The organism is Actinomycetota bacterium, assembly GCA_035536535.1.
Taxonomy (GTDB): Bacteria; Actinomycetota; JAICYB01; order JAICYB01; family JAICYB01; genus DATLNZ01.
Map to the genome: position 1 here is coordinate 1 of DATLNZ010000025.1, position 50,729 is coordinate 50,729.

Sequence of the window (50,729 nt, forward strand, 5' to 3'; positions counted from 1 at the left end):
GTGCTGGGCCCGGCGGGGGCCGGACCGTCATCCGCGAGCGGATCCGGGGCCACGCCTGCACCAGAGGCCGGCGCAGACGCAACGCTGAGGTCGATCCGCAAGAAGCTGGGACGGTAGAGCTCTCCGCCGGACTGCCGGGGGGTCTTTGTGCCCCCCGGCACGTCGGCATCACCCGGCGCGCCGCGTCCCGATCGTCAGGACGCCGGTGACCGGGCCGCCCGCCGACACGGCTGCTGCCGCTGCCGCCAGCGCGAGCAGCGCCGCCGCCATCAGCGGCATTCTGGCCGCCGTCCCGGCTCCCGCACCGCCGGCTGCGGCAGGCCGGGGCACGACCGCGGGAAGGCCACCGGCGGGGTCGGAGGCGGGGTCGGCGGGAGCAGTCATCGCCAGCGTGACGACCCGCGGCAGATCGATGCTGCCCGCTGCTCCGAGGGCGGGAGACTCGGGAGCCGGGGCCACGGTGCCGGACGTCTTGGCCACGATGGCCAGCGCCACGACCACGGGACGCTCCACCGATCCGAGCACCTCGTCGCCTGCCTTCGGGGAGTGGGAGAGGAGCTCCCGGCCCGCCCGGCGCAGCAGCCGGTCGCTGGGCCTGTTCGCGACGGCTCCGCCGGCCACAAAGGTGGTGGACCCGCCGCCGTCGAGGTTGATGGCATCCGCGGTGCCGAGCGCGATCATCAGGTCCGCCGCCTCAGCCAGGCTCATCCCCTCGCTGTAGCCCGGCTGCCGGCCGTCCACGGTGAGCAGCAGGGTGTCGCCGCCGCGGGTCCATCCGACGATGGTCCGCGGGTGCCTGCCCCGGACGAAGTTGTCCGCCACGTCGCCGAAAAAGCGGCGTCCCTCGCGCACCAGGATCGGCGAGCCCCCCACGCTCTCGGACGCAGGAGGGTCGGTTTCGACGCGCAGCAGCGCCTCCCGCCCGGCCGTTCCCGCCTGGACCCGCGTCCACAGGTCGGCAAGGGCGGCCGCGCCCTTGCCGTGACCGGACAGGACGGCCCCGTTGCGCGGGATGGTGCTGTCGCCGGCGGCCCGCAACTCCAGCAGCTTCACGGCCGACGTCTGGCCGGCGCGAATGGCCCCCGCCGGCCGCAGGACCTCGACGACGAGCTCGGTTCCAAAGGCGTTGGTCGCCGTGGAGGGGCCGAAGGAGGGCGTGTAGAGGACGAGCCGGTCGGTCCCGCGCTCGGCGTTGAGGTCCTCGACGGAGACCTGGCGCAGGTCGCTGGACATCAGCGTGCCCTTCCAGGCCAGCGGGCCCGCAGTCAGCGACCCGCCGGGCCCCACGACGAGCTGGCCGTGCGGGATCCCGGGCGACCGGGTCAGTTCGCCCGCGGAGACAACGGCCCCCACGGGGTGGCCGGAGGGGTAGGTGAAGTCCGCGTTCACAGCGGCCAGGCACCGTACACGGGCGCACATGGAGCTCGTCCTTTCAAGCCTCGGCGCCGGACCTCCGATGGTCTCGTTGGACAGGACCGCTCGAAGCGTCACCTCGGCCCCCGGGGACATCCTCGCGATGTTGACGACCTGCGCGGGCTGCGCCCTGACGAGGGTCAGATGCTCCAGACCCGGAGCAAGCTGGCGCCGGGACTGGACGGAGTAGCCCTGGGGCAGCGACTGTGCGGACGCAGCGGGCGCCAAGGCGCCCAGGACGGCCACAACCGCAAGGATGCGAATGGGGCGGTACATCTCACGCGTCGTCTCCTGCCTCGACTCTGGCCGGACGGCCACCCCTGAAACGTCGCCGGCAACCCAGCGGTTCCTGACAAACGGCGCATTCAGGCGGCGGCGTTTGCCCTGGTCAGAGCGGCAGCAGCGCGAGGATCTCCCGCAGGACGTCCTGCTCGGCCCCCGCGGAGCTGACCACCTCGACCCGCTGGCCGGCCTCGCGAAGCAGGCGGATCGATTCGGAATATGAGGCCCGCAGATCCGCTGCCAGATCGGGAGGGTCCCAGCGGTCGACGTGGGTGCGCGACTCCAGCCGCTGCCTTCGCGCCGGCTCGGGCAGGTCCAGAAAGACGGTCACCGCCGGGATGTCCAGGCCCGACGATGCCCGCAGGATCCATTCCCGGTCCACCCCTTGCGCCCCCTGGTAGGCCAGGGTCGACAGCAGGTAACGGTCGCAGACCACGTCCATGCCCCGGGCCAGGGCCGGCCGGACGGTCCTGGTGAGGTGGTCGGCGCGGTCGGCCGTGAAGGCCAGGGCCGCCGCCTGGGGGTCCAGGTCCAGTTCCCCCCGGACGTGGGAGCGCAGGAGCCGCCCGATGGGCCCGTCCGAGGGCTCGGCCGTCAGGTGGACGGGGCGTCCCGCCTGGCGCAGGGCGCCGGACAGCAGGGCCGCCTGGGTCGTGGTGCCGGCCCCGTCGAGGCCTTCCACGACGAGCAGCCGAGGCTTGTGGCTCAGGTCCATGTCAGATAGGCTTTCTTCGACCCGGCTATGCAGTCGGTTCAACTTCGTATGACCACGCAGACTATCGGCCGTACCCTGCGCGTGGAGCGAGAGCGCAAGAGGCTCTCGCTCGAAACCATCTCCCGAGCGACGATGGTTCGCGCCGACTATCTCCAGCTCATAGACGACGACCGCCTCGAACAACTGCCGTCGGGGGCCTACGCCAAGGGGTTTATCCGCGCCTATGCCAACTACCTCGGCATGGATCCCCAGCCGTTTATGCGTGAGTACGACGAGACTTTCTCCGGTGGGCCCGAGCTGTCCGCGGTGGCCCGGGGGCCGGTCCGGGTCCCCCAGCCGGCGCACCCCCGCGCTTGGCGCAATGCTGCGGCGACCGCGGCGGCGGCTCTGGTGATCCTGGGACTGGTAGGAGGGTTCCGTTCCCTGGACGAGCCGGCGAACCCCCCCGGCGAAAGCCTGCGGCCTGCGTCGGCCCAGAGGGCGACCGTCCCCTCGCCGGCCGCCAGCGTTCTCGGAGCGGTGGTGCGGGTTGAGGTGACCGACGGCGAGACCTGGGTGACGGCCGCAGCCGACGGAGAGCAGCTGTTCGACCAGCTGATGGTGCAGGGCGAGAGAAAGACGTTCCACGCCGAGGAGGCGGTCGACCTCGTCGTAGGCAACCCGGAGGCGGTAAAGCTGTATGCCAACGGCGTGGAGCTCGACCCCCCGCTGCAGGACGTCTACAAGGCCACGTTCACCCCCGACACCACCTCGCTGCCTCCCTCCCAGGCGCTCTGACGGGCCCACGAGGCCCTACTGTTTGTCCATGACCCGCCGCGTGTTCATCCGCACCCTCGGCTGCCCCAAGAACGAGGCCGACTCGGAGCACCTGCGCGGAATGCTCGAGCGATCCGGCTACAAGACCGTCTCGGACCCCGCGCGCGCCGACGTCGTCATCGTGAACACGTGCTCGTTCATCGAGGCTTCTCGACGCGAGTCCGTCGACGCGATCCTCGACGAGGCGGCTCGCAGGCGCGACGGGCAGGCACTGGTGGTGGCCGGATGCCTCGTGGAACGGTACGGCGAGAAGATGGCCGACGAGCTGCCGGAGGTCGACGCCTTTATGAGCCTGGGCTCCTACGGCAGGACCGTGCAGGTCGTGGACGACGCGCTGCGCGGTGTGAAGCAGCGGTGCTTCGACCCCGGCAAGGTCCCGCTCGAGCTCGACCGGCCCGCCGTCCCGGAGGGGGCCACAGCCTTTCTGAAGATCTCCGAGGGCTGCGACCGTGTCTGCACCTTCTGCGCGATCCCCGCGATCCGCGGGCCACACCGCTCGCGGCGTCCCGAGGCGATCGAGGAGGAGTTGAGGTGGCTCGCGTCCTGCGGGGTGAAAGAGGTCATCCTGGTCGGGCAGGACATGTCCCTGTACGGCCGGGACCTCTCCGGACGCTGGATGCTCCCGGCCCTCCTGCGGCGGCTGGGGCAGGTCGAAGGCATCCGCTGGATGCGGATGCTGTATCAGTACCCGCGTTTCGTGGACGACCGGCTGCTTCAGGCCATGGCGGACACTCCTTCGGCCGTCGCCTACCTCGACCTGTCCCTGCAGCACGCATCCGGGCGCCTGCTAAGGCGCATGAAGAGATGGGGTGACGCCGACCGCTTTCTGGCGATGATCGGCAGAATCCGGGAAGTCCTGCCCGACGCGGTCCTGCGGTCGGCGTTCATCGTGGGCTTCCCGGGCGAGACCGAGCGCGACGTCGAGGAGCTCGCGGCCTTTATGCAGGAGGCTCGGATCGACTGGGCCGGCTTCTTCTCCTATTCTCGCGAGGAGGGCACGGAGGCGGGGGCTTTCAGGCGGGGGCTCGTCCCGCGTGCCGTCGCCAACCGCAGGTCGGAGTCTTTAACGGCGCTCCAGTCCGAGATCGCCGAGGCAAAGCGGGCTCAGCTCGTGGGCCGTCGGGTGGAGGTGCTCGTCGAGGACCGTTCGGGCACGATGGTCACCGGACGCACATGGCGCGAGGCGCCGGAAGTGGACGGCGTCGTCACCGTACGCGCCGCCCGCGCCGCGCGCAGGGGCGACTTCATAGAGGCGACAGTCACTGAGACCGACGGCGTGGACCTTGTGGCTTCCGCGGGTGAGCGACGGGCTGTGGCCCTGCCGGTGCGGACGGCGGCGTCCTCTCGGTGACCCTGCAGGCTGACCCGCGGAGGGTACGGAGGCTGAACCTGGCCAACGCCTTCACCTTCCTGCGCGTGGGTTTGGTGCCGGTGTTCGCATGGCTGCTGCTGGTGAGGGAGCCGCCCCTTCCGGTCCTGGCAGCGGTGGTGTTTGCGGTCGCGGCGGCGACCGACGGCCTCGACGGGTACGTGGCCAGGCGACTGGACCTTGTGACGGGGCTGGGCCAGTTTCTGGACCCTCTCGCGGACAAGCTGCTCGTGGGCACCGCCCTGGGCGCTCTGGCCGTCGCCGGCCGGATCCCCTGGGGTGCCGCCCTGGTCATCCTGTTTCGCGAGGTGGCCGTGTCCGTTCTGCGTGTGGTGCTCGCCCGCAGGGGGCGGTCGCTGCCGGCCTCGTCGATGGGCAAGGCCAAGACCGTCCTGCAGATCATCGCCGTCGTGGCGTTGACGGCCCTTCCGCGCCAGCACCGCCTTTCGGTGGGGCTGCTGGCGCTGGCGGTCGGGGTGACGGTGATCTCGGGCTGCCAGTACTTCGCGGATGCGCGCGGTGGCCGGGCGGGAGTCCCCTGGAGCTGACGGCGCCGCCGGTAGGGTGATGCGGTGACGGCGGTCATCGTGTGCATCGGCGACGAGCTGCTCTCGGGCGTGGTCGTGAACTCCAACGCGGCGATGATCGGAGACCTCCTGTCGCGCCGCGGCGTCCGGGTCGTGCGTGAGGTGTCCGTCGGAGACGACGAGGACGCCATAGTCGAGGTCCTTTCCTCAGCGGCCGCGGCCGCGTCCACGGTCGTGGTGACGGGGGGCCTGGGGCCTACCGACGACGACCGCACCAGACACGCCCTGGCGCGGCTGACGGGCGCAGCGCTGGTGCGCGACGAGCCGGCCGTGACCGCGCTGCGGGAGCGGTTCGCGCGCTGGGGCCGGGAGATGCCGGACTCGAACCTGCGCCAGGCGGACATGCCCGCCGGCGCGACGGCCATACCCAATCCCATAGGGACGGCCCCGGGCATCCGCATTGAGCGGCAGGACTGCGTCCTGTACGCCATACCGGGGGTCCCGCGCGAGGCGAGACGGATGATGGACGAACAGGTCCTTCCCGACCTCTACTCCCGGGGGGTCGTGGGGGAAGCCGTGCGGACCCTGGAGATCTCCTGCGTGGGGATACCCGAGGCGGAGCTGGGCGAGCGGCTGGCCGACCTCGCCGCCTCACCCAATCCCGCACTCGCCTTTCTGCCTTCCGGCGGTCAGGTCAGGCTGCGGTTCGTAGCGCGGGGATCCGCTGCGGACGAGCTGGCCAAGCTGCTCGCGGAGGCCGAGGCCACCGTCCGGCAGCGATGCGGCTCGGCGGTGTTCGGAACGGACGGGCAGACGCTGGAGGCGGTCGTCGGACTGCTGCTGGCCGGCGCCGGACTGACCGTCGCCACGGCTGAGTCCTGCACCGCCGGACTGGTGGCGTCGCGACTGGCGTCGGTCCCCGGAGCGTCGGCATACCTGCGCGGGGGCCTTGTGGCCTATCACGAGGAGGTCAAGGCGCACGGGCTGGGAGTGTCGCGGTCCCTGATCGAGGCGGCCGGCCCCGTGTCCGGAGAGGTCGCGCTGGAGATGGCCCGCGGAGCCCGCTACGCCCTCGGAGCCGACCTCGGACTGTCCGTGACCTGTTCCGCGGGTCCGGAGCCGCAGGGAGGTGCAGAGGTCGGGACCACATTCCTGGCTGTTTCCGGGGCGACGGGGGCCGGGGTCGTGCGGGGTCTCCGGCTGCCCGGCGAGCGCCAGCAGGTGTGCGAGCTCGCGGCGACGTTCGCCCTGGACCTGCTGAGACTTCACCTGCTCGGGGAGCGACCTCGATGAATGGTTCGCGCCGGAGGACCGGCCGGTGAGGCTGTTCGTCGCTGTGGACCCTCCGGGCGATATCAAGTCGGCCTTGGAGCGCGACGTCGTCGGTCCGCTGCGACAGGAGCTCCCGGCGGCGAGATGGACGCGCAGCGACGGCCGGCACCTGACCCTGAAGTTCCTGGGGGAGGTGGACGACTCGCGGGTCGCAGAGGTGGCGGGGGCGGTGCGAGACGCGGCCCGGCGCCACACTCCGTTCGATGCCGCCTTCGACAGGATCGGGGGGTTCCCCAACCTCAGGCGACCGAGGGTGGTCTGGGTGGGCATCGGACCGGGGGCCGAGCCCATGTCGGCTCTTGCGGCATCGGTGGAGGAGGGACTGGAGGACCTCGGGTTCGAGCCGGAAGGACGTCCGTTCAGGCCGCACCTGACACTGGCCCGGTTCAAGGTCCCCGACCGTGTCTCGGAGCTGCCGGACATCGCTGTCCCGTCGGACACCTTTACCGTGCGGGGGGTGGTGCTGTTCAGGTCGCAGCTTCGACGTGAGGGGACGGCGTACACGCCCCTGGATGAGCTCCCGCTGGGGGAGTGAACGCTAGGCCTACTCGGGGCAGTACCAGCGGTAGGGAATCCCTCCAGGGAGTCGAGCGCTTCCCGTCGTCCTTTCCCACCTCTTGGCCGGAGTGTCCAGCCAGCGGTAGAGCACGGCCATCCCATACAGGTTCAGGCTGGTGAGGCAGTGGATGGTGGTGCGTTCGCCACCGTCGCCCGCGGCCGATCCGTCGCCGTAGACGAACGCCGCGGGGCTGTTCATGAGGTCGAAGCCCAGCACCGGGTCCCACGTGGTGGTGTGTCCGAGGCCGAAGGTGTGGCCGAACTCGTGCATCGTCACCATCTCGAGGTCTGCCAGCTCGGGGAAGTCGTAGGCGACCTGTCCTGCGCGTGGCGAGGACCCGAAGAGGCTGAGGGCGATGTAACGCCCGGAGTAGCGGACGTGTCTGCCGGCGCCGATGTTGTCCAGAAGCCCCTGGGTCCAGTCGTCGGTGTCGGTGGCGACGCCCCTGAAGGCGGGACCGGCGGCGACGTAGCCGATGATGACCTCGTAACCGGCCGGGTCGACGGGGCTCACCCCGTCGAAGACCTCGATCTCGACCTCGATGTCGCGCAGGTAGTCGTACTGCGGGTAGTCCCTCGCGAACTCGGCCATCGCGGTCTTCCAGCGACGCATGCCGCGAAGCGTTGCGTCGATGTAATCGGTGACCGTGGGTCCGAGGGGATTGCCCAGATCGCCGTGGCTCGGCGGTACGAGCAGCACGCGGGTCTGCGCCGTGGGAAGCGAGCCTCCGAAGATGAAGTCGATCGGCGCGGACTGCGTGCCCTCGCAGTTCATAAAGCAGAAGCTGTAGGTGCCGAGCGCGAACCGCTGAGTCCGGAGGTGGAGGCGGTACTCGCCCTCGACCACGGCCCGGTGGACGGCGAGGCGCAACTTTGCGGGTTCGCCCGTAAAGGCGGTCGCCGCCGCGGCGCCCTGGCCGAACACGGCGGCTCCCGTGTCGACCGGGACACCGTTGGGGTCAAGGACCGTGATCGGATCGGTCGTGCGGGCCGGGGTTTCGATCAGGACCGAGACCGAAGCCCCCGCGGGTAGGAAGAACCGGTAGAAGTCGTCGTTGTCCCCGCCGGTGGTGTCCAGGGTTCCCGAGTACCGCCCGCTGGTGGGGACCAATGTCGCGGAGGCGAAGGAGTTGCCGGCGTCCGTCCCGGAACCCGCGTCGTTCTGTGACGCGGCCGCCGGTGTGGCGGACAGAACGGAGGCGATGGACAGGACGGCGACCAGGACGGATACGGCGCGGCGAGGCATGGGGTTTGTCATGACCGGAGTCTTCTCCGGCACCGTCCGCATTCCTGCACCAGCGTCTCGATGCGCTGAGAGCCGAGCGGCGGTCAGGAGTCCAGCGTGCGCCAGCGGACGATCCGGACCGGGACGTTGAACCACCGCATGTCCGTGGGCGTCCGGACCGTGGCGACGCCCCCCAGGTTCGGGTCCGCTGAGATCCACCGGTTGCCGTCCACGTAGGCAAGAGCATGTACGCCGTCGCGGGTGACCGCGAAGTCCCCGGGCAGCAGGCGGTCCGTGGCGACCGAGTTCAAGCTTGCGGCCTCCATGACCACTCTCGTCTGTCCGAGGTGCCCCTGCGCGAGGGCGCGGGCCGAGGCGTCGTTCCACCAGATCGAGGCGGCGCGACGGACCAGTCCGCCGTCGAGGGTCCGGATCCCGCGTCGCAGGGCCGCCCGCAGCAGGCCCTGACGGACCAGCCCCGAGCAGTCGACGCCCGTGCGGGCCTCGCCGCCCCACACGTAGCGCACCCCCTCAAAGGACTGCATCTGTTCGACCGAGGAAGCCCTCAGCGTGGACACCCGCGCCTCCCGCGCGGGAAGGGCCAGGAGGACGACCGGGACGATCAAGGCGGCTGCGGACGCCGCCCGGATGGTCCGCGACCGGGGCCATAGCACCAGCGGTGCCACCATGGCCCCCGCAAGAGCGAGGAGCTGGGCGCCCCGGATCGGGCGGCTGCTGATCGGGTGCCAGAACAGGGCTGCCGTCGCCACCAGGCTAAGGACCCAGCCGCCCAGGACCAACGGCCGACACGGCAGCGAGCGAGGCGCAGGGGGTTCGATCAGATTTTCCTCCGGGAGCGGCTGGGGTGACTGATCCTCGCATGCGACCGGCCGGAGCGGGCATCAGATCCTGGAGCCGAACACGCGTTCGTGCTAGCTTGCCTGTCGTCGGCGGTGGATACGGTGCCTCGCACAACCTTTCCACACCGCTTCCCCAGGCAAACGGCAAGGAGGCTGGACAAGAAATGGACAAAGACAAGTCTCTGGAGACGGCGCTGAGTCAGATCGAGCGCCAGTTCGGCAAGGGTGCAGTGATGAGACTGGGCGACCACGCCCAGCGGCTTACGGTGGAGTCGATCCCCACCGGCTCGATGGGCCTGGACATAGCTCTGGGTGTTGGCGGGCTGCCCCGCGGGCGGATCATCGAGCTTTTCGGCCCGGAGAGCTCCGGCAAGACAACCGTGGCCCTCCAGGTGATAGCGGAGGCCCAGAAGCTGGGCGACGTGGCGGCTTTCGTCGACGCGGAGCACGCTCTGGACCCTGCGTACGCGCGCAACATCGGGGTCGATATCGACTCGCTTCTGGTCTCCCAGCCGGACACCGGAGAGCAGGCGCTGGAGATAGCGGACATGCTCATCCGGTCCGGTGCCGTCGGCGTCCTGGTGGTGGACTCGGTGGCCGCCCTGGTTCCGCGGGCCGAGATAGAAGGCGAGATGGGTGACACCCATGTCGGGCTGCAGGCGAGGCTGATGTCGCAGGCGATGCGGAAGCTGACGGCCTCTGTGTCCAAGTCGTCCACGTGCGTGATCTTCATCAACCAGATCCGGGAGAAGGTCGGTGTCATGTTCGGCTCCCCGGAGGTCACCCCCGGGGGCCGGGCGCTGAAGTTCTACTCGTCGGTTCGGCTGGACGTCCGCCGGATCGAGTCCCTCAAGGACGGAGCGGACTTCATCGGCAACAGGGTCAGGGCCAAGGTCGTTAAGAACAAGTGCGCCCCGCCGTTCAAGACCTGCGAGTTCGACATCATCTTCGGCAAGGGGATCTCCAAGGAGGGGTCACTGCTGGACGTGGCCGTCGAGCGTGGCATCGTGAAGAAGTCGGGTGCCTGGTTCACTTTCGAGGGCGAGCAGCTGGGACAGGGCCGGGAGAACGCCAAGGTGTTCCTCGGCGACAATTCCGACATCGCCCGCGGGATCGAGGCCCTCATCAAGGCGCAGCTGGCACCGGTCGTCGAGGTCGACCCGGTGATGAACGGCGAGCTGGAGCCGGCTCCCGCCTGACGCCCACCTCAGCAGGCGCCGCAGGTAGATGGCGCGGCGCCTGCTGGATGGCGACCGCATCAAGAGGTGTGCGATGACGCCCCTCTGGTCAGGGGAGGCGACCACTGTGAGCATCGCCTTCGACACTCCTGGTGGCTGTTCCTTGCCCGCTTCCTGCGGCTGGCCGTAAGATGTCCGGGAACGCAGGAGCGTTTGTGCGAACCGAACACTCGAAATCACTGAAGCCTCCAAAGGGACAGGTTGAAGACGTGACACCGGACGTAAACACAAAACCCCAGGTCAGCGGGCTAGTGCTGTACCAGGGCCACTCGCCCGTGTAGTCCCGGACCCACCCTGCTTCGAGTCGCACGGCTCTCCTGCGGTCCGCGCGCGATCGCGCGTGCGCAGACCAAGCTAAGGAGGGGACGCGGTGGACATACTCATCGCATCCCTCGTCTGCCTTCTCATAGGAACCGGGCTGGGCGTAGCCCTGAGGAAGTGGTCGACCGGCCGCAGGGTCGAATCGGCTGAAGGGCGCGCCTCGCAGCTTCTCGAACAGGCCGAGCTCAAGGCCCGGGAGCAGACCAGCACCTCGGTCGCCCAGGCACAGAAGCAGAGCGAAGATTTCCGCAGGCAGGTCGAGCGGGAGCTTTCTCTGCTTCGCACAGAGCTCGAGCGGCGGGAAAAGACGGTCACGGGTCTGGAGGGGGCGGTCGAGGCTAGAGCCACGACGCTCGACCGGCGGGAGCAGAAGCAGGAGCAGCGGGAGAGCGAGTTCGCTCAACGGGAACAGGATCTGGAGCGCCAGCGCGACCAGATGACCGGCGCGGCCGAACGGGCCAGAAAGGCGTTGGAGCAGGTCGCGGGGCTGTCCGCGGCAGAGGCCAAGGCCCAGCTGATCAAGCAGATCGAGGACGAGGCCAAGCGGGATGCCCTGTCGATCGTACGTGACTTCGAGACACGCGCCAGGGAGGAGGCGGAGCGCAGGGCTCGCAAGATCGTGGTGACGGCCATTCAGAGGCTCGGCTCCGAGCAGGCTCAGGAGGCGTCCGTGTCCGTCCTGCAGCTTCCGTCGGAGGACATGAAGGGCCGCATCATCGGCCGCGAGGGGCGCAACATCCGCCACTTCGAGCAGGTGACGGGCGTGAACCTGATCATCGACGACACGCCGGAGGCGGTGCTGCTGTCGTGCTTTGACCCGGTGCGCCGCGAGGTGGGACGCCTGACCCTGGAGGCGCTGGTGTCCGACGGTCGTATCCACCCCGCTCGCATCGAGGAGCAGTTCGACCGGGCGAGGGCCCAGGTGGAGGGAGAGATCAAGTCCGCGGGCGAGGACGCGATCCTGGACGTGGGACTGACCAGCGTCAACCCCGAACTGGTCAGGGCGCTCGGACGGCTCAAGTACCGGTACAGCTACGGACAGAACGTGCTGCGCCACTCCATCGAGGCATCCCACGTCGCGGGGATGATCGCCGCGGAGCTGGGTTCGGACGTGAAGCTGGCCAAGCGGTGCACCCTGTTTCACGACATAGGCAAGGCCGTGGCGCACGAGGTCGAGGGTTCACACGCGTTCGTGGGGGCCGAGCTGGCCAGGCGACTGGGGGAGCCGGGGCCGGTGGTCCATGCCATCGAGGCCCACCACGGGGAGATCGAGCCCCGGACCCTGGAGGCGGTCATAGCCCAGGCCGCCGATGCCATCTCCGGGAGCCGTCCCGGGGCGCGGCGGGAGAGCTTTGAGGCCTACGTCAAGCGCCTGCAGCGGCTGGAGGAGATCGCGACCAGCTTTGAAGGCGTGGAGAAGTGCTACGCGATGCAGGCCGGGCGGGAAGTCCGGGTCATGGTGTCCCCGGGCGACGTCGATGACGTGGGGGCCCAGGTGATGGCCAGGGAGATCGCGAAGAAAATCGAGGAGGAACTCCAGTACCCGGGGCAGATCCGGGTGGTCGTCCTCCGGGAGATTCGGTCGGTGGAGTACGCCAGGTAACTGACGGCCTCTTCGATCGGATGACCCCACCGGGCCCGCCCAGCGGCGGGTCCGGTGCGTTTTCGGGGGCGTGGTGGGGCCGGTCCCCGGACTAGACCCCGCCGGCCGCCCGTCGTTCGGCCTCGGCCCTGGAGTCCATCTCGGCCCTGGAGCCCGACTCAGGACTGCTGGCGCTGATCTCAGACTCGGACACCGGGTCAAGCGTCACCGCCGACGCCTCGTCCAGGTTCACCGTGGACTGACGGTCGTGGAGGGCCAGTCGAATGGCCGTCCGGAGCTGGCCTTCGATGAACACCTCCGCGAACGAAGGCACGCAAACCAGCTCGATGCCGTCGGACGCGAGGAATGTGCGGGCTATGGCGACCGCCTTGATGGCCTGGTTGAGGGCTCCGGCGCCGATCGTCTGGAGCTCGGCGGCGCCGGTCTCTCGCACCACGCCGGCGATGGCGCCCGCCGTGGAGTTCGGGTTCGAGTGTGAAGAAACGCGAAAAAGCGTCATCTGGTTGTCCGTCCGCTCGTGTGCACCACCTACTTCTTCGCCCCGGAGCCATTTCCTCTTGCGGTGGCCGTCAAAGCTTGCCGCAGGTCAGGGGGCATATCAACGACCTGACGCAGGACCCCCGACGGCTCTGGGCCCCTGGGCCGTTTGTATGGCTGTCGGCGGGAAGGACCGCCGGGGCAGCGCAACAAGGGGTGCGTTCCTCATACGGGTCCGGCTTGGGGAGTCGGACAAAGGCAGCAGCAAGGAGGAACGGACATGGCAATAGGGTTGAGGGACCCGTCCGTGGAAAGCCCACGCGACGAGGCTATGACCGGGGGCCGCGCGACGCGCGGGTTCTGGACCAAGCGCAAGCGCACGGCGACCTCGCTGATCACGGTGATGGGACTTATCGCCGGGATCGCAGTCGCGTACAAGCTCTTCGAGCGAGCGGTGCCGAACAACGTCGTCCGTGACGCCTCGGCGTTCAGCTACGACATCACCGCAAAGGACCTGGCTGCTCAGGAGACCAACTTCAGGGCCGTCACCGGGACCGGGGACGAGGTCATCTTCCGTCAGACGATGGCTACCGCCAACTGCGGCGCCGCTTCCACGGCGCCCGAGTGCAACGTCGACACCTTCCCTGGTGACGAGCGCAGGACGGACGTCATCATCAAGAACACTCAGGCGCCGGCCCACAAGGCCTCGTGGACGGTCTACGTCAACAACACCCCGACCGACCCGATCCAGGTGCTGAGCTACGACAAGGCCACCAACTCCTACACCCAGGTGCCGGCCACCAACCCCGACTACAACCGCTACCTGAACTTCTGGAAGCTGAGCGTGGACAAGCAGACGCTGTTCAACCTCAGCCCGGCCTCCAGCACACCGTACGAGAACGACCCGGCCAAGGACGGCAGCTACTCGCCGGCCTGCGCCGCTTCGGGGCTCAAGGAGCTCACCCGGCAGAACCCCTGCAACCTCGGCACCATCGAGGGCGCCGGCACGATGGGAAGTTCCATCGGGCCGCTGACGTCGAAGCCGCTGGACGACCGGCAGTACCGGTTCTTCATGGAAGAGGCCGACGACGGCACCGACCAGTCGAAGTTCCAGGGCTGGAGGGTCGTGTTCACCCTGGTCTTCGCGGCCAAGGTGCCCGCCGACGCCGAGACAGGCCGATTCTCGACCATCCCTCAGTAGAAGGACATCAGGGGCAACCACCACCAACCACGAGGGCTGACAACCACAGAGCTACCCCCCAGTAGCCCCTCAACCCCAGAGAACGGCGCCCAATGCCCCGGGCGCCGTTCTCCTTTTCCGCAGAAGTCCCGGCGATAGCATCGGACGTGGCCCACTGGTTGCTCAAGACAGAACCCCACTCCTTTTCCATCGACGACCTGCAGCGGATGGGGGAGTCGCCCTGGGACGGGGTCCGCAGCTACCAGGCCCGCAACAACCTGATGGCGATGAGGCAGGGCGATCTCGCCTTCGTCTACCACTCCAGCTGTGAGGTACCCGGAGTGGCCGGCGTCTGCGAGGTCGTGCGCGAAGCCTACGCCGACCACAGCGCGTGGGACCCGAACTCGCCGTACCACGACCCCCGGTCCTCGCCTGACCGGCCCCGGTGGTTCATGCCCGACGTGCGTTTCGTGTCCCGGCTCCCGAGGCTCGTCTCATTGAGCGAGCTGCGCGCGGTCGACGAGCTGGAGGGGATGGTCCTTCTCCGGCGGGGTTCGCGCTTGTCGGTGCAGCCGGTCAGCGACCGGGAGTGGGACATCGTCCTGGCGCTGGGGTCAAACTAGTCGGATGACCCGGACCTACTACCTGCAGTCCTTCGGCTGCCAGATGAACGAGCACGACTCGGAGCGGATGGCGGGGCTGCTGGAGGTGGCCGGGTACCGCAGGGTCCAGGATGCTGAGGACGCAGACGTCGCCGTGTTCAACACCTGCGCCATCCGCGAGAACGCGGACAACCGCCTCTACGGGCATCTGGGCAAGCTCAAGCCCGTGAAGCAGAAGACGGGGCTGAAAATCGCCGTCGGCGGATGCCTCGCCGAGAAGGACCGTGACGGGATCCGCGACCGCGCTCCCTGGGTCGACGTGGTGTTCGGTACGCGCAACATCGACCGGCTGCCGGCTCTGCTGGCATCGGTGGAGCGGGCCGGAGTTCCCGTGGTCGAACTGGCTGAGGCGTTCGAAATGTTCCCGTCGGCGCTTCCTGCGCGACGTGGGTCCGCCTTTCACGCTTGGGTGGCCATCCAGTACGGGTGCAACAACTCCTGCTCGTTCTGCATCGTGCCCCACGTCCGGGGCCGCGAGGTGTCCAGGCCCCCGGCGGAAGTGGTCGAGGAGGTGCGCCGCCTGGTGGACGACGGGATCACCGAGGTCTCGCTGCTCGGCCAGAACGTCAATTCCTACGGCCGGGACATCGCCGGACGCCCCATCTTCTCGTCGTTGCTGTACTCGCTGGATGAGATCCCCGGCCTCCGGCGCGTCCGATACACGTCTCCTCACCCCAAGGACTTCAAACAGGACACCGCGCGGGCCATGGCCGAGTGCGCCAGCGTCTGCGAGCACCTGCATTTCCCGGTCCAGTCGGGGTCGGACAGCTGTCTGCGGCGCATGAAGCGGGCGTACTCGCGCCGCACCTACCTGGACAAGGTCGCCATGGCCCGCGAGCTGATTCCGGGGCTGGCGATGACCACCGACATCATCGTGGGGTTTCCCGAGGAGACCGAGGACGAGTTCGAGGACACGATGTCGCTCGTGGAAGAGGTCCGGTTCGACTCCGCCTACATGTTCCAGTACTCACCGAGGCCCTTTACGGCCGCCGCCGAATTCGCCGGGCAGGTGCCGAAGGGCGTTGTCCAGAGGCGCTTTGACCGGTTGGTGAGGGCCCAGGAGCGGATCTCCCTTGATAAGAACCGCGAGCTCCTGGGGGTCACTGTCGAGGCGACCGTGGAGCTTGCTGCGTCGAAGACCGATGCCGAGCGTGCCACCGGCAGAACCCGCACCAACAAGCTCATCCACGTGGCAGCGGATGGCCCGGAGCCTGGACAAATGGTGCGGGCGCGGGTGGTGGACGCGCACGCGCACTACCTGGCCGGGACCACGGTCTGACCGCGTTTCGATGGCTGTATCGGCAGTCACCGGCCTCTGCCGCCGGTGAGTCCGAGCAGTTCGCGTCGCAGAAGGAGGCCGAGGACTGGCTGGGGGCCGAGTTCGCGCGCCTGCTGGATAGAGGGGTACTGGCGGTAACGCTGGTTGAGGGCGACGCCGAGCTGTACACGATGAAGCTCACCGAGGAGTAGCGGTGGACGGCCTGATGATGGACACCCAGCTGCTGCTGATCGGGCTGCTGCAGCGCGCGGCGAGGCTGTTCGCAAAGCGGGAGGTGGTCTCCCGTGCGTCCGGTGGCGTTCACCGGTGCAACTACGGCGAGGTTTACGAGCGCAGTGGACGTCTTGCCGCCGCCCTCGCGGCCGCTGGAGTGGGTCCGGGAACGCGGGTCGGCACTTTCGCGTGGAACCACCGGCGCCATCTCGAGGCCTACTTCGCCGTCCCGGGTATGGGCGCCGTATGCCACACGATCAACGTCCGCCTGTTCCCCGAGCAGGTCGCCTGGATCGTGGACCACGCGCACGACGAGGTGGTCCTGCTGGACGAGGACCTGCTTCCGCAATGGCTGATGATCGCGAATTCGCTGACCGCCCCCCGGCTGTACGTGCTGATGGGGGCGGACGGCGAAAGCAGGCCGGAGTCCCGGCTCAAGCTCGCCGAGGCCACGGGGGCCGAGGTCGCCGACTACGAGCGCGAGGTCCAGGCGCACGATCCGGTCATCCGGTGGCCGGAGTTTTCGGAGAGCCGCGCGGCCTTCATGTGCTACACGTCCGGAACGACCGGGGCGCCGAAGGGGGTCGTGTACTCCCACAGGGCGATGTACCTGCACACCCTGGTCCACGGACTGACGGACGTGCACGGCATATCCGAGGCTGACGTGGTCCTGCCGGTCGTCCCGATGTTCCATGCCAACGCGTGGGGCGTCCCGCTGTCGGCGACGATGGCCGGTGCGAAGCAGGTGCTCCCGGGCCCGGCGCCCACGCCTGCGGATGTCGTTCGGCTTATCCGGGACGAAGGGGTCACCATCGCGGCGGGCGTCCCCACTGTGTGGCTGGGGGTCCTGGAGGCGGCGGGCAGCGGAGGACTCGGCTCCCTGCGTCGGATCGCATGCGGCGGGTCCGGCGTTCCGCGCTCGCTCATCGCGGCGTACCGCGACCGGTTCGGAGTCACGATCCAGCAGGGTTACGGCATGACCGAGACGGGCCCGCTCGCCACCCGCGCGCATGTGAAGTCCCATCTGGCGGCCGTGCTGGACGAAGACGGCGTCCTGGACCTGCGGGCCACCCAGGGGACGCTCGTACCGGGGCTGGACATGAAGGTCGTGGACGGCTCGGGGGCCGAAGTCTCGTGGGACGGCTCGACCATGGGCGAGATCTGCCTGCGCGGCCCCTGGATCGCCTCCGGCTACTACCGTGACGAGACCGGCTCGGACAGCTTCCGCGACGGGTGGCTGCACACGGGCGACGTGGCCGTCGTGGACCCGGAAGGCTACGTGCGGATCGTGGACCGGATCAAGGACCTGGTGAAGTCCGGCGGCGAGTGGATTTCTTCGGTGGACCTCGAGAACCGGATCATGGCCCATCCGAAGGTCGCGGAGGCGGCGGTGATCGGAGTTCCCGACCCCAAGTGGCAGGAGCGTCCGGTAGCCATAGTGGTGCCGCGTCCGGGGGAGTCGCCGACCGCGGAGGAGATTCTGGGCCACCTGGGGGAGTCGGTCGCGAAGTGGCAGCTTCCGGACCGGGTGGAGTTCGTGGAGGAGATCCCGAAGACCAGCGTGGGCAAGTTCGACAAGAAGGCTCTGCGCGAGAAGCTGACGGGGTCCTAGTCGCGGGCGGGAATTGCCTCGTCCCAGGGGTCGGGCCGGCCGATCGGGACGCTGTAGATTCCGCCACTCCTGTGAAGCAGGCCCTCGTCGATCAGGTACCGGCGCAGGGCGGCGTGGTCCGGGTGGAATTGATTCAGGATCCTGTTGACCTCGGCCTCCGAGTAGGCCCTGCCGGTGCGGAAGCCCTTCGCGAGACGGCGCAGGACGAGCCTGCGTTTGGTCAGGTTCGCCGGAATCTCCCGCAGCCGGTCCCCTTCAAAGAACCGCGCGAGGACGAGCCCGTCGTCGCCGCCGTCCTCCGTGCCCAGGATCGCGCCATCCTTGCGCAGGACCCGCGAGGCCTCGCGGAAGATCTCCTTCGTAAGGCGGCTTGTCCCCTGTTCCAGCGAGGTCAGCATCCCGACAAGCGTTTCGTGGTGGGGGGCCCTGCGCAGGACCTCGTCCAGCACGATGCGATGACGTATGGGCTCCGGAAGTGCCCACAGGGCCTCTAGCTCCTCCAGGCGTCGGCCGTGGTGGTGGGACCACGTCACTAGCCCGTGGGGGGCGGGTTGCCGGCGACCTGATGAAGTTCCCGGACCCGGGGGGTTCGCCCACGTCACCACCTGGGGCGCCGTCGATCGGGCCCCCTGTGGGACAGAGCGCCGGAGACCCTGCCGGCGCGGGTTCTCCTCGTCTGTGCCCAGTAGCGAGACGAGGTCGACTCCTCCGCGGCTCCACGTCGCGGCCACGAGCACGCAGTAGGGCGCGTCGGCCCCCAGCGCCAGCGCCGTCAGCTCCGCAGTCTCGTCATGGTCGGGGGCCAGCAGCCGGCCCTCGGCCCAGACGATGGTGTGGGCCGAGGATCCGCAGGAGACAGCAGCACTGACTTCGGGGCGAGTCTCCTTCAATGTGACGCGACCGGTGCCCAGTGCTTCACGGCGAGGTGACGTTCAGCTCCCTGCCGGCCAGCCCAGAGGAGAAGTTCGCATACGCAGAGTCACACGGGGACTGGCAGGGTCCCGAGGCGCTGAAGGGACGGTCGGCCGCGATTCCCCTCACGCCGTAGCCATACCGCTCGATGCCGTAGGTGAAGTCCCCGGAGGCCGCCACGGCGCCACTTGGATCGGCGTATGCGTTCGGCAGCCCCTCGTTGTCAACGTTTGAGTACTTGGGCCGGGAGATCTCCAGGCTGAAGGCATGGGCCTGCTGCTGAGTGTCGATGAGGGTCACGTCCAGCGAGACCGAGTTGCCGACCGGGTCGGCGACCATCGCGGTCGCCGCAAGCGTCTGCTTGGCAAAGAGGGACTCGGTCCCCGAGCAGCATGGGCTCGACACGAAATCGATCATCCGCCCGTACTCCAGGGTCACCGCGTCCACAGTGCCCGGCGAGGAAAGCGAGCCGCCGGTGTGACGGGACACCCTCAGCTCGATGTAGCGCGACCCCTGCGGCACGGGCGAGTAGATGGTCAGGTTCAGATACTGCCTGTACCCGGCCGTCCCTGAGGACGTACTCGCGCCTGCAGGCGCCGTCCCCGCCAGAACTGCCAGAAGAGACGCGACAGACACGAAGACTCTCTTCACGATTCCCCCCAGACTCGGCCCCCGTTCCTGCCAGTTCTATTCGCTCGCGGAGCGGTCAAGTCCTGCCTCGGGCGGCGAGGGGCTACTCCGGAAGGCTCTCCTCCGGGATCTCCTGGCGTTTGGGGTTGTCCATGTCCCGCGGCGACAGGATCGGGTCCGCAAGCGGCCACGGGATGCCCGCGTCGGGGTCGTCCCAGGCCAGCCCGTTTTCGTCCGACGGGTCGTAGTAGCGGTCGACGAGATAGGTGAGGGTCGCGTCCGTCAGGGCCTGGAAGCCGTGGGCCACCCCGGGCGGGATGTACACGCCGAGCTCGGCCCCCTCTCCGATCTCAAACCACTGGCTGGCCCCCCGGGTGCCGGAGGATCTCCTCAGGTCGTGCATCGCCACGAGGATCCGTCCGAACGGCGCGTACCAGTAGTCCGCCTGGTGGCGGTGAAAATGCAGTCCCCTCAGCACGCCGCGGCGGGAGTCGGAACGGTTGCCCTGGACGAGCGGGGGCCGGCCCTCGAACCACTCCTGGCGGAACGTCTCCATGAACCGTCCGCGCTCGTCGGAGCGGCCCTGGAGGTCCACGATCAGGACGCCGTCGATCAGGTCGCTTCGCTTCAGATTCGCCACGCCCCTATTCTTACTGTTCGACCGGAACCATTCGCGCCAAGGGGGCCTGGTGGGGCTTACATACGGATGCGTCGTACCCCACTCGCCGAACCTCGTCCCAGAGGTGTCGCCACGGGCGGCCAAGGCAGCTCAGACGCGCGAGGCGATGAGCGAGCTCGGAATGCTCATTGGCTTGCGCGGCCCCCGCACCTGCGTGGTCGTGTCTCCGCACAGCCCGTTTCTCGCCGAGGCATTCGGTGTCTGGGACGCGGGACGGCTGCAGGGGTCGATGGAGAGGTTCCAGGCGCCCGACGTGACCGTGGAGGTGCAGGTGGACTCCGAGCTCGCGGAGGCCATCGTGGACGTCACTTCCAGGATGGGGCTTCCCGTGGGCCGGATGGACGGCGACTGGCAGCTGGACAGGGGGATCACCGTTCCTTCGCTGTACCTCCTGAAGTCAGACGAGATCCAGGTAGTTCCGGTGTCCCTTTCGATGGCGGGCTGGGAGGAGCACTGGCTGTTCGGCACCGCGATCGCAAAGGCGGCCGCGATGGTCAGGGGCGACGTGATGATCCTTGCCTCGGCCAACTTCTCGCACCGGGTCGTTCCCGACTCGCCGCACGGATACTCGCCGAGGGCCAGGGAGTTCGATGCCCGGGTGCGCGATGCGGTCGCCCGGGGCCGGCTCAACGACCTGCTGGATATCCCGACGGAGATGGTGCGGGACGCATCCGAGTGCGGGTTTGTCCCGATGCTGGTGATGGGAGGGGCGTTCGACGGGCGGACGGTGACGGGGCGCGTGCTGTCCTACGAGGCCCCCTTCGGCATCGGCTACCTCGTCGGGGAGGTCACGCTGGCCGAGGGCGAGCATGAGCCACAGCACGCCTCAGTGGGGGCCGAGGCCACCCAGGAGGCATCCGCCGCCCCGCAGGGGTGGTGAGGGGAACCCTCGGGCAGCGGCCGCCGCTCGCGGCGCTGGTCGGTCCCACCGCATCGGGCAAGTCGCGCATGGCCCTGGAGGTCGCGCTCGAACTGCGATCGACGGGCGTTGAGCCCGAGATCGTCTCGTGCGACTCCATGGGCGTGTACCGGGGGCTGGACATCGCGGCGGACAAGCCTTCCACTTCGGATCGGCGGCTTGTTCCGCACCACATGTTCGATGTCGTCCATGCCTCGGCCGACTACACCGCCGTCGCCTACCGGCAGGCGGCGCGAGACGCGATAGCCGGCATTCACGCGCGAGGCGGGCTTCCCATGCTCGTCGGCGGCTCCGGGCTGTGGTTCCGGGCGGTCGTGGACCACTTGGAATTCGCTCCCACCGACCCGGCCTTGAGGTCGTCGCTGGAGCGTCAGGACCCTCACGAGCTTCACAATCGGTTGTCGCTGGCCGATCCCGAGTCGGCGGCCCGGATCGATCCACGCAACCGCAGGCGGGTGGTCAGGGCGGTGGAGATCCTGGAACTCACCGGCCGTCCCCCCAGCGAGCTGCGCGGCGCATGGGAGCGCCGCGAGGGACCGTATTCGGTGATGGTCGCGGGCCTGACGTGGTCGCGGGAGGAGCTGTTGGAGCGGGCCGGCCGCAGAATCGGCGAGGAGCTGGAGGCTGGGCTTCTCGAAGAGGTTCGCGCCGCACTGGACGCAGGGATCTCACGGACGGCCAGACAGGCGCTGGGCGTCAAGGAGATGCTCGAGCACCTCGAGTCGGGCCTGCCGCTGGAACAGGCGCGGGACCTTCTGGTCCGCAACACCAGAAGCTTCATCAGGAGGCAGCTGTCCTGGTTCCGCGCCGACCCCCGGATCGAGTGGGTCGACGCGTCGGAGGTGGGTTGGGAGTCGGCCCGCCGGCGAATCGTAGAGCTGATTGCGCGGGCAGCACCGGGGGAGGGGTCAGATCCGGCTGCCCACCCTGCGGCCCGCTGACCGCCGGAGCCGCTGGCGCCTGGTGCGAGCGTGCAGCCTCTGTCGTGCGGCCATCGGGCGCGTACGCGACCCGGCCCAGTCGCTGGTCCTCGCGGCGTCGCGCTGCCGCCTCGAGATCTCGGCCCCCGCGCGCAGGGCCGCGTCGGCCGACCGGCCCAGGGCCCACAGCACGCTTCTGCCCAGCCACATCACTGCGGATCCGGCGGTGCCCGGCCCGCGCCGCATGACCAGAGGACGGCTGAACCCGCGGCTGACGACGAGCGGGTACAGGCCCATGGCCGTGAGTGCCACACCGGCCGTCAGGAGCCACCCGGACGCCTGGCCCGGGCGAAACCCAAGCCGTCCTCTGGCGAGCGCGACAAGAAGGATCGGAACCACCAGCCCCCCTGTCGCCCAGTGGGACACCCGCCTCCATCGCTCGCGCCCGGAGATCCGCCGCGCTCGCGACGAAGGATGCCGGCCCCGCGCCGCCTCCGGTTCCGTCCACACCTGAAGCTCGGTGGTGTGGACCACGAACCGGACGGTGCCAGACGCCGTCCCCCACCGGGCCGGCAGGTCGATGGCATATCGCCGGTGCTCGGCGAGCAGGCTGGTGTCGAGGCGAACGCGGACCCGGGCCCTGCGCGAGGAGCGGGCGATGACCTCGACGCCTACGGCCGGTCCAGCCCCGGGGGCCGGAGCGACGGAGGGTCCCGAGTCCTGAGCAACGGAGGACTCGAAGGCGAAGATCGCGACGACGGGTTCGCCCGGCGTTACGTCCGCCACCTCCACGACTTCCGGGACGACGCGCAGGGGCACCGGTGGCGGCGGAGTCTTCGCGGCCGCGGGGGGGGATGCAGGGGGTCCGGACGGGGTCCTTCGCAGGTCCAGGTCGTAGACGGCTCGTTTGGTGGGATCCGACAGCGTGTCGCGCGCTTCGTTCAGAAGCGACATGAGCTGCCCGGCTGCTGCAAGTACTGCGGGAGACGATGACGACAGTCGGTCTGGGTGGCAGACCTGGGCGCGCAGCCTGTACGCGGCGGCTATCTCGTCGGGTGGGGCGTCGCTGCGGACGCCGAGCAGCCGGTAGTGGTCGAGAGGCGGGAGGCCGGACACCGCGCTAGGACGACCATGGCAGGCGCTGCCACGGAAGATGCGAAAGCGCCCAGACGACCCCGGCCGCGAGCGCGGGCGAGGCGACCGCGGTCGCAAGCCACCTGCGCGTGAAGCTCAGGGGGAGCACCGCCTGAAGGATGTCCGCCACCACGAGGCTGAGCAGGGCCCAGCCGAGCGGTCCGAGGAGGTGGGGGCCGAGGACCCAGGTCCCGGCCCCCGTGGCCGCCCAGGTCGCCGCCCAAACGACGGCCGCCACTGGGGTCAGCAGAGCCCAGGGGATCCAGCCGAGCCACCGGACGGGATCGGATGCCGGCAGGCCCAGGACGCCCAGCAGGAGGCCGATCCCGGCGGCGCACCCGAGCTCCGCCCAGGGGCTTGTGTGGGACAGGGGAAAACCCCACAGCCACGGCCCGCCGTCGAAGTCCAGCCTGGTGCGGCTGGTGCCGGCAGGAAATCCGGTAGCGGGAATCACGCGCTCGCCGAGCATGTTCGTCTAGTGGCGCCAGCGGTCGAGGATGAACCACTCCCCGGACCGCCCGTCCGGGGAGATCACTCCGATCAGGCACGGATCCGGCATCACGATCGCCCGTGACGTGGCGGCTGAGGCCAAGGCCGGCGCGGATACGATCGCCGAGGCCACTCGACCCGCGGCGCCCGCCAGTGCACCGGCCGCCCTGCCGGCACCCGTGGCGGCGGACCGCCCGGCCGTGACGGCGGCCGCGGACCCGGCCTTGGCGGCATGCAGGGTCACCAGGCGCCCTACGGCGGCCGAGGCGGGTTCCGGCACCTCGTCGGCGAGGTAGTAGCGGTCGAAGACCCCGCCTTCGGTGTCCCATGCCGCCTTGACGCGGGCGGCCCGTTCGGGCAGTTCGATTCCGTGGAAGCCCTCCAGGGGGTAGATCCTCCAGGCCAGTCGGCGCTGCTGGTGCAAAACGGGATGGTCCAGCAGCGGACCTCGCCCGGCCCGCTCCATGCGCAGGCCCCGCCGGCGCGCGGCCGCCTTGGCGCGCGCAACCCGGTCCCCCTGGACCGCGGCCAGGAACAGCATCCGGACGTGCTCGGCCCTGCGCAGGCGGCCCGATGCGACCGCCTTCTCGAGCCGCCCCAGAAGGACGTGAGCCCGGCGACGGTTGGCTTCGTGAAACCAGGTGCGGGTGACGAGGTCCTGCTCCGCGATCAGGACCGACGACGAAATGGCGGCGTCGGCGCCCTCCAGGTCCCTCTCGAGATTCATCTGCGAGATCGACACCAGATCTGCCTCTGGGGCGTCCAGCCGTATCTGGTCGCGGCCCGCCCTCCCACGCAGCTGCACCGGCCTACGCATCGCCGACATCGAATCCTCCTGCCTCAGAAGTTCACAAAGGATGACAAATAAAGCACCAGACACACCGGGACACAAGGCTCTGATGCCCCGCCCGCTGCGATTAGGCTTTCGGGACCCTTCAGGAGGCTCGGAATGGACTTCACCAAGTACCACGGCATCGGCAACGACTTCGTGATGCTGGCCGATTACGACCGCGTCATGGGCCCAGCGGGCTCGCTGGTGCCGGCGCTGGTGTCGGCCTTGTGCGACCGCCGGAGGGGCGTGGGCGGCGACGGCCTGATCCGGCTGATCGCCCCGCACGCCGACCCCGAGACCGCCGCCGCCGGCGCGGTCCTCAGGATGGACTACTACAACTCCGACGGCGCTCCGGCCGAGATGTGCGGCAACGGGATCCGGTGCCTGGCGGTCCTCGCCCTGGAGACCGGACGGATCGCGCCGGGTGAGCATCGGATCCTTACGGGCGACGGGGTGAAGCTGGTGCGCATCGACGCGGCCAGGCCGGAGCGCGTGACCGTGCAGATGGGGGCTCCCGGTCTGGACTGTGAGGACGTCCCCATGGCCGGAACCGGCCCGGCCACGCTCGTCGGTGTCGAGACCCCCGGGTTCGGGGTCGTGGAGGGCACGGGGGTTTCCATGGGAAACCCCCACTTTGTGGTTTTCGCACAGGACCTCGGCCGGACTCCGGACGACCGTCTCGTCACCACGCTCGGCCCCCAGATCGAGCGGCACGCGGCCTTTCCGCGACGCACAAACGTGGAGTTCGTGACGGTCCTGTCGCAGACGGCGATCCAGATGCGCGTGTGGGAGCGGGGGGTCGGGGAGACCCTGGCCTGCGGGACGGGGGCCTGCGCGGCCGCCGTGGCTTCGGCGCTCCTGGGTCGCACCGGGCGGCAGGTCGAGGTCCGTCTTCCGGGCGGAACCCTGGAGGTGGACTGGACGCCCGACGGCGTCGTCTGGATGAGCGGTCCGGCCGAGAAGGTCTTCGAGGGCAGGCTGGATTCGCGATGGTTGTCCTCGGCGGGGGTCCGGCCGCTCGAGGAGGTCAGATGAAGAGTGCGGTGTTTCGACCTGCGGCCCGCGTCCGCGACATCCCGCCCTACCTGTTCGCGGAGATCGACAGGATGATCGGCGAGCTGAAGGCCCGGGGCGCCGACATCATCTCCTTCGGCATCGGCGATCCCGACTTCCCGACGCCGCCCCACATCGTCGCCGCCTTGCAGGAGGCGGCTGCCGACCCCGCGACGCACCGGTATCCCTCCTACTACGGACTTCCGGAACTGCGGGAGGGCATCTCCGACTGGTTCTCGGCCCGCTTCGGCGTGTCGCTCGACCCTTCGCACCAGATCCTGCCTTTGTGGGGGTCCAAGGAAGGTGTGGCGCACCTGCCCTGGGCGGTCATCGACGAAGGGGACGTGGCCCTGTGCTCCGACCCCGGATATCCGGTTTACGACGTCGGGACGAGGCTGGCGGGCGGCACGCCCGTCGCCGTCCCCTGCCGCATCGAGGACGGGTTCCTTCCGGACTTCGACTCCATCGACCAAGGCGTCGCCGCCCGGGCGAAGCTGCTGTGGCTCAACTATCCGGGCAACCCGACCTCGGCTACGTGCGACCTGGAGTTTTTCGAGCGCGCGGTCGACTTCTGCCGGCGCCACGAGATCCTGCTCGCCCACGACGCCGCCTATTCCGAGGTCACCTACGACGGTTACGTGGCCCCCAGCGTGCTGCAGGTGCCCGGGGCCTCGGAGGTCGCGGTGGAGCTTCACTCGTTTTCTAAGACCTACAACATGACGGGATGGCGGATCGGGTGGATCTGCGGGTCTCCGGCGGTCATCGAGGCCCTCGGCACCCTCAAGACCAACCTCGACTCCGGCGTGTTCAACGCCATACAGCGCGCGGCGATCGCCGCCCTGCGGGGGCCGCGGGACTTTTTGGACGGGCAGCTGCGTGTGCTGCAGGCCCGCCGCGACCGCGTGGTGGACGCGCTGACCGCCTCCGGACTCGACGTCACCGCCCCCAGGGGATCGCTTTACGTGTGGGCTCCCGTCCCCGACGGAGAGACGTCCGCGGGCTACGCCAAGAGGATGCTCGAGGAGGCCGAGGTGGCGATCACTCCCGGCAGCGGGTACGGCCGGCACGGCGAAGGCTACGTCCGGCTGTCACTGACGCTCGCCGACGACCGTCTGGATGAGGGCCTGGCCCGTATCCGAGAGGCCTCCGGGGCGTGACGGCCGCACTCGCACGCCGGGTCGCGCTCGCCACCCTGGGGACGGTCCTGGCGGGCGCAGGTTGCACGAGCGACCCGGGGGACAAGGTCGCCGCTGCTGCCAGCAAGGCGTCCGGGCTCAGGACGCTCGAAATGGCCTTGTCGCTGGAGCGCAGCACTGGGAGCGAAGCCGCCGGCGTTAGATCGTCCGTGGCCTCGGCGTTCGACATGTCGCGCGGCGTGGGACGGCTCAAGCTCCAGACGAACGTGCCGTCCCTCCCACCCAGCTCATGCGAAGGGGTCGTGTCGGGCAAGTCGCTGTTTCTGCGCGTCCCCGAGACCAGGCGCGGTGACTACGCAGGAAAGGCTTGGGTCAAGACCGACGCATCCGGCCTTTCGGCGGCCTTTCCCAGCGATCCGCAGAAGATCCTGCAGCTCGGGAGCAGGGCCAGGAACCTGAAGCAGCAGGGCAAGGAGAAGGTCCGCGGCACGGCCACCACGAGGTATGACGGGAAGATCGCAGTGAGCGACCTCGTCGCCCACCTCCCGCGCGACCTCAGGAGCCAAACGGTTCGCAGCTACAAGGAGTCCGGCGTGGACGTCGTGCCGTTGAGCATCTGGCTGGACGGCCCCGGGCTGGCCCGCCGTCTGAGGCTGGAGATCACGAGCCGCAGGCCCGGGATCTCCTCAACCGACGTCACCGTCGTGGAGTTCTTCAACTACGGCAAGCCCGTGCGCGTGGACCTGCCCGAAAAGGCGGACGTGCTCGATGCGCACGAGGGCAACGCGGCCGGCAACCTGTGCGTCGCCCGTCGGCCGTCCTGACGGCGGCGCGTGCAGGACCGTCAGGCCCGGGGAGCCAGGGCGCGCAGGGTCCGCAGGATGCTCTGGGCCGGGTCGTCTCCGAACGGGACCGGGTAAAGGATCGTGGCGTCCAGCCCCGACTCCTCGAAGCGGGTGAGGTCACTGCGAACGATGTCGGCGTCGCCCCAGCAGCACAGGCTGTCCACGAGCTTCCCAAGCCCTGAGTCGTCTCCCGAGCCCAGGCGGTCGACGGCGTCGCCGAGTCCGGCGCTGCGCATCGAAGCGGCGTAGCTCGGAAGGATCGAGTACGAGTACGTGTGCTCCCGCAGGGCCTGCTCGGCCTCCTCGCGCTGATCGGGCCCTTCCGTGACCGCAACCCTGACGTAGCCCATCACCTTCACGCTGCGTTCTGCGTCGGCGGCGGCTTCCCTTGCCAGCAGCCCGGCCCGCTCCATTCCGTCCGGCGGCAGCCAGTTCAGGAGAACGCCGTCGGCGATCTCACCGGCCATCCGGAGGGTGGCCGGTCCGAGCGCGGCGAGGTAGATAGGCACCCGAGGAGGCTCGCACCCCAGGTGGAAGCCGTCCACCGTGATCTGCCCGTGATGGGTCACCCGCTCGCCTGCCAGGATCCGCCGGGCCACCTCCACGGTTTCGCGGAGCCTTGTCTTGGCGTGGCTCCAGTCGCGGTCGAACCACGCTTCGGTCGTGAACTGATGCCCGGCCCCCAAGCCCAGGACAAACCTGCCCTCGGTGGCCTCGGCGGCGGTCGCCGCCGCGAGGCACAGCGACACGACGTTGCGCGAGAACACCGGCACAACCCCCGTGCCGACGGAGGCCTTGTGGGTCTGCTGTCCCACGAGCGAGGCCAGAGCTATGGCGTCCCGGGAGCCGACCTCCGGGAACCAGATCGACCGGTACCCCATGTCGTCGGCGGCGCGGGCAAGGACGCAGACGTCCCGCAGGCCCAGTCCCGAGTCCCTCAGCGCCACTCCGAGCATGTCCTCATGCTACGGCGGCGGGGACGACGCGGGCTCACGTCGCCCGTGGGCCCCGCCCATACTGAGGTGTGCCGAGACAGCGCGGAATAGTAGACGAGGCCCCTCGCGACTCCGCCCCGCCCCCGGAGAAGGTCCTTCTGGTCGGGGTGCAGTTCGATGGCGCGCACTCCGAGTCGGTCGACCGCAGCCTCGACGAACTGGCCGCGCTCGTCGAGTCCGCCGGCGGCCAGACCGTGGGCCGCGTGGTTCAGCGCCGATCCAAGCCCGACCCCGCGACGTTCATCGGCAAGGGCAAGGCCCACTCGCTGGTGGAGGAGGTCCGCAGGCTGGGCGCCGACACCACGATCTTCGACGAAGAGCTGTCCCCGGCCCAGCTCCGGAACCTGGAGGAGATGATCAGCGGGAAGGTCATCGACCGCACGATCCTGATCCTGGACATCTTCGCCCAGCGCGCTCACTCCAGAGAGGGCAAGACACAGGTGGAACTCGCCCAGCTGACGTACGGACTGCCGCGGCTGCGCGGATGGGGAATCGCGCTGTCCAGGATCGGCGGGGCCGCCGGCGGTGGGGGCACGGGTGGCGGGGGCCGGGCCCCCATCGGCACCCGCGGGCCCGGCGAGACGCAGATGGAGGTGGACCGCCGCAAGATCGAGCGGCGCATCCAGAAGCTGCGGCGCGACCTGGAGTCGCTGTCCCGGCAGCGTCAGACCAGCCGCAAGCAGAGGACCCGCAGGGTACCGACGGTGTCACTGGTCGGCTACACCAACGCGGGCAAGTCCACGCTGCTCAACCACCTCACCGAGGCCGAGGTGCTGGTGGAGGACAGGCTGTTCTCCACACTGGACCCCACTGCCCGGCGCCTCAAGCTCCCGGACGGGCGGAGCATCGTCCTCAGCGACACGGTCGGGTTTATCCGCAAGCTGCCCCACGGACTGGTGGAGGCCTTCAAGTCCACGCTCGAGGAGATCGTGGGAGCCGACGTCCTGCTTCACGTCGTGGACGCATCGCGGGCTGAGCCCGACCTGGACGTGGCCGCGGTCGAGGAGGTCCTCACGGAGATCGGCGCGACCACGGCACCGCGGGTTCTCGCGCTCAACAAGCTCGACCTGCTGCCGAAGGGCGAGCAGGGGTCCCTGAACCACAGGTTCCCGGGGGCGATTCCCATTTCGGCCGTCAGCGGCCAGGGTGTTCACGAACTCCTGACGGCGGTGGGAGCCCAGCTGGAGTCGCGGGTCGTTGAGGTGGAGGCTGTCGTTCCCTACCAGCAGGGGACTCTGCTCGCCAGGCTGCACGACGAAGGCCGCATCGCCCGTTCCGAGCACGAGGACGAGGGCGTCCGGGTGCTGGTGCGGGCGCGGATGGCGGACCTGCCCGCCCTGGAGCCCTACTTGGTGGAGGTGGGTTCTACGCCAGACGAGTCGTCACCGACGTGACGACCACGTTGGGCTCGTAGAGGAACATCCTCTTCAGCTCGATCGCGTTCTGGTTGTGCAGGATGCCGTGCCACCACTTCTTGACGATGAACTCCGGGAGCACGACCGTCACGATGGTGCGACCGTCTGCCACCAGCGACCTGACGTGCTCGAGGATGGGCTGCGCGAGGGTCCTGTAGGGAGAGTCGAGCACCTCGAGCGGGAGGCCCGGGCTCCAGATGTCCCAGTCCAGGGTCACGCGCCGCGTGTCGTCGGGATCGACGGACACGTGGACCGCATGAAGCTCGTCGGCGTGCAGTGAGCGCGCGTACTCGATCGCCTTCATGGTCCCGTTGTGGACGCCGCTGACCGTCACCATGCAGACGTGGCGCGACGTCCTGCCCAGCTCCAGCGCGCTCTGCGGCTGCTCCTCCTGGTAAGGGACGTCGGTGACGACGACGTCCGGCGTGTAGAGCAGGCGCAGCTTGGCGAGGAACGTCTGGCGCGTCCCGATCATCCCGCCGATGCCCCCGCGGATCCTCTCCGGGATGATCACGGTCAGAAACGCGCTCGGTCCGATCCTGCTCCGCAACTCGCGGACATAGTCGTGGATGTCCTTCTGAAGGCTGCCTTTCGTCGGGACGATCTCCAGTGACGGAGCGTGGTCCAGCACCCGGCTCCACTCCCCGATCAGGCGCGGCGAGTCGTCGGGCTTGGCGAAGTGCACGCAGTGAAGCTCCGCTCCACGCAGCTCCTCCGCGTAGCCCAGCGCCAGCCTCTCCTCGTCGCCCGGCCAGCCGACGAGCATGACGACGTGGTGGCCCAGAGCCCGCTGGGGCCTGCCGCTGGGGTCCCTCAGGTGGACGGCGATCTTCCGGTAGTGCCGGTTGGTCATGTTGAGCAGAGCGCTGAGGACGGGGATCGCGACCACGACGATCCAGGCCCCCGCCAGGAACTTGGTGGCTACGACGATGCACAGCACGACCAACGTCACAGTCGCTCCCAGGCCGTTGATGAGGGCGTAGCGCCTCCAGCGGGACTCTTCGTTGCGGTGGTCCCACCAGCGCCGGACCATGCCGCTCTGCGACAGTGTGAAAGCGGTGAAGACGCCGACCACGTACAAATGGATCAGACGCGAGACCTCGGCGTTGTAGATGATCAGCAGCAGCGACGAGAAGACCGCCAAGCCGATGATCCCGTTGGAGTAGGCGAGGCGGTCGCCGCGGTTCATGAACTGCCTCGGCGCATACCGGTCCCGTCCGAGTATCGCGGCGATCCGCGGGAAGTCCGCGTAGCTCGTGTTGGCGGCCAGGATGAGGATCAGAGCCGTCGCCGCCTGGACCGCGAGGAACAGAGGGCCGTTGCCGAACACCCGGAGGGCCACGAGGGCGACGACCGTCCGGTGAGGGTGCTCGGTCGGTCCCTGGACGCGGTACAGGTGCGCGAGGACCGTGAGCCCGATGAACAGGACGGCTAGGATGCCCGCCATGGCGGCCAGCGTCTTGGCGGCGTTGCGATGGGCCGGCTTGCGAAAAGCCTGGACGCCGTCTGAGATGGCCTCCACCCCCGTGAGGGCCGTGCACCCGTTTGAGAACGCCTTCAGGAGCAGCACGAAGGAAAATGCCTGTGCCGCCTCCTCGGCCCCGTGGCCCCCGATGGGACCACCCGGGTCGTGTCCCATCACGAAGTGCTTTATGAGGCCCCAGGCGAGCATGCTGCCGATCAGCGCAATGAAGCCGTAGGTGGGGACGGCGAATATCCGCCCTGACTCCTTGACGCCTCGCAGGTTGAGGATGGTGATCAGGGCGACAAGCGCCAGCGCCAGCACCACTCGGCGCCCGTGCAGGTCCGGGAAGGCCGACACCACAGCGGAGACCCCCGCCGCCACGCTGACGGCGACCGTGAGGATGTAGTCGATCAGAACGGCGGACGCCGCGACGAGCCCGGGGGCCTTGCCGAGGTTGTCGTGGGCGACGATGTAGGCGCCTCCGCCGTTGGGGTATGCGTGGATGGTCTGGCGGTAGGAAAAGGAGACGACTCCGAGGACGCAGGTGATAAGGATCGCTATGGGGATCGAGAACTGCAGGGCCGCGGCTCCCCCGGCGATGAGAACCAGGAGGATTTCTTCGGTCGCGTAAGCCGATGAGGACAAGGCGTCTGAGGCGAACACGGCGAGCGCGACCTTCTTGGTGAGCCGCTCGTGCTCGAGCCCCGCCGTTTCCTTGGGGCGGCCCACGAGGATCGTCTTTGCATAGCCCAGCCGCGAAGGCATCGAGGGAGCTTAACCGAAGGTTTGGGGTGTTTCGCGGGGAGGGCGGGAGCAGCGATGTAGGGTACTTGCATGAGCCAGCTCGTACTGCTCATCCGCCACGCGCAGAGCCAGTTTCCGCCGCACCGGCTGGTCGGCTGGACCCCCGGAGTCGGGCTGTCGGAGCAGGGCCGCCAGCAGGCTTCGGACCTCGCCGGGCGCCTCAAAGGCGTGCGCCTCGCGGCGCTTTACTCCAGTCCTCTGGACAGGTGCCTGCAGACGGCACAGGCCGTCGCGGAGGGCCGGAAGCTGGAGGTCGTCGTGGAGGAGCAGGTGGGGGAGGTGAAGCTGGGGGCCTGGCAGGGACGTGCCCTTTCTTCGGTGGCCAGAACGCCGATGTGGCGGCTGGTGCAGTTCGTCCCGTCCCAGGCGCAGTTCCCTTCCGGAGAGACCATCCGCGAGCTTCAGCGGCGGGGGGTTGAGGCCGTCGAAAGCATCCGCGGCCGGCACCGCCGGGGGACCATCGCCATCGTCAGCCACGCCGACACCATCAAGGCCGTCGCGGCGCATTATCTGGGCATGCACCTGGACCTGTTCCAGCGCCTGGTAATCGCCAACGCATCCGTGACGGCCATCGGCTTCGGGGACGGGTTCCCGCGTGTCCTGCGACTGTCGGATACCGGCGCCTACGACGACTTCGTTCCCTCCGGACCGCGGTCCGGCGCTCCGCGACCGAGGGGGCGGTCCTGACGTCCCGGGTGGACTGGATAACTACCGGAGCGGTTGGGGAGCCGGGGGAAAGGACGTTCTACCTGCAGGCGAGCGTCGACGGCCAAGTGCTGACGCTGCTTTTGGAAAAGGAGCAGGTGGACGCGCTGTGCCGCCACGTCCAGGCCCTGCTCATCAGCATCGGCGAGGAGCAACCAGGCAAGGCCCTGCCCGCCCCGGTCGCGCCGGATCTGCAGGAACCGCTGGAGCCCCGTTTCCGGGTGGGGCAGATGGGGCTGCGCTTTGACCCCGACCGCGACCTGGTCCTGCTGCAGTGCCGGGAATTGAGCGAAGACGATGAAGAAGAAGCCGACGACGACGAAGACGACGTCGATGACCTGGACGACAACGAGCCTCTGGAGGAGGGGGAGGGCGTGTCCCTATGGGCGGCTCCCGCCCAGATGAGGTCGCTTGCCGTAGCCGGTGCCGCTGCCGTGGCGGCCGGACGACCTCGCTGCAAGCTGTGCGGACAGCCACTGACCCCGGAAGGACACTTCTGCGCGGCCCAGAACGGCCACCGCTAGACGGGGGCCACGGGGCACCCCTTCCCCGCGTGCTCCACCTGCTGAGAAGCGGCGCTCTGGAGCCGCTGGGATTCCTTCCCAGGGCCTCCAACGCGACGCTGCTGGCGCGGGTGCGCGATGACGAGCACGAGGCTCTGGCCGTCTACAAACCCCGGCGGGGAGAGTCGCCGCTGTGGGACTTCCCGGACGGCACCCTGTGCCTGCGAGAGCAGGCGGCCTGGGTTGTGGACGCCTGCCTGGGGTGGTCGATCGTTCCCCCCACGGTGCTTCGCGAAGCCGTTGCCGGGTTTGGCGCCGTCCAGCTGTTCGTCCACGAAAACGACTCGGTGGACCCGGACGACCTGTTGAAGACCCACCCGGAGGACCTCCTCCGGATCGCGGTCTTCGACGTGCTCATCAACAACGCCGACCGCAAGGCCGGGCACCTGATCGCGGATGGGCGGGGAAAGCTGTGGGGAGTGGACCACGGGCTCGGCTTCCACGAGGAGCCGAAGCTGAGGACCGTCATCTGGGCCTTCGCCGGGGACCCCATCCCGCCAGACCTCCTGCGCGACCTCGAGCGCTTCCAGGCGGACGAGTCGGTGGACGAGTCACTGGAAGCCCTCCTCAGGATCCAGGAGGTCAAGGCGCTGCGGGCGCGCGCCGACAGGCTGCTGCGCACCCGGCGCCTGCCGGACCCCGGGTCCGGCCACAACGTCCCCTGGCCCCCGTGGTGATTGACCTTTCCGTCCACGGGTAAGGACGCGCCGGAAATCGCTACGAAAAGGAGGAGAACTTGCTTCAGTACATCCTGGTCCTGGTTGTCGTGGGGCTGATCGCCGGGGCTCTCGCGCGCCTTCTGGTGCCCGGGCCCGACCCCATGAGCATCCCGGCGACAATCCTTCTCGGGGTAGTGGGGGCCATGCTCGGCGGGCTCGTAGGCAGGCTGCTGTTCAACGACAACGAGCCCGGCTGGATCCTTGCCGTCCTCGGGTCGGTCGTCGCCCTTCTGGTCTACCGCAAGGTCCGGTCCCGTAGCGCGACCCCGACGGCGCTCAGGTAGGGCTCAGGCAGGCTCCACGCACTTCGGGCCCGGCCCCGAGTCCGGCGCGGACGTTCTGGGGTTCGGCGTGACGAAGCCGGACCCCGGGTCACCCGTGGAGGCGTACCTCGCGAGCGCCCGGTACATTGCCGCGGCGACCGAGTCCTGGACCTCCGGCTGGCCGAGCAGTGTTTCCTCGGGCGGGTTGGAGATGAACATGACCTCGAGGATCACCGCGGGGACCCCGGAACGGCGCAGGATCGCGTAGTAGTCCTGCCCGCGTGCCGACGTCCTCCACTTGGCCCCCGCGTCGCGCATGGCCTTCCATTGAGCTCGAAGCGGCGTGAGGGACCTTACGACCTCCTCGTTAGCCAGTCCGGCCAGCCGCTTGGACTCGGGGGACCGCCGCTGATAGTAGGCCTCCGTTCCCGGCTTTTCGGAGGAAATCTCCGGCGCGGCGTTGCTGTGGACCGACAGCAGGGCATGCGCCCGCAGGGAGTTGGCGATCTCGGTGCGATAGCCCAGCTGCGCGTCGTGATCGGACTGCCTGGTCATGAACACCCTCGGGACCCCGTGCGACTTGCCCGCGACGACGGCCCCGGTGCGCTTGTCGATGTCCCTGGGAGCCCCCAGAAGCTCGTCCAGCCGGCGGGCCAGAGCCAGGTTCACATCCTCCTCGGAGGTCCCTGCCCGGCCCACGGCGCCCCTGGCGGATCCACCGTGGCCGGGGTCGATGACGATCGTGGCGTCCTGGAGCGAGCGGGGCTTGGCCGTCGTCGCGGGAGCGTGAAGCGTCACCTGTCCCTGCGCGACCCACCCCTTCGCCTGACAGGGCGACAGAACGGACAGGAACCCGCCGCTTCGCCCGCTCACCGGCAGGAGCACCCCCTGCCTGAGGCGGAACAGGACCTGGGCCGAGGCGTCGGCGGCCGAGCGCACTTCGGTGGTCCCGTTTGTGACCGCCACTCCCTTGCTCCCCTGCGGCGCCGGGGTCTCCGGAAGGACTTGAGGTGCGGCTGTCACCGGTGGATTCGATGCCGGGTCGGGTGGTGACAATCCAGCCGGGGAGGGGCTGGCAACCTCCCTCGCGGTCGTCGTTCCTGCTCCTCCGGAGGCCACGGCGGTCCCGGCCAGCAGGGCGCACGCGGCCGACAGGGCAACCGCCGCCCACTCCCTTCGCAGCATCCGTGTCATCGATCAAGCCTATCGGTGCGACCCGGCTCGGAAGGACCCCCGTCGCAAAAAACTTTTTCGTTCTTTACCTCGCTTCCGACCACCGCTAACGCTGTTGCGAACATTCACAATCCGCGCTGCGTAGGCGAAAATTCGGGGATTGACGCATCGCGAAACTCGCTCTACTTTGTCATTGTTCTCGGGCTGCAGACCGGGGACGAGGCCTCAAGGAAAATCGGTTGGGTTCGGGGGCAAAGGGGAAGGGTCTCCGCGCACCGGCCGATTTTTCCTTTTCCGGGGCGTGTTTCGGTGGAAAACCTGTGCAAACTGTGGATGAAAGCCTGCTGGGAGCGGGCCTCGGCATGCCCCTACGGGGCAGCTGATGAGGGGCCGGAGTCAACGACCCGGAGGCCACGCGCAATAAATTCATAGATCAGACGCTGCCCAGCGCGCGCAAAAATGCGCTGAAATTCGAGCCGGTATCAGCGCTTCAGGATGCTGTGGACTCGCTCCTGTAGGAGGACTCCGGAGCTTGCGCGGGGCATCTCCCCAGAGCACTGAGGACGACCTCCAGGTCGGCGGGCCGGACCCCTTCGCACCCGCGCATCAGGTGCAGCGCTGCTTCCAGGGCCTGTCTTGGGCCGGCCTCGCCCGAAAGGACCTGGGCCGGGTTCAGGAACACGACCCGGGCGAGGCGGCCGGTGGCGTTGTAGCCGAGGATGAGGCTGTCGCCCGCGTCAGCCGTGTGCCAGATCCGTCCAAAGCTGACGGTGAGGCTCGCGACGTTGTGGCGCCGCATCCACACGAGGCTCGGTACGCGCATCCGGCTCCCCTCCACCGTCCGGGCGACAGCCCGGACGCCCATGCAAGGGCATACGACGCACGCACAGAGTGAGCCATCTCACATCCGTGCCGGAAGCGGCCCCCATTGAAGGCCCTCCCGTACCGGCTGCGGTCAGGCGCTGGCTGCGATCCTGAGCACGGGAGCCTGAACCGCCTGGTCCTCCGGCCTCATCTCGCGCACAACGGTGGCCTTGGGCCACGTGCGCTTGATCATCCGAGCGACCTGGACGGAGCTGGTCCCATCGAAGGTCGCTCCGACGAGGACGGTGGCGGGGGCCGAGTCGAGCTCGGCGCACGCGTTGATGAGCTCCGCGATGTTCCCGGCTTCGCCGGTGACGGCCCAGCCGCGGTTTTCGAGAGCGGAACGCAAAAAGCCGCGCCGTTCGGCGCTGGCGTCTACCAGAAGGACTGTTGCCTGCTGCATGAGCGCACCTCCCCAGGTGTCTGCGACGTCTGCTGCGTACCTATCGACCGTCAAAACGCGTCCCGTCCCCGCTCCCGTCGGGTCAATTTCGAACGAGTTTCCGAACACCTGTTCCCTCCTGCAGCCCCACGGTGGGAGCGCGGGAGGCGCACCGGGGGGTCCTTTCGCGCGAATATGGGGCGCGGCACCTCCCCCGGGTGCCCTCTTTTCAGGATTCTGCGGGGACCGCAGACGAACTCAAGGAGGACACTCGATGCCCGAGGCCGTGATCGTTGCTGCCGGACGCACACCCATCGGCAGGGCCAAAAAGGGATCCCTGGTCGATGTTCGCCCGGACGACATGCTCGCTTACGTCATGCGCACGGTCGTGGAGCGGTCCGGGGCCGACCCCAGGCAGATCGCGGACACCTACGTAGGTTGCGGCTTTCCGAACGGCGAGCAGGGGATGAACGTGGCCAGGGTCTCCGTCCTGCTGTCGGGGCTCCCCGAGACGGTCCCCGCGACCACCGTCAACCGCTTCTGTGCCTCGTCTCTGCAGGCGATCCGGATGGGATACCACGCGATCCGCAACGGCGAAGGCGACGTCTTCCTTTGCGGAGGCGTTGAGTCCATCACGCGCGTGGACAACCTCCCCGGGGGCTTCGAGGCGCTCAACCCCGAGTTTGTCTCGGAGAAGCCGCCCTGGAACGTCTACCTGCCCATGGGGATGACCGCCGAGAACGTCGCTGACCGCTACGACGTGTCGCGCGACGACATGGACGAGTTCGCCCAGCGGTCACAGGAACGGGCGGTGGCCGCCCAGAAGAACGGGTTCTTCGAGCGCGAGATCATCCCGTACCCCAAGCCCGACGGAACCACCGTGGATGTGGACGACGGTCCGCGCCCGGACTCCACCCTGGAGAGGCTGCGGAGCCTTCAGCCCGTGTTCAAGCCCGACGGTGGAAAGGTCACGGCAGGCAATGCCTGTCCGCTCAATGACGGCGCCGCGGCCGTGGTGTTGATGTCCGAGGAGAAGGCGCGCGCCGAGGGGATCAAGCCGCTGGCCCGCATCGTCGCTTCGTCGGTGTCGGCCCTGGACCCCGCGATCATGGGGGTGGGTCCGATCGAAGCCTGCCGGACGGTACTCCAGCGAGCGGGGATGACCCTGGACGACATCGACATCATGGAGCTCAACGAGGCCTTTGCCGCACAGGTCCTGCCGGTGTGCCGGGAGCTGGGGATGGACCCGTACTCGGAGCGGTTCAACCCCCACGGCGGCGCGATCGCGCTCGGCCACCCGTACGGCATGACGGGGGCCCGCATCATGTGCACGCTCCTAAACGGCCTGCAGAGTCAGGACAAGACCATCGGTCTGGAAACCATGTGCGTCGGCGGGGGACAGGGGATGGCGATGATCGTGGAGCGTATGTCTTGACCGCCGCCGGCAACACGGGAGCCGACCCCGCTGCGATGGCCTCAGCGGGAGGCCAAGGCCTCGATGCCGCGGAGTCGCTGCTGGATCTCGTCGGCAACACGCCGCTCGTGCGCTTGGACCGTATCGGCTCGGGACTGCCGTGCACGCTTGTGGCGAAGCTTGAGTTCCTGAATCCCGGCGGCAGCGTGAAGGACCGCCCCGCGATGGCGATGGTGGAGGCCGCGGAGAAGGCGGGGAAACTGCAGCCTGGCGGGACGATCGTGGAGCCCACGTCGGGCAACACGGGCGTTGGGCTGGCCATAGTCGCGGCCCGCAGGGGCTACAAGTGCATCTTTGTCATGCCCGACAAGATGAGCCAGGAGAAGATCTCGCTGCTCCGGGCCTACGGCGCGGAAGTCGTGGTCTGTCCGACGGCCGTCCCGCCCGACCACCCCGACTCGTACTACTCGGTGGCGCGCCGTCTGGCGCAGGCGCCGGGTGCGTTCCAGCCCGACCAGTACCACAACCCGGTCAACCCCCTGTCACACGAGCAGTCCACCGGTCCCGAGATCTGGCGGCAGACGTCCGGAGCGATCACGCACTTCGTGGCGGGCATCGGCACCGGCGGGACCATCACCGGCGTGTCCAGGTACCTGAAGGCCCAGAACCCGGCGGTCCAGGTCGTGGGGGCCGACCCGGAGGGGTCGGTGTACTCCGGCGGCACAGGACGGCCCTACCTCGTCGAGGGTATCGGCGAGGACTTCTGGCCCACCAGCTACGACCCGGCCTCCGTGGACCGGGTGGTCATGGTCTCAGACCGCGACTCGTTTCTCACCGCCCGACGGATTACGCGCGAGGAGGGGATCCTGGTCGGCGGCTCTGCCGGCACGGCCGTCTGGGCAGCGCTGCAGGTCGGCCGCGACCTGGGGCCGGACGACGTCGTGGTGGTCCTGATCCCGGACTCCGGCCGCGGTTACCTTTCTAAGCTGCACAACGACGCTTGGATGTCCGAGTACGGGTTCCTAAAGGCTACGGGCCCAACGGTGGGAGACGTTTTGGCGCGCAAGGGCACGGATGTCCCGCCGCTCGTCCACGTCCACCCGGACGAGTCGGTCCGCAACGTCATCGAGGTGATGAGGGAGTACGACGTGTCCCAGGTGCCGGTGCTTTCGGAGGAACCCCCCCTTGCCGTGGCGGAGGTGGTGGGAGCCGTCCGCGACCGCGACCTGCTTGACCGTGCCTTTCGCGATGCGTCGGTGCTCGATGCCCCCGTGCGGGACGTGATGGGCCCGCCCCTGCCGACCGTCGGCGGCGGCGAGTCGGTGCTGTCGGTCGTCGAGCGCATGGAGAAGGCGCCGGCGATGCTGGTGGTCGAGGCGGGCCACCCTGTCGGCATCGTGAGCCGTTCGGACCTTCTGGAGTTCCTAGCGGGACAGCCGTCATGAGCGCCGGAGGCGGAGTGGGAACAGAGGGCACCGGCGGCGCCCACGGGCCCGGTGACGCGTTCACGGGGGCCGGCTTCGAGACGAGGGCGATCCACGTCGGGTCCGACCCGGACCCCACCACCGGCGCCGTGGTCACCCCCGTGTACCTGACGTCCACCTACGCGCAGGAGGCGGTCGGAAAGCACAAGGGGTACGAGTACTCGCGCACGGGCAACCCGACGCGCACGGCGCTGGAGCGGTGCGTCGCCTCTCTGGAGGGCGCTGACTATGCGCTCGCGTTCGCCAGCGGCCTTGCTGCGTCGGACGCCGTCCTTCGCCAGCTTTCGCCGGGCGACCACATCGTGATTCCCAACGACGCATACGGCGGGACCTTCAGGCTGGTCTCCCGTGTCTTCGAGCCTGCGGGTTTTCCGTACGCGCCGGTGGACCTGACCGACCTGGACGCCCTTGCGGCGGCGTGGCGCCCGGGCACGAAGCTGCTGTGGGTCGAGTCGCCTACAAACCCACTCCTGTCGGTGGTGGACATCCCCGCCGTGGCCTCCTTCGCGCGGGAGCGGGGCGCCATGTGCGTGGTGGACAACACGTTCGCCACCCCCTACCTCCAGCGGCCACTGGAGCTGGGGGCGGACGCGGTCGTGCATTCGTCCACCAAGTACCTCGGGGGGCACTCCGATGTCGTCGGAGGAGTGGTCGCGACGAACCACGAGGACCTCGCGACGCGTCTCGCCTTCACTCAGAACGCCGTCGGTGCCGTCCCCGGCCCCCTGGACTGCTACCTGGTCCAGCGGGGGATCAAGACTCTGGCCGTGCGCATGGACCGCTCATGCGCCAACGCAAGGGCCGTGGCCGAGATGCTCGAGTCGCACCCGGCCGTCGAGCGGGTGCTGTACCCGGGCCTGGACTCCCACCCGACCCACGCGGTTGCCGCGAAGCAGATGCGCGACTTCGGGGGCATGGTGTCGTTCATCGTCGCCGCGGGAGCGCAGGCGGCGGTGGACCTGTGCGGACGCACCCGCGTGTTCACGCTCGCTGAGTCACTGGGAGCCGTGGAGTCGCTGATCGAGCACCCCGGACGCATGACCCACGCCTCCGCCGAGGGGTCGCCGCTCGAGGTGGACCCGGCCCTCGTCCGGCTTTCAGTTGGAATCGAGTCGCTGGACGACCTGCTGGACGACCTGCGTCAGGCCCTGGACCGCGTCTCTTAACGACGCGACGCTGCCGACGGCGGTCGTTGTCCCGCGATTACGTCGAGGTAGACGGCCTCGGTATTGCGTGCGGTTTCGGTCCAGGTGAATCGGTCGAGGACGCGTTTGCGTCCGGCCGAACGCAGCTTCCGCCGGAGAGCTTCCGAGGCCAGAACCCGTCCGAGCCCCGACGCGAGCGCGGACGAGTCGCCCGCGGCAACCAGGACTCCCGCGTCGCCGACCACCTCCGGCATGGCCCCGGCGTCAGTCGCCACCACCGGCAGCCCGCAGGACATGGCCTCGACCGCCGGCAGGCAGAAGCCTTCGTAAAGCGACGGGACGGCGAGGACCTCGGCTTCCGAATACAGCTCCAGCAGCCGCCGTGCGGACACGCCGGGCTCGAAGGTCACGGCCTGGTCCAGGCCCAGCCGCCGGACCGACTCGAGCGTCGAGGGCGAGGGACGGCACACCGAGACCAGCGAGACGTCCGGACGCTCGGCCCGGAGCTTGGCCACAGCGTCCATCAGTACCCCGAGAGCCTTGAGCGGCACGTCCGCGCTGCACACCGACAGGATCCGCCCGGGCACCCGGGTCCTGGACCGGATCCTTCGGAACCTGTCCGGGTCCACGCCGTTGTGGACGACCTCCAGCCGGGCGGCGTGAAGTCCGAGCTCCCTGGCGACGTCCCGGCGGCCGGCCTCGGTCGGGACGATCAGTCGCGGGAGCCTGCGGGCGACCTGTTGCTGCATCCGGACGAACCCGAACCACCGGCGCATCCCGGACTTCGCCTTCGGGTCGTCCATGGACTCAAGGACGATCCTGCGGTCGATGGTGATCGCATGGTGGACCGTGGCCACAACCGGCACCCGCCGTGACACCGGCAAAAGCCCGTAGCCGAGGACCTGGTTGTCGTGCACCACGTCGTAGCGGTACCGGCCACCGGCGATCCACCGCAGCGCCCGGAGGCTGAAAGTGAGCGGCTCCGGGTACACACCGGCACTCATGGCCGACCATTCCAGCAGGTCCGTGGCCCCGGACGGACGCCGGTGCGGGCGGAAGGGGTCGTCCGGGCGGTACAGCTCGAGGCTCGGCAGCCTGACCAACTGCACGCGGGAGTCCAGGTCCGGGTACGGGGGCCCGCTCAGGACGTCCACCCGGTGGCCGCGGTCGGCGAGGGCCGCTGACAGCTCCTGGACGTAGACCCCCTGTCCCCCGGTGTGCGGGTGCCCCCGGTAGGTCAACATCGCAACCCGCAGTGGCGCGGTCCCGCCTTCCGGGGCCGGCACGCGGTCGTGCGCGAGCCCGGGCGCCATCACGGGTCGTTCTGCCCGGGCGGTTCCTCGTCTGGGTCCGGCAGGGGAGTAACTACGGGCGTTCTCGGCACCCTTAGGGTCCGCGTCGGTGTCACGAGGGGGGTCACCTCCGGTGTCGCTGTCACCGTTGGTGTTGCCGTCACCTTGGGAGTGGGCCGCGGAGTTGGTGCTGGAGTCGGCTCTGGAGTCTCAGGCAACTCGTCGAAGATGATGTTGCCGGGTGTCCGAAGGGACGGGGGCGGCGTCGTTTCCTCCGGCCCCTTGTCCTCGCCGAGCACTGAGACGAGTGCCACCGCCAGCCACAGAAGCGCGGCCACTGCAAGTCCGACTGCGGCGAGGCCCAGGATTCGTCCGGTCTTCGACGGCGGCGGCTGGCGGCGTCTGATCACCTGCGTCGAGGACGCGGTCGACGCGTAGCCCGCAGACATGGCCACGGTAGGAGCGGCGGCCACCGGCGCCAGCACCGTCGGCTGCTCGTCGGGGTTCAGGTCCAGCCCCGTGGCGGCGATTGCCGCGTCCATCTCGGCCGCCGACGCGTAGCGGCGGGCCGGGTCCTTCTCCAGCGCCCGGTTGACGACCGCATCCAGCCCCGCGGGGACGTCCGGCCTGCGCTCCCGGAGCGGCGGCACGGGGTCCCTCTGGTGTTGCACGGCGACGGCCACGGGCGTATCGCCGGTGAAGGGGGGAGTGCCGGTGAGGCATTCGTAGAGAAGGCAGCCCGTGCCGTACAGGTCCGAGGCCGGCGTCGCCGGCTGGCCGCTGGCCTGTTCCGGGGACAGGTAGGAGGCGGTGCCCATCAGGGTCCCGGTCTGAGTGAGCCCGGACACCTCCTCTAGGCCCTTGGCGATTCCGAAGTCGGTGACTTTGACGGTTCCGTCCGAAGCAACCAGGACGTTGCCGGGTTTCACGTCGCGGTGAACGAGGCCCCTCGCGTGCGCCTGGCCGAGCGCGGCGAGGATGGCGCGAGCGACGCGGGCGACCTGCTGGACCGGCATCGGCCCCCCCGACTTGAGGATGCGGTGGAGGCTCGAGCCGTCAACGAGCTCCATGACGATAAAGGGGGTCCCGCTGTCGCCGGTGTCGTAGACGGCCGCGACGTTGGCGTGGGACAAGGACGCCGCATGACGCGCCTCTCTGCGGAATCGCTCCACGAAGTCCGCGTCGTGGGACAGCCCGGGGTGAAGGACCTTGACGGCGACCTCCCTGCCCAGCAGCCGGTCCCGTGCCTTCCAGACGACGGCCATGCCGCCGGCGCCAAGCCGTTCGACCAGCTCGTACCTGTCTGCCAGCACCTGCGGTTCCATCGCGCCCTCCTGCGGCGCATGGTATCGCGCCGTCGCCGCCGCTCCCGCCCCGAAGACCGGGGACCAGTGCGGGCGCTTCCAGAGCAGGTTCGGGCTGGGCAGGAAATGACCCCTGGTCGCCGAACTCCTCATCCATGCAAGTCGTACGGGGGTTGGTGGCGCTCGTCGTCTGCGCTATGTCCGGCGTCACTCCGGCCGGTGCCTACCCGCTTGAGCGGGCTCCGGTGCTTGACCTCGGCGCCACCATGACCTCGACGAAACACCTCCGCGACGCCGAGCTCCTCGCCTCCGACAAGCCTTTTACCGTCCGGGTTCCCTTTGAATGGTCCGATCCCGCGCACGTCGCCGAGCAGCGAATGGAGGTCGTCAGAGCCGCCGCCGACAGAAACTGGCGGATCGTGGTCAATCTCCGGTACCGGGCACCCAAGAGCGCAGCGGGGCCGGAGCTGCTGAGCGGCTTCGGCTCGTGGGCCTCCGAGACCGCCTCACGCGTCGCCGCCCTGGCGCCCGCTTCATTCGACGTGAGCAACAGGCCCAACTCGCTGGTCCCCGACGATCCCGGGTCCGACCCAGCCTGGACAGCTTCGGTGCTGGTCGCCGGAGTGCAGGCCGTGTCTCAGACAGTTCCGGACGCCCGGGTCGGTTTCTCATGGCTGGCCACAGGCGACCCGGTCGAGGACGCAGCGTGGTGGGCCGTCATTCGGAGCATGGGCCGCGAGCTGCTTTCCCCTGTGAGCTTCGTCGACGTCCAGCTTTTCCCCGGGACGCTCACTGTCGGCACTCCATGGGCGCTCGGCGGTCCGCGGGACCAGGTAAGCCAGATCCTGCGCCAGACGAGAAGCATCTACATGCCGCGCGCAGGACTCGGCCCCGAGATCGACATCGAGGTCGGGGAGTTCGGGGGTCACGCCGGCCAGTACGACGACACCTTTCCGCTGGACGTGGCGCAGCCCGACGCGGAGGCCCTGATCGCTACACAGGCGGCTCAGCGCCGTCTGCTCGAAGCCGTCCTGGAAGGGGTCAGGGACGCTGCCATGTCGTCGCGCGTCACGTCCGCCGTCTGGACCTCGCTGGCAGACGAGGGCGGGTGTTCCCTGGCGAAGTGCTGGGGGCTGCTGACGGAGTCGGGGGCCCCGCGGTCGGCGTTTGACGAGATGCGCTACCAGATCATTCGCGCAAGCCTCGCCCGCAACTCCTAGAATCCCCGCGTGCCTTCGGCTGGCGCGGTCCCGGTGCGTCCCCGTGCCTCCTCGGCGCGCATGCCCTTGGCAGCTACCGCCGCGTCCGCTCTGCGTCCGTCAGGCCGGGTGCTCCTGATCGACATGGACCCCACGGCCTTGAAGCGAGAACTGAGAGTGCTGGGCAAGCGGTCCGGCGGGGTCGTGTCGGCGACCTTCGGCAGACCCGTCGCTCGTCGGCTGACGGTGGACCCGACCTGCCTGCCGATGAAGGACCAGTTGTTCGACGTGATCTCGCTGGAGCCCAGCATCGCCGTGGACCCGGTGCGCACCGCGCGTGAGCTGATCAGGGTGAGCCTGCCTGGAGGAACGATCGTCACAGCGGGGGAGACCGCGGCGAGCGCGGTAAAGCGCGCGCTGGTGACGCTGGGGTGCCGCCCTCTGCAACGGCCGAGGGATGCCGCCGTCCGGTTGCCCGGCCCCCGAGCGGGCGCGATGCCCGTCCGCACGACTGGCTTGCCCGGACTGACCGCTGCTCGCGTCCGAGCATGCATCGCCGGGCTGCCGGTCGCCCACGGGTACGAGGTCGTCGTGAAGCCGCTTCGGTACCGGACGCGTCCGCACGTCCAGGCCTTCTGCGAGTTCGACGCGCGCCTGATCACCATCCAGGTGCCTGTGCCGTTCCGCCCGTTCGTCGAGCGGGTGCCGTACCGCGCCAAACGCATCAGAGGGAAGGGACTTCGCTTCCGCTGGTTTGAAAGACAGCTGACCTTCGACGACCCGGAGACGCTGATCAGGTACCTGTACCTGCACGAGTACTACCACTGGTACCTGCGCGAGGTCCTCGGGAGGCCCAGCGCGGCGGAGACGGCCTGCGACCGCTTCGCGCTCCAGCGCATGTGAGCGCCTAAAGCGAAAGCACCGTCCGGATGACCTTGCCGGCCTGCATGTCCTCGAAGGCGTCGTTGATGTTCTCCAGGACCGAGCGCTGCGAGATCAGGCCTTCGAGGTCGAGCTTCCCGGCCCTCCAAAGGGACAGGATCCAGGGGATGTCGCGCCTGGGGTCGCACGACCCGTAGAAGCACCCGAGGACCTTCTTCTCGCCGAGCGTCAGGAACAGGCTCGGCAGCGACACCTCGTCGCCGAATGGAGCCACCCCGACGAAAACGGCGGACCCCCCGCGACGCGTCATGTCGTACACCTGGCGCTGGAGCTTCACGTTGCCGACGACCTCGAAAGCCGCGTCCGCGCCGCGGCCCTCCGTCAGCCCGAGCACCGCTGCGGCGGCATCGGTCTCCGAGGCATTGACCGTGTGGGTCGCGCCGAACCGCTGCGCCATCTCCAGCTTCCCGGCCACGGCGTCGACGGCCACGATCGGGTCGGCACCCGCCAGCCTCGCGCCCTGGATGACGTTGATGCCCACGCCGCCGCAGCCCACTACCACGACCGAGTCGCCGGGCCGTACGGACGCCGTCTTGACCGCCGCACCAACCCCCGTCAGGACCCCGCAGCCGACTACGGCGGCGATCTCGAACGGGACGTCGTCGGGGATCTTCACCACCGAGTTCTCACGCAGGACGGCAGCCTCGGCGAACGTCGCCGCGTTGATCGCGTGGTACAGGGTCTCGCCGTCTCGCGACAACCGCGAGGTCCCGTCCTCCATCAGGCCGAGGACCTGGCTGGTCTCGCACAGGTGAGCCTGGCCGCGGAGGCAGTAGAAGCAGTGACCGCAGATCGGCGACCACACCACGACGACGTGGTCCCCGGGGGCGACTGAGGCGACCCCCGGTCCGACCTGCTCCACGACGCCGGCGCCCTCGTGGCCCAGCACGCAGGGCAGGGGGTAGGGCAGCTTTCCCTGCTGCATCGACAAGTCCGAGTGGCAGACTCCGGTGGCGCGGATGCGCACGAGCACCTCGCCCGCCTTCGGCGGCGCCAGCTCGACGTCGGTGATGGTGACAGGCTCTCCGAAAGCCTGCAGCACGGCTGCCTTCATGTTCGCTCCTTTGGATGCGTGACGGAACACGGTAGAACACAGGTCGAACGCGCTGCGATGTGGGACCGGGGGCTGGCGGTTAGGTGACGTCCGCGGCGGCCAGGGAGACCACCTCGTAGGTGAAGGTGCCGCCGGGTGCGTTGTAAGTGACGCGGTCACCGATCTTCTTGCCGATCAGGGCTTGACCCAGTGGCGACTGGGGGGACAGCACTCGGGCTCCGGTCACCCTCTCCTCGGACTCGGCGATCACGTAGGAGTCCTCGAACTGCGGCGAGTCCACGTCGCGCACGGTCACCAGAACGCCCCGGCCGACGCTGGAGATGTCCTCGGGCGCCTCCATGACGACGGCACGCTTGATCAGGTCCTCGAGCTTTGCTATCCGGCCCTCCATGAGGGCCTGGTCCTGCTTGGCCGACTCGAACTCGGCGCTGTCGCTGACGTCCCCGAGTTCTCGCGCCGCCAGCAGTCGTTCGGACATCTGGCGCCTTCCGTCTTCCTTCAGCGACTCCAGCTCGGCGCGCAGGGCCTCGATGGCCGGCTGGCTGAGTATCGGGCGATCGGACTCTGTCACCATTTGACTCTCGCTTCTATCACTGGACCTCGTCCACCGGAAGGGCCGCGTCGTCCAGGGCCCTTTCGATGCGCTCCGCCAGGTCGGAGTAGTCCATGGCCTCGCTGGTGTTGCGCTGGTCGTAGGCGCGCTGCAGCAGTGAGTTTCGCAGAGCGTTGGCCTGCAGTGGTTCGAGCACCAGCGTCCCCTCGCGGTTCTTGATCGCGATGAGCACCGACCGCTCGACCTCCGCCAGCACCTCGGCGTCCGGCTCCCGCTTGCGGGCGGCGTTGATGGCTGCGGCGATGTCGCGCAGGCTCTCGGGATTCACTTCAAGGATCATGGTCCGAGCATACCCTCCTGCCTCGAAACCGATGCCTGCCGCGCAGCCGTCCGGTCCTTGGATCGATGGCCTTCGACGGTGGGGCCCAATGCCTGGGGGGCCGAGCCGGCGCCACACCGTGCTTCGGCGGGTTCCCGAGGAGGGCGTATCCGGAGGCGTCGTCGGATCGCTGTATGACTGAGCCCGTAGACAAGGGCGGCGGCTGAGCGTCCTCCGGGCGTTGAAGTGGTCAGCGGTTGGAAAACGAGGACGGAGAAGAGACATGGCCATTCTGGTTGATCGGGCGATTCTCGCGGCTCGCCGCGGGGAGCTCGAGGAGTTGGAAGTGTGTTTGGCGAAGTTGCGTCAGGCGGCTCCTACGACCGCGAGGGAACTCGAGGACAAGCTTCGCGGCATCGCCCGCTGCGTGAGGTCTCACCCGGCCTACCGCGGCGCGCAGTCGCAGCGCGCAGCTAGCTAGGGTCATCCCGCCCGGACGTACGGCGCCCGGGCGGTCGCTGCTAGTGCGTCGGCGCCTTTTCGATCTCGCGCAGACGCTGGGCCATCACGCGCAGGATCTTGCGCGCCACCGCCGGGTGTTTGTCCAGCAGCGTCGAGAAGCTGCGCCCATCCAGCACGTACAGCCGCATCTGGCTGTCCGCCGTCACTGTGGCCGCGCGCGGGCCTTGGTCCAGCAGCGACATCTCACCGAAGAAGGCTCCCGGGCCGAGCGTCGCCAGCTTCTTGTTTCGCAAGGTGACGTTCGCGCGCCCGTCGATGATCGCGAAGAACTCGCGGCCGGGCGCGCCCTCCTTTGTCAGTACCGCCCCCGACGGCACGTCCACCTCGTCGACGAGCGAAGCTATGTGCCCGAGCTCCTTGTTGGTGCAGGCCGAGAACAGGGACACGTTCTTAAGGACGTCGATCTTGCTCGTCTTGAACGGCATCAGCGACCCTCCGGGTTTCGGACACGCGTTGCCGGGATTGTACCGGCGACTCCCGAGCCCGCGACCGCAGCAGGACGTCTGCCGTGAGGCGCCTCAGGTGGCGCCTCCGTTGAGCGAGCGCTTAACATCGCCTCCCGAGACCTGCGACCGCTAGTGTGACCGAGCGCTTTTTTCGCACCGTCCGGAGTCGGATTGGAGCCATGAGCCAAGGCGAGCAGAGGCGACAGACGTCGGAAGGACCTCCAGCCGCGCTTGCGCTTGTGGAGGAAGAGCTCCTGTCGACCGAGGGGTTCCTGCTGGAATCCGTCTGGTCGGAATTCCCATTCGTGACCGTCATGGCCCAGCACCTGCTGCGCGCCGGCGGCAAGAGGCTGCGTGTGGCGCTGACCTACCTGGCCGCCGGCTTCGGGCGGCGCGACCCCTCGGCGGCCGAGTCGATCCGCAAGCTGGCAGCGGCCATCGAGCTCACGCACCTGGCGACCCTTCACCACGACGACGTGATCGACGAGGCCGACACGCGCCGCGGTGTGCCGTCGGTAAACGCCAACTGGACGAACACACTGGCCGTGCTGTCCGGCGACTACCTGTTTGCCAAGTCCTCCCAGCTGGCTGCCGAGGTCGGCGGTGAGGCCCCCGGGATACTGGCGTCGACGATCGCGGCGCTTTGCGAAGGCCAGGTTCGCGAGATCGAATGCGCCTTCAACGTGCAGAGGTCGATGGACGAGTACCTCAAGGTCATCGAGCTCAAGACTGCGAGGCTGCTGTCTGCGGCGACGTACCTCGGCGCGCGAGTGGGCGGCACCGACGACGAAACGGCAGCTTCGTTGCGTGACTACGCCACTTCGTTCGGCATCGCCTTCCAGGTGGCCGACGACCTCCTGGACTTCCTGGGAGACGAAGGCAGGACCGGCAAGCCTTTGGGCACGGACCTGAAGGAGGGCATCTACACGCTTCCTCTCCTGCACGCGATCAAGGAGGACGATGCAGTTGCGGAGATGCTCGGCAGCGGTGGGGATCTAGGACGCATCGTCGGCGCGATGCAGCGGACGGGATCGTTCACCTACTCCCGCGATGTGGCTCGTGGGTATGCCGACCAGGCCCTCAAATCGCTCCAGCCCATTGCGGACTCGCCCCACCGGCGCGCGCTGGAGGACCTGGTGGAGTTCGTCCTTCAGCGGATGCCGGTCTCGCCGGCCGCCTGAACGACGCCCCTGGCCGGGACCCGGAGGGGGACCGCCTCCAACTGAGGCAGCAGGGCGTCCGGCACGAGGCCCACGACCTCGGCCTCCACGATCTGCAGTCCTGCGTCGCGAGCAAGCTCGCTCGCTCGCTGGAACGCGAGCAGGGGACCGGTCGCATGCGGCTCGACCAGGTTCATCGACACCTGGACGAGACCGCGTGAGTCCAGGGCGAGGCCCAGGGCGCGGACCCCGGGCAGCGACCGGCTCCCGCCCGAGCTGGACCTCATCGTGGCCGCGACCTGCCTGGCTGCCTCCACAGGCCCCCGGAGGTTGACGTTGAAGGCGACCAGCGGCGGCCTTGCTCCCACGCAGACAACTCCCGCGGACGGGTGGGGCTTGAGGGGGCCGAGGTCCGGCGCCACCCCCGCGGCGATCTGCCTGCGCAGGTCCGGCAGCGATCTGCGTCCTGGGTGTGCGGCCCCATACAGGTAGACCGGCAGCCTCAGCCCGAGTGCCAGCTCCGAGGCCGCCTCGGCCGCCAGTCCGCGCGCGAGCTCTTCCTCGGAGTCCTGGACGAAGGGCAGAACGTCCAGGACGCCGGTCGTGGGATGTACTCCCCGGTGCGTGCGGAGGTCGAGCACCTCCACAGCACGCTTAGCCATATCCAGGCACGCCGTCAGGAGGGCGTTTCTCGACGTGCCATAAGTGAGGACGCTGCGGTTGTGGTCGGCGTCCGTGTGCAGGTCCAGCAACGGTGGACCGGGGCCCGCGATGCGCGAGACGACGATCGAGTCGCGGCCCTCGGCGAGGTTGGGGGCCGCGATCAGCACCCGGGTTCAGGCCGGACGGCGCCCGCAGAGGCTGTCGATGACCGCCTCGATCGCGGCATCGGACTCCTCGTGCCCTACAAGCGCGCATCCAAGCAGGACCTGCTCGGCCGGGTCCGAGGTGTCCACGACCAGTACGACAACCGCGCGCCGTCCGGCGAGTGCGGCCACCTGGAGGTCCACGAGTTCCACGGCACGCTCCTGTTCGAGCAGGTCACCCATGGCCTGCAGGGCGGCTCTCGCAGCCAGCCGGGCCCGGCCGACCGTGGCCGCTGATCCTGCGGCCTCGCCCGTGGATTCCCGGCCGTCGCTCTCCAGGCGCACCGTGCAGCTTGTGCGCGCCCCCTCAGCCACCCAGGTGACGGAGGCGACGCAGACAACGGGGGACGCGTTGACCGGGTTCAGCATCGCGGGGGGCGACTCGTCGAACTTCACGACGCTCACGACCCTGTAGTCCAGCTCGATGCCGAACTTGGCCATCGCGACGGT

The 50,729-nt window shown here is 69.0% G+C and carries 51 protein-coding genes and 1 pseudogene; 28 read left to right on the forward strand and 24 right to left on the reverse strand.

What is annotated here, in order from left to right:
* Window positions 1–168 precede the first annotated feature (168 nt).
* Entirely contained in the window at window positions 169–1,731 is a 1,563-nt protein-coding gene (locus VNE62_01745) for a phosphodiester glycosidase family protein (GenBank protein HVE91012.1), read from the reverse strand.
* 70 nt (window positions 1,732–1,801) lie between these two features.
* On the reverse strand, window positions 1,802–2,410 hold the full coding sequence (gene tmk, locus VNE62_01750; GenBank protein ID HVE91013.1) for a dTMP kinase: 609 nt from the start codon (window positions 2,408–2,410) through the stop codon (window positions 1,802–1,804).
* Window positions 2,411–2,458: 48 nt separating this feature from the next.
* Here tmk and VNE62_01755 point away from each other — a divergent pair, with 48 nt between their 5' ends.
* The 5 genes from VNE62_01755 to thpR are packed head-to-tail and all read left to right on the forward strand — an operon-like array spanning window position 2,459 to window position 6,989.
* Entirely contained in the window at window positions 2,459–3,187 is a 729-nt protein-coding gene (locus VNE62_01755) for a RodZ domain-containing protein (protein HVE91014.1), read from the forward strand.
* Window positions 3,188–3,215: 28 nt separating this feature from the next.
* Window positions 3,216–4,577, forward strand: coding sequence for a 30S ribosomal protein S12 methylthiotransferase RimO (rimO, locus tag VNE62_01760; protein ID HVE91015.1), 1,362 nt, complete (start codon window positions 3,216–3,218; stop codon window positions 4,575–4,577).
* Entirely contained in the window at window positions 4,574–5,143 is a 570-nt protein-coding gene (gene pgsA, locus VNE62_01765) for a CDP-diacylglycerol--glycerol-3-phosphate 3-phosphatidyltransferase (GenBank protein HVE91016.1), read from the forward strand. The genes rimO and pgsA overlap by 4 nt, the downstream gene beginning before the upstream one ends.
* Before the next feature lie 24 nt (window positions 5,144–5,167).
* Complete coding sequence (locus VNE62_01770; protein ID HVE91017.1) at window positions 5,168–6,415, forward strand: CinA family nicotinamide mononucleotide deamidase-related protein; 1,248 nt, start codon at window positions 5,168–5,170, stop codon at window positions 6,413–6,415.
* A gap of 25 nt (window positions 6,416–6,440) precedes the next feature.
* Window positions 6,441–6,989: an RNA 2',3'-cyclic phosphodiesterase gene (thpR, locus tag VNE62_01775; protein ID HVE91018.1), complete on the forward strand. Its 549-nt coding sequence runs from the start codon at window positions 6,441–6,443 to the stop codon at window positions 6,987–6,989.
* Window positions 6,990–6,998: 9 nt separating this feature from the next.
* On the opposite strand, the gene VNE62_01780 is transcribed toward thpR, so the two are convergent.
* On the reverse strand, window positions 6,999–8,270 hold the full coding sequence (locus VNE62_01780; protein HVE91019.1) for a hypothetical protein: 1,272 nt from the start codon (window positions 8,268–8,270) through the stop codon (window positions 6,999–7,001).
* 71 nt (window positions 8,271–8,341) lie between these two features.
* Complete coding sequence (locus VNE62_01785; GenBank protein HVE91020.1) at window positions 8,342–9,007, reverse strand: NlpC/P60 family protein; 666 nt, start codon at window positions 9,005–9,007, stop codon at window positions 8,342–8,344.
* 254 nt (window positions 9,008–9,261) lie between these two features.
* Here VNE62_01785 and recA point away from each other — a divergent pair, with 254 nt between their 5' ends.
* Both recA and rny read left to right on the forward strand, forming a co-directional pair.
* Complete coding sequence (gene recA / locus VNE62_01790; GenBank protein HVE91021.1) at window positions 9,262–10,296, forward strand: recombinase RecA; 1,035 nt, start codon at window positions 9,262–9,264, stop codon at window positions 10,294–10,296.
* Between the two features lie 409 nt (window positions 10,297–10,705).
* Entirely contained in the window at window positions 10,706–12,259 is a 1,554-nt protein-coding gene (gene rny, locus VNE62_01795; protein ID HVE91022.1) for a ribonuclease Y, read from the forward strand.
* A 241-nt stretch (window positions 12,260–12,500) separates the two neighbouring features.
* Here the strand turns inward: rny and VNE62_01800 are convergent.
* Window positions 12,501–12,758: pseudogene (locus tag VNE62_01800) on the reverse strand (stage V sporulation protein S).
* Window positions 12,759–13,016: 258 nt separating this feature from the next.
* Between VNE62_01800 and VNE62_01805 the strand changes: the two are divergent.
* The 4 genes from VNE62_01805 (at window position 13,017) to VNE62_01820 (ending at window position 17,682) form a co-directional block, all read left to right on the forward strand.
* Complete coding sequence (locus VNE62_01805) at window positions 13,017–13,937, forward strand: hypothetical protein (protein HVE91023.1); 921 nt, start codon at window positions 13,017–13,019, stop codon at window positions 13,935–13,937.
* Between the two features lie 146 nt (window positions 13,938–14,083).
* Window positions 14,084–14,539: an EVE domain-containing protein gene (locus VNE62_01810; GenBank protein HVE91024.1), complete on the forward strand. Its 456-nt coding sequence runs from the start codon at window positions 14,084–14,086 to the stop codon at window positions 14,537–14,539.
* A 4-nt stretch (window positions 14,540–14,543) separates the two neighbouring features.
* The gene (gene miaB / locus VNE62_01815; GenBank protein HVE91025.1) at window positions 14,544–15,857 is read left to right on the forward strand and encodes a tRNA (N6-isopentenyl adenosine(37)-C2)-methylthiotransferase MiaB; all 1,314 of its coding nucleotides are present in this window, start codon (window positions 14,544–14,546) and stop codon (window positions 15,855–15,857) included.
* A 205-nt stretch (window positions 15,858–16,062) separates the two neighbouring features.
* Window positions 16,063–17,682 carry a long-chain fatty acid--CoA ligase gene (locus tag VNE62_01820; protein ID HVE91026.1) on the forward strand — a complete coding sequence of 540 codons (1,620 nt, stop codon included), beginning with the start codon at window positions 16,063–16,065 and terminating at the stop codon, window positions 17,680–17,682.
* Here VNE62_01820 and VNE62_01825 read toward each other — a convergent pair.
* The 3 genes from VNE62_01825 to VNE62_01835 all read right to left on the reverse strand — a co-directional run bounded on the left by VNE62_01825 (window position 17,679) and on the right by VNE62_01835 (window position 19,864).
* Window positions 17,679–18,572, reverse strand: a complete 894-nt coding sequence (locus VNE62_01825) for a DUF2087 domain-containing protein (GenBank protein ID HVE91027.1) — start codon at window positions 18,570–18,572, stop codon at window positions 17,679–17,681. The genes VNE62_01820 and VNE62_01825 overlap by 4 nt on opposite strands.
* A 25-nt stretch (window positions 18,573–18,597) precedes the next feature.
* A complete protein-coding gene (locus tag VNE62_01830; protein ID HVE91028.1) occupies window positions 18,598–19,245 on the reverse strand; it encodes a hypothetical protein in 648 nt (215 codons plus the stop codon).
* An 82-nt stretch (window positions 19,246–19,327) separates the two neighbouring features.
* Window positions 19,328–19,864, reverse strand: a complete 537-nt coding sequence (locus VNE62_01835; protein ID HVE91029.1) for a dTDP-4-dehydrorhamnose 3,5-epimerase family protein — start codon at window positions 19,862–19,864, stop codon at window positions 19,328–19,330.
* 49 nt (window positions 19,865–19,913) lie between these two features.
* On the opposite strand from VNE62_01835, the gene amrB reads away from it, so the two are divergent.
* Together amrB and miaA are read left to right on the forward strand one after the other, a co-directional pair.
* Window positions 19,914–20,783: an AmmeMemoRadiSam system protein B gene (gene amrB / locus VNE62_01840; protein ID HVE91030.1), complete on the forward strand. Its 870-nt coding sequence runs from the start codon at window positions 19,914–19,916 to the stop codon at window positions 20,781–20,783.
* A complete protein-coding gene (gene miaA / locus VNE62_01845; protein ID HVE91031.1) occupies window positions 20,780–21,763 on the forward strand; it encodes a tRNA (adenosine(37)-N6)-dimethylallyltransferase MiaA in 984 nt (327 codons plus the stop codon). Before amrB ends, miaA begins: the two co-directional genes overlap by 4 nt.
* On the opposite strand, the gene VNE62_01850 is transcribed toward miaA, so the two are convergent.
* From VNE62_01850 to VNE62_01860, 3 genes are read right to left on the reverse strand one after another with little or no spacing between them, the layout of a single operon-like run.
* Window positions 21,731–22,858: a J domain-containing protein gene (locus VNE62_01850; GenBank protein HVE91032.1), complete on the reverse strand. Its 1,128-nt coding sequence runs from the start codon at window positions 22,856–22,858 to the stop codon at window positions 21,731–21,733. The genes miaA and VNE62_01850 overlap by 33 nt on opposite strands.
* 4 nt (window positions 22,859–22,862) lie before the next feature.
* On the reverse strand, window positions 22,863–23,345 hold the full coding sequence (locus VNE62_01855) for a hypothetical protein (protein HVE91033.1): 483 nt from the start codon (window positions 23,343–23,345) through the stop codon (window positions 22,863–22,865).
* Between the two features lie 6 nt (window positions 23,346–23,351).
* The gene (locus tag VNE62_01860; GenBank protein HVE91034.1) at window positions 23,352–24,191 is read right to left on the reverse strand and encodes a hypothetical protein; all 840 of its coding nucleotides are present in this window, start codon (window positions 24,189–24,191) and stop codon (window positions 23,352–23,354) included.
* A gap of 123 nt (window positions 24,192–24,314) precedes the next feature.
* Here VNE62_01860 and dapF point away from each other — a divergent pair, with 123 nt between their 5' ends.
* The 3 genes from dapF to VNE62_01875 are packed head-to-tail and all read left to right on the forward strand — an operon-like array spanning window position 24,315 to window position 27,210.
* Complete coding sequence (gene dapF, locus VNE62_01865) at window positions 24,315–25,232, forward strand: diaminopimelate epimerase (GenBank protein ID HVE91035.1); 918 nt, start codon at window positions 24,315–24,317, stop codon at window positions 25,230–25,232.
* Window positions 25,229–26,407 carry an LL-diaminopimelate aminotransferase gene (locus tag VNE62_01870; GenBank protein ID HVE91036.1) on the forward strand — a complete coding sequence of 393 codons (1,179 nt, stop codon included), beginning with the start codon at window positions 25,229–25,231 and terminating at the stop codon, window positions 26,405–26,407. Before dapF ends, VNE62_01870 begins: the two co-directional genes overlap by 4 nt.
* On the forward strand, window positions 26,404–27,210 hold the full coding sequence (locus tag VNE62_01875) for a hypothetical protein (protein ID HVE91037.1): 807 nt from the start codon (window positions 26,404–26,406) through the stop codon (window positions 27,208–27,210). The genes VNE62_01870 and VNE62_01875 overlap by 4 nt, the downstream gene beginning before the upstream one ends.
* Window positions 27,211–27,230: 20 nt before the next feature.
* On the opposite strand, the gene VNE62_01880 is transcribed toward VNE62_01875, so the two are convergent.
* Window positions 27,231–28,187, reverse strand: coding sequence for an LLM class flavin-dependent oxidoreductase (locus tag VNE62_01880; protein HVE91038.1), 957 nt, complete (start codon window positions 28,185–28,187; stop codon window positions 27,231–27,233).
* Window positions 28,188–28,255: 68 nt separating this feature from the next.
* Between VNE62_01880 and hflX the strand changes: the two genes are divergently transcribed.
* Window positions 28,256–29,620, forward strand: a complete 1,365-nt coding sequence (gene hflX, locus VNE62_01885; protein ID HVE91039.1) for a GTPase HflX — start codon at window positions 28,256–28,258, stop codon at window positions 29,618–29,620.
* On the opposite strand, the gene VNE62_01890 is transcribed toward hflX, so the two are convergent.
* Window positions 29,592–31,871 carry an APC family permease gene (locus VNE62_01890; protein HVE91040.1) on the reverse strand — a complete coding sequence of 760 codons (2,280 nt, stop codon included), beginning with the start codon at window positions 31,869–31,871 and terminating at the stop codon, window positions 29,592–29,594. The two genes, hflX and VNE62_01890, sit on opposite strands and share 29 nt — an antisense overlap.
* 69 nt (window positions 31,872–31,940) lie before the next feature.
* Here VNE62_01890 and VNE62_01895 point away from each other — a divergent pair, with 69 nt between their 5' ends.
* Genes VNE62_01895 through VNE62_01910 form a run of 4 tightly spaced genes read left to right on the forward strand, consistent with a single transcriptional unit; the run spans window position 31,941 to window position 34,181 of the window.
* Window positions 31,941–32,597 (forward strand): MSMEG_4193 family putative phosphomutase, encoded by a 657-nt coding sequence (locus tag VNE62_01895; protein HVE91041.1) that lies wholly within the window; start codon window positions 31,941–31,943, stop codon window positions 32,595–32,597.
* An 8-nt stretch (window positions 32,598–32,605) separates the two neighbouring features.
* Window positions 32,606–33,139 (forward strand): DUF3090 family protein, encoded by a 534-nt coding sequence (locus tag VNE62_01900; GenBank protein HVE91042.1) that lies wholly within the window; start codon window positions 32,606–32,608, stop codon window positions 33,137–33,139.
* A gap of 29 nt (window positions 33,140–33,168) precedes the next feature.
* Window positions 33,169–33,855 (forward strand): SCO1664 family protein, encoded by a 687-nt coding sequence (locus tag VNE62_01905; GenBank protein ID HVE91043.1) that lies wholly within the window; start codon window positions 33,169–33,171, stop codon window positions 33,853–33,855.
* Between the two features lie 59 nt (window positions 33,856–33,914).
* A complete protein-coding gene (locus VNE62_01910) occupies window positions 33,915–34,181 on the forward strand; it encodes a GlsB/YeaQ/YmgE family stress response membrane protein (protein HVE91044.1) in 267 nt (88 codons plus the stop codon).
* Window positions 34,182–34,184: 3 nt separating this feature from the next.
* On the opposite strand, the gene VNE62_01915 is transcribed toward VNE62_01910, so the two are convergent.
* The 3 genes from VNE62_01915 to VNE62_01925 form a co-directional block, all read right to left on the reverse strand.
* Complete coding sequence (locus VNE62_01915) at window positions 34,185–35,354, reverse strand: N-acetylmuramoyl-L-alanine amidase (GenBank protein ID HVE91045.1); 1,170 nt, start codon at window positions 35,352–35,354, stop codon at window positions 34,185–34,187.
* Window positions 35,355–35,823: 469 nt separating this feature from the next.
* The gene (locus VNE62_01920; protein HVE91046.1) at window positions 35,824–36,198 is read right to left on the reverse strand and encodes a hypothetical protein; all 375 of its coding nucleotides are present in this window, start codon (window positions 36,196–36,198) and stop codon (window positions 35,824–35,826) included.
* Between the two features lie 90 nt (window positions 36,199–36,288).
* The gene (locus VNE62_01925) at window positions 36,289–36,600 is read right to left on the reverse strand and encodes a hypothetical protein (protein ID HVE91047.1); all 312 of its coding nucleotides are present in this window, start codon (window positions 36,598–36,600) and stop codon (window positions 36,289–36,291) included.
* Window positions 36,601–36,853: 253 nt separating this feature from the next.
* Here VNE62_01925 and VNE62_01930 point away from each other — a divergent pair, with 253 nt between their 5' ends.
* Genes VNE62_01930 through VNE62_01940 form a run of 3 tightly spaced genes read left to right on the forward strand, consistent with a single transcriptional unit; the run spans window position 36,854 to window position 40,643 of the window.
* On the forward strand, window positions 36,854–38,014 hold the full coding sequence (locus tag VNE62_01930) for an acetyl-CoA C-acyltransferase (GenBank protein HVE91048.1): 1,161 nt from the start codon (window positions 36,854–36,856) through the stop codon (window positions 38,012–38,014).
* 35 nt (window positions 38,015–38,049) lie between these two features.
* Window positions 38,050–39,438 (forward strand): cystathionine beta-synthase, encoded by a 1,389-nt coding sequence (locus tag VNE62_01935; protein ID HVE91049.1) that lies wholly within the window; start codon window positions 38,050–38,052, stop codon window positions 39,436–39,438.
* Window positions 39,435–40,643 (forward strand): cystathionine gamma-synthase, encoded by a 1,209-nt coding sequence (locus VNE62_01940; protein HVE91050.1) that lies wholly within the window; start codon window positions 39,435–39,437, stop codon window positions 40,641–40,643. Before VNE62_01935 ends, VNE62_01940 begins: the two co-directional genes overlap by 4 nt.
* Here VNE62_01940 and VNE62_01945 read toward each other — a convergent pair.
* Window positions 40,640–41,935 carry a glycosyltransferase family 4 protein gene (locus VNE62_01945; GenBank protein HVE91051.1) on the reverse strand — a complete coding sequence of 432 codons (1,296 nt, stop codon included), beginning with the start codon at window positions 41,933–41,935 and terminating at the stop codon, window positions 40,640–40,642. The two genes, VNE62_01940 and VNE62_01945, sit on opposite strands and share 4 nt — an antisense overlap.
* Window positions 41,935–43,239, reverse strand: coding sequence for a protein kinase (locus VNE62_01950; GenBank protein HVE91052.1), 1,305 nt, complete (start codon window positions 43,237–43,239; stop codon window positions 41,935–41,937). The genes VNE62_01945 and VNE62_01950 overlap by 1 nt, the downstream gene beginning before the upstream one ends.
* 134 nt (window positions 43,240–43,373) lie before the next feature.
* Here VNE62_01950 and VNE62_01955 point away from each other — a divergent pair, with 134 nt between their 5' ends.
* Window positions 43,374–44,438: a hypothetical protein gene (locus VNE62_01955; protein ID HVE91053.1), complete on the forward strand. Its 1,065-nt coding sequence runs from the start codon at window positions 43,374–43,376 to the stop codon at window positions 44,436–44,438.
* A 9-nt stretch (window positions 44,439–44,447) separates the two neighbouring features.
* Complete coding sequence (locus VNE62_01960) at window positions 44,448–45,320, forward strand: hypothetical protein (protein HVE91054.1); 873 nt, start codon at window positions 44,448–44,450, stop codon at window positions 45,318–45,320.
* Window positions 45,321–45,324: 4 nt separating this feature from the next.
* Here the strand turns inward: VNE62_01960 and VNE62_01965 are convergent, their stop codons facing one another.
* The 3 genes from VNE62_01965 to VNE62_01975 all read right to left on the reverse strand — a co-directional run bounded on the left by VNE62_01965 (window position 45,325) and on the right by VNE62_01975 (window position 47,306).
* Window positions 45,325–46,413 carry a Zn-dependent alcohol dehydrogenase gene (locus VNE62_01965; protein HVE91055.1) on the reverse strand — a complete coding sequence of 363 codons (1,089 nt, stop codon included), beginning with the start codon at window positions 46,411–46,413 and terminating at the stop codon, window positions 45,325–45,327.
* Window positions 46,414–46,492: 79 nt separating this feature from the next.
* Complete coding sequence (gene greA / locus VNE62_01970; protein ID HVE91056.1) at window positions 46,493–46,984, reverse strand: transcription elongation factor GreA; 492 nt, start codon at window positions 46,982–46,984, stop codon at window positions 46,493–46,495.
* 19 nt (window positions 46,985–47,003) lie between these two features.
* Window positions 47,004–47,306, reverse strand: a complete 303-nt coding sequence (locus tag VNE62_01975) for a hypothetical protein (protein HVE91057.1) — start codon at window positions 47,304–47,306, stop codon at window positions 47,004–47,006.
* Between the two features lie 262 nt (window positions 47,307–47,568).
* Here VNE62_01975 and VNE62_01980 point away from each other — a divergent pair, with 262 nt between their 5' ends.
* A complete protein-coding gene (locus VNE62_01980; GenBank protein HVE91058.1) occupies window positions 47,569–47,766 on the forward strand; it encodes a hypothetical protein in 198 nt (65 codons plus the stop codon).
* Between the two features lie 40 nt (window positions 47,767–47,806).
* Here the strand turns inward: VNE62_01980 and VNE62_01985 are convergent, their stop codons facing one another.
* On the reverse strand, window positions 47,807–48,232 hold the full coding sequence (locus VNE62_01985) for a cyclic nucleotide-binding domain-containing protein (protein HVE91059.1): 426 nt from the start codon (window positions 48,230–48,232) through the stop codon (window positions 47,807–47,809).
* Window positions 48,233–48,432: 200 nt separating this feature from the next.
* Here VNE62_01985 and VNE62_01990 point away from each other — a divergent pair, with 200 nt between their 5' ends.
* Complete coding sequence (locus tag VNE62_01990) at window positions 48,433–49,434, forward strand: polyprenyl synthetase family protein (GenBank protein ID HVE91060.1); 1,002 nt, start codon at window positions 48,433–48,435, stop codon at window positions 49,432–49,434.
* Here the strand turns inward: VNE62_01990 and VNE62_01995 are convergent.
* Complete coding sequence (locus VNE62_01995) at window positions 49,404–50,243, reverse strand: glutamate formiminotransferase (GenBank protein HVE91061.1); 840 nt, start codon at window positions 50,241–50,243, stop codon at window positions 49,404–49,406. The genes VNE62_01990 and VNE62_01995 overlap by 31 nt on opposite strands.
* A 6-nt stretch (window positions 50,244–50,249) precedes the next feature.
* Window positions 50,250–50,729: hypothetical protein (locus VNE62_02000; GenBank protein HVE91062.1), on the reverse strand; the 480-nt coding region annotated here is incomplete at its 5' end.

What these genes read in the sequence shown, in the direction of transcription:
- tmk (HVE91013.1), bottom strand. Translation starts at nt 2,410, where the DNA reads ATGGACCTGAGCCACAAGCCTCGGCTGCTCGTCGTGGAAGGCCTCGAC.
- VNE62_01755 (HVE91014.1), top strand. Translation starts at nt 2,459, where the DNA reads ATGACCACGCAGACTATCGGCCGTACCCTGCGCGTGGAGCGAGAGCGC.
- rimO (HVE91015.1), top strand. Translation starts at nt 3,216, where the DNA reads ATGACCCGCCGCGTGTTCATCCGCACCCTCGGCTGCCCCAAGAACGAG.
- VNE62_01780 (HVE91019.1), bottom strand. Translation starts at nt 8,270, where the DNA reads ATGACAAACCCCATGCCTCGCCGCGCCGTATCCGTCCTGGTCGCCGTC.
- recA (HVE91021.1), top strand. Translation starts at nt 9,262, where the DNA reads ATGGACAAAGACAAGTCTCTGGAGACGGCGCTGAGTCAGATCGAGCGC.
- VNE62_01805 (HVE91023.1), top strand. Translation starts at nt 13,017, where the DNA reads ATGGCAATAGGGTTGAGGGACCCGTCCGTGGAAAGCCCACGCGACGAG.
- miaB (HVE91025.1), top strand. Translation starts at nt 14,544, where the DNA reads ATGACCCGGACCTACTACCTGCAGTCCTTCGGCTGCCAGATGAACGAG.
- VNE62_01820 (HVE91026.1), top strand. Translation starts at nt 16,063, where the DNA reads ATGATGGACACCCAGCTGCTGCTGATCGGGCTGCTGCAGCGCGCGGCG.
- VNE62_01855 (HVE91033.1), bottom strand. Translation starts at nt 23,345, where the DNA reads ATGCTCGGCGAGCGCGTGATTCCCGCTACCGGATTTCCTGCCGGCACC.
- VNE62_01860 (HVE91034.1), bottom strand. Translation starts at nt 24,191, where the DNA reads ATGTCGGCGATGCGTAGGCCGGTGCAGCTGCGTGGGAGGGCGGGCCGC.
- dapF (HVE91035.1), top strand. Translation starts at nt 24,315, where the DNA reads ATGGACTTCACCAAGTACCACGGCATCGGCAACGACTTCGTGATGCTG.
- VNE62_01870 (HVE91036.1), top strand. Translation starts at nt 25,229, where the DNA reads ATGAAGAGTGCGGTGTTTCGACCTGCGGCCCGCGTCCGCGACATCCCG.
- VNE62_01880 (HVE91038.1), bottom strand. Translation starts at nt 28,187, where the DNA reads ATGCTCGGAGTGGCGCTGAGGGACTCGGGACTGGGCCTGCGGGACGTC.
- VNE62_01890 (HVE91040.1), bottom strand. Translation starts at nt 31,871, where the DNA reads ATGCCTTCGCGGCTGGGCTATGCAAAGACGATCCTCGTGGGCCGCCCC.
- VNE62_01895 (HVE91041.1), top strand. Translation starts at nt 31,941, where the DNA reads ATGAGCCAGCTCGTACTGCTCATCCGCCACGCGCAGAGCCAGTTTCCG.
- VNE62_01915 (HVE91045.1), bottom strand. Translation starts at nt 35,354, where the DNA reads ATGACACGGATGCTGCGAAGGGAGTGGGCGGCGGTTGCCCTGTCGGCC.
- VNE62_01920 (HVE91046.1), bottom strand. Translation starts at nt 36,198, where the DNA reads ATGGGCGTCCGGGCTGTCGCCCGGACGGTGGAGGGGAGCCGGATGCGC.
- VNE62_01925 (HVE91047.1), bottom strand. Translation starts at nt 36,600, where the DNA reads ATGCAGCAGGCAACAGTCCTTCTGGTAGACGCCAGCGCCGAACGGCGC.
- VNE62_01930 (HVE91048.1), top strand. Translation starts at nt 36,854, where the DNA reads ATGCCCGAGGCCGTGATCGTTGCTGCCGGACGCACACCCATCGGCAGG.
- VNE62_01935 (HVE91049.1), top strand. Translation starts at nt 38,050, where the DNA reads ATGGCCTCAGCGGGAGGCCAAGGCCTCGATGCCGCGGAGTCGCTGCTG.
- VNE62_01940 (HVE91050.1), top strand. Translation starts at nt 39,435, where the DNA reads ATGAGCGCCGGAGGCGGAGTGGGAACAGAGGGCACCGGCGGCGCCCAC.
- VNE62_01945 (HVE91051.1), bottom strand. Translation starts at nt 41,935, where the DNA reads ATGGCGCCCGGGCTCGCGCACGACCGCGTGCCGGCCCCGGAAGGCGGG.
- VNE62_01950 (HVE91052.1), bottom strand. Translation starts at nt 43,239, where the DNA reads ATGGAACCGCAGGTGCTGGCAGACAGGTACGAGCTGGTCGAACGGCTT.
- VNE62_01955 (HVE91053.1), top strand. Translation starts at nt 43,374, where the DNA reads ATGCAAGTCGTACGGGGGTTGGTGGCGCTCGTCGTCTGCGCTATGTCC.
- VNE62_01965 (HVE91055.1), bottom strand. Translation starts at nt 46,413, where the DNA reads ATGAAGGCAGCCGTGCTGCAGGCTTTCGGAGAGCCTGTCACCATCACC.
- VNE62_01975 (HVE91057.1), bottom strand. Translation starts at nt 47,306, where the DNA reads ATGATCCTTGAAGTGAATCCCGAGAGCCTGCGCGACATCGCCGCAGCC.
- VNE62_01980 (HVE91058.1), top strand. Translation starts at nt 47,569, where the DNA reads ATGGCCATTCTGGTTGATCGGGCGATTCTCGCGGCTCGCCGCGGGGAG.
- VNE62_01985 (HVE91059.1), bottom strand. Translation starts at nt 48,232, where the DNA reads ATGCCGTTCAAGACGAGCAAGATCGACGTCCTTAAGAACGTGTCCCTG.
- VNE62_01990 (HVE91060.1), top strand. Translation starts at nt 48,433, where the DNA reads ATGAGCCAAGGCGAGCAGAGGCGACAGACGTCGGAAGGACCTCCAGCC.